Origin of the sequence: Streptomyces sp. NPDC005863 (assembly GCF_042871345.1) — a bacterium.
Lineage (GTDB): Bacteria > Actinomycetota > Actinomycetes > Streptomycetales > Streptomycetaceae > Streptomyces.
The window spans coordinates 52985-110655 of the sequence record NZ_JBIAII010000014.1; the positions used below are offsets into that span (position 1 = coordinate 52985).

Here is a 57671-nt window from a genome sequence, read left to right on the forward strand (position 1 = left end):
GTCGGTCGGATCCCGGGGTCCCCGTCCCGGCCGCGCGCGAAGCGCGGACCCGTGGCCACAGCTTCGAGTTCCGGAGAAGGAACCACCATGTCCAAGACGGCTTACGTCCGCACGAAACCGCACCTGAACATCGGCACCATGGGCCACGTCGACCACGGCAAGACCACCCTGACCGCCGCCATCACCAAGGTCCTCAGCGAGCGCGGCACCGGCGGTGCCACCCAGTACGTGTCCTTCGACCGCATCGACCGCGCCCCCGAGGAGGCGCAGCGCGGCATCACCATCAACATCGCGCACGTCGAGTACGAGACGGACACCCGGCACTACGCGCACGTGGACATGCCGGGCCACGCCGACTACGTCAAGAACATGGTCACCGGCGCGGCGCAGCTGGACGGCGCGATCCTCGTCGTGTCGGCGCTCGACGGGATCATGCCGCAGACCGCCGAGCACGTGCTGCTCGCCCGCCAGGTCGGCGTCGACCACATCGTCGTCGCCCTCAACAAGGCCGACGGCGGCGACGAGGAGCTCATGGACCTCGTCGAGCTCGAGGTCCGCGACCTGCTCTCCGCGCACGGGTACGGGGGCGACTCGGTGCCCGTCGTACGGGTCTCGGGGCTGAGGGCGCTGCAGGGCGACCCTCGGTGGGCGGCGGCGATCGAGGCGCTGCTCGACGCGGTGGACACGTATGTGCCGATGCCCGAGCGCTATCTCGACGCGCCGTTCCTGCTGCCCGTGGAGAACGTGCTCACCATCACCGGGCGCGGCACCGTCGTGACCGGCGCCGTCGAGCGCGGCACCGTCCGCCTCGGGGACCGCGTGGAGGTCCTCGGCGCGGAGACGGAGACGGTGGTCACCGGCCTGGAGACGTTCGGCAAGCCGATGGAGGAGGCGCAGGCGGGGGACAACGTCGCGTTGCTGCTGCGCGGGCTGCCACGCGACGCCGTACGCCGCGGGCATGTCGTCGCGGCGCCCGGCAGCGTCGCCCCGCGGCGGCGGTTCACCGCGCAGGTGTACGTCCTCGCGACGCGCGAGGGCGGGCGCAGGACGCCGATCGCCACGGGGTACCGGCCGCAGTTCTACATCCGCACCGCGGACGTGGTCGGCGACGTCGACCTCGGCGAGGCGGCCGTGGCCCGCCCCGGCGACACGGTCACCATGACGGTCGAACTCGGCCGTGACGTACCGCTGGAGACGGGGCTCGGCTTCGCGATCCGCGAGGGCGGCCGCACCGTCGGCGCGGGCACGGTGACCGGGGTCGCCTGACGGGGCGCGTCCGGTCCCACCCGCCCGCTGGGGAAGTCGCCTTCGGGGGAGTCGCCTCCGGGGGCGGCCGGGGAGTGCGCCGGTCGGCATGATCGCCGGCCGGCGCACTCGTGGGGCACGCACGTGCGTCCACCGGCGTGGCGCCGCCGCACACCGAAGCCGGCTGCCCGGCTGCCGCCGCCGACCGGCCACGGGCAGCGCTCACGGGCAGCGCCCACGGGCGGGCACAATGGACGACGTGGACGAGCAGGAGTTCGAGGAGATGCCGGAGCCGGTCGCGGTGATCAGGGAGGTCGATCACGGCACCGCCAAGCTCATGCCCGACGTCGACCGGCCGCGCGCCTGGCTGCTCACGGTCGACGGGGCGCCCCAGTCCTACGTGGACCTGGACGAGCCCACCCACCTGGAGTTCGAGTACGCGCGCAGGCTCGCGCACGTCCTCGACATCGCGGCCGACCCCGAGGCGCCGCTCGACGTCGTCCACCTCGGCGGGGGAGCCCTCACCCTGCCCCGCTACCTCACCGCCACCCGTCCCGGCTCCCGGCAGCACGTGGTCGACGCGGACCGGGGGCTGCTCCAACTGGTCGCCGAATGCCTGCCGTTGACCGAACCGAGCGGGGTCACCGTGCACGGCGCGGACGCCAGGCAGTGGCTCGACGCGGCGCCGGGGAACAGCGCCGACCTCCTGGTCGCCGACGTCTTCGGCGGCTCACGCGTCCCCGCACACCTCACCACCGTCGCCTACGCGCGCGCCGCCGACCGGGTGCTGCGCCCGGGCGGGCAGTACGCCGCGAACCTCGCCGACGGCGCGCCCTTCACCTTCCTCCGCTCCCAACTGGCCACCTTCGCCGAGGTGTTCGAGGAGGTCGCGCTGATCGCCGAGCCGTCCGTGCTGCGCGGCAGGCGCTTCGGGAACGCGGTGCTCATCGCCGGGCACGTCCCGATCGACGTGGCCGCGCTGGCCCGCCGTACGGCCTCCGACGTCTTTCCCGCCCGGGTCGAGCACGGCGACGCGCTGCGCCGGCTCATCGGGGACGCGCGTCCGGTGCACGACGGGGACGCGGTGGCCTCACCCGAGCCGCCCGACGGCGCCTTCTCCATCGGGTGAGGGCCGCCCGCGACGGCAGCGTCCGCGCGGTGGCTCAGTCCTCCGAGGCCGCCTCGGTCCAGCGGACCGTGCCGAGGATCTTCTTCACCGTGGCGTCGGGCACCTCTTCCTTGACGCCCTTGGCGCCGTAGAGGGTCCACGCCACGTACTCGCCGGACTCGTTCTTGAAGCCGAACGTGGTGGCCTTGCCCTCGGAGTCGCACTTGGCCGAGGTGGCGGCGCCGGACGTCGTCGACGTCACGAGACTGCCCTTGACGCCGGACTTGGTGGTGTAGTCCTCGATCTTGCCGATCTTGATCTTCTTCTTGTCGGCCTTGGTCTGCTCGGTGTAGCCGCCGTAGACCCACCAGGCCGAGTCGTTGCGCGCGACGTCCTCGGTGTTCTTCGCGCCGTTCTGGCCCTTGGTGCCGACCGCGGCGAGCGAGGTGTCGTCGGGCTCGCCGTCCTTGTCGTCGTCGGACGTGCACCACTTCTCTTTGAGCACCGCGGGCGCGGACATGATGATGATCGACTTCGCGCCCTCGTCCTTGCGGTCGTCGAAGCCGATGAGGGTGTCGGGCGTCTTGACCTCCCAGTCCGGCGGTACGTCGAAGGCGGTGCCCCACTTGGGGTTCACCACGACCTGCCAGCCGGGGATGGTCGGCTTGTCCTCGCCGCCCTCACCGCGCGCGTTGCCGTCGTCGCTGGGCTTCGGGCTGGGCTTTTTGGACTTCGACTTCGACGCGGACGGCTTCGCAGGGCCCGCCTCGTCGTCCTTGTCGCCGCCGAAGACCAGGAAGCCGGTGACGCCGGCGGCCGCCACGACCGCGAGCGCGGCCACGATGGCGGTGATCTTCGTCTTGTTGCCGTTGCCGTTGCCGTTGCCGCCACCCGGACCCGGGCCGCCCGTCTGCTGCGGCGGCATGGGCGGCGGCGTCGGGGTCGACCACTGCGACGACTCGGGCTGCGAGAAGGCGCCCGAGTGCGGCTGCTGGTAGCCCCCTGGCGGCGGCGTCTGCTGGTAGCCCCCCGCAGGCGGTGTCTGCTGGTATCCCGGCTGCTGATACGGGTTCGGCTGCTGGTACCCCGGCTGCTGGTACGGGTTCTGATTCTGGTCCTGCGGGTTCTGCTCGCCCCCGGGCGGCTGATTTTCTGGCCACATGGCCAGTAACCATAGAGGTGCCGGGGGCCCGGTGCCATGCGCGCCCCCTGTGGCGCGGACACCGGGCCCCCGGCGGTGTGGAGATCGTGCGGAGAAAGCGGCGGTACGGGTCAGGACTCCGTCGGGTCTTCGTGCGTGCGGACCGTGCTGAGGATCTTCATCACGGTCTTCTCGGGGATCTCGTCCGGTACGCCCTTGGCGCCGTAGAGGCTCCAGGAGACGTACTCGCCTTCCGCGTTCTTGAAGCCGAACGTGATCGCCTTGCCGTCCGTGGCGCACTCGCCCTGCTGCGGCGTGTTCGTGGACCGTGCCCGGGCGATGCTGCCCTTGATGCCGGACGCGGTGGTGTAGGGCTCGGCCTTGTCGTCGTTGGTGAAGCTCTTCTTGTCCGGCTGGGTGTAGACGCCGTAGACCCACCAGCCGACCTGGTTGACCGCGACCTCGGCGGTGTTCCGCGCGCCCTTGGCGCCCTTGGTCCCCACGGCGGCGAGCTCGTGGTCCTCGCTCCTGCCGTCCTTGTTGTCGTCGGCGACGCACCAGGCGGGCTCCAGGTACGCGGGCGCCGACATCGTCATCATCGGCTTGCCGGTCTTGATGTCCTCAAGCGCGATCCCCGAGCCCGGGTTCTGCACCTCCCACTCCGGCGGTACGTCGAAGGCGGTGCCCCACTTCGGGTTCACCACGACGCGCCAGCCCTTGATGGTCGGCTTCAGATCGTTGTCCGCGTCGCGTCCGCCGTTGCTGTCAGCGGCGTCGGAACCATCGGAACTGTCGGAATCGTCGTCCGCCGTCGCACTCGGCTCGTGGCGCGCGGGGCGCTCCGGGGGACCCGCCGCCGTGTCCTTGTCGCCCCGGCCGCCCTCGTCGTCCTCGCCGCCCAGCACCATGAAGCCGGTCACTCCCGCGGCCACGACGACGGCGGCCGCCATCACCAGCGAGACGGCCTTCGTTCTGCCGCCGCTTCCAGCGTCACCGCCGGGCGCCGGCTGCTGGTACGGGTTGGGTGCCTGGTATCCCGGCTGCTGGTATCCCGGCTGCTGGTACGGGTTCGGCTGCTGGTACCCCGGCTGCTGGTACGGGTTCTGACTCTGGTCCTGCGGGTTCTGCTCGCCCCCGGGCGGCTGCGTTCCTGGCCACATGGCGGGAAACGATACGGGGACCGGTCATACAAGATCACAGCCGCCCCGAGCGGCCGCTCAGTTCTTGTCGGCGTCGTACTCGCGCACGGTGCCGGCCATCTTCTGGACGGTGGCGTCCGTGAGTTCGTCCTTGACGCCCTTGGCGCCGTGGAACGACCAGGAGACGAACCGCCCTTCGGAGTTCTTGAAGGCGAAAACCGTCGCCTTGCCGTCCGAAGCGCACTTGTCCGTCGTGTCGGCGCCGGACGAACTCGCGCTCACCAGGCTGCCCTTGAGGCCGGACTTCGCGGTGAACGACTTGGTCGGCCCGGTGGCGACCCGCTTCCGGTCCGGCTGCGTGTACACGCCGTAGACCCAGTTGGTCGCGTCGTGCCGCGCGGCCTCCTCGGTGCTCTTGGCGCCGCGGTTGCCGCGCGTGCCCGCGACCGCCAACGGCGTGTAGTCCTTGATGCCGTCCTTGTCGTCGTCGCTCGCGCACCACTTCTCCTTGAAGTAGGCGGGGGCGGCGACCGCGGCGAGGAACTCCGCGTTCTCGTCGTCGGCGTCCTTTTTGTCCACCACGCCGCCCGCCCAGTCCCGCGACTCCAGGGACCAGTTGGCGGGTGCGTCGAAGGCGAGGCCCAGCTTGGGGTTCACGACCACCTTCCAGCCGGGCACGGTCGGCTCGGGCATGCCGTCGCCGGTACGGGCATGGGCGTCGTCGTCCGCGGGGTCCGCCGAGGCGGAGGCGGACGTCGTCGGGTCGGGTGCGGCGCCGTCGTCCTTGTCGCCGCCGAGGAGTACGACGCCGGTGACGCCCGCGGCGAGAACGACGGCGCCCGCGGCGGCCATGGCGATCAGCTTGGTGCGGTTCCCGCCGCCGCGCGGCGGCTCGGGCGGCGGCGGCGTACCCCCGGCCCCGCCGGGCATGGTCGGCGCGTTCCAGGGGGCCTGCTGCCCGTAGGGGTTGGGCTGTTGGTACCCGGGCTGCTGGTACGGGTTCTGGCCCAGCTGGTTCTGGCCCTGTTGATCCTGACCCGACTGGTTCTGGCCCTGCTGGTTCTGCTCGCCCCCGGGCGGCTGCTGTCCTTGCCACATGGGCGTCAACCCTAGGTGACGGTGATCCGCGTGGAGACAAGTCCTGGCCAAGGAACGCTACCCGTGGGTAACATCGCGGGCATGAGCGCAGACCAGATGTCGATCGGCGAGATGCTCGCCGCCACGGTTCCGATGGCCAGGACCCTGAACCTCGAGTTCCGGGAGACCGCGCCGGACAAGGCCGTGGTCGCCCTGCCCGACCAGAGCGAGTACCACAACCACGTCGGCGGCCCGCACGCCGGCGCCATGTTCACGCTGGGCGAGTCCGCGAGCGGCGCCATCGTCCTCGCCGCGTTCGGCGCGGAGCTGTCGCGTGCCGTGCCGCTCGCCGTCAGCGCCGAGATCGCGTACAAGAAGCTGGCGATGGGCCCGGTGACCGCCACGGCGACGCTCGGCCGCCCGGCCGCCGACGTGATCGCCGAGCTCGACGCGGGCGAGCGCCCCGAGTTCCCGGTCGCCATCGAGATCCGGCGCGAGGACGGCGCGGTGACCGGCGAGATGACCGTCGTATGGACGCTGCGGCCCAACAACCCCAGCTGAACAGGCCCGGCGGGGCCGGGAGCGCGAACGGAGCGGGAGAGGCCCGCGGTTGTGTCCTGAGGACACCGCCGCGGGCCTCTGTCGTGCGCTGCCGTTACCCCCGTCGCGCGCCGCGCTTCCCCCGCGTGGCGTGCTGCCGATTTCCGCTTCTTGTTCAACTCATTGACACGAGTCATCCCCGGCCATAGTTTTCCCGCCGCCACACGTGGTGTCTCACGGGGTGTCAAGTCCGTCTGGCGCATAGTGCGTTCAAAGGCCGAACGACGAGCCACCAGTGGCACGTGTACACGCTTCACTTTGCACAGTCGTGTTCGCGCATCAGGCACAGAAGGAAGTGACGGCTCATGTCCGACTCCGTGTCCCGGCGGTCAGCCCTCAGGCTGGTCGGCGGTGCGATCACCGTGGCCGCCGCGGCCACCGCCGGCGTGGCGGTGCCCACCTACGCGGCCGGCCGCGCCAGACAGGGGTCCGGCGCGGGCCCCCGCGTCGAATCGCTCATCGGGAAACTCACCCTCGACGAGAAGATCACCCTGCTGCACGGCGCCACCGACCCCAAGAGCCTCGGCCAGGCGGGATACGTCCCCGGCGTGCCCCGCCTGCGCATCCCGCCGCTGCGGCTCGCCGACGGCCCCGCGGGCGTCCGCGTCACGGCCCGCGCCACCGCCCTGCCCGCCCCCGTCCTGCTGGCCTCCGCCTTCGACCCGGCGCTCGCCCGCCGCTACGGCCAGGTCATCGGCCGCGAGGGACGCGCCCTCAAGCAGGACGTGCTGCTCTCGCCCATGGTCAACCTCATCCGCACCCCGTACGCGGGCCGCAACTTCGAGACCTTCGCCGAGGACCCGCTGCTCGCCGCCGACCTGGTCGCCGCGGAGATCGAGGGCATCCAGGGCGAGGGCCTCATCGCCACCGTCAAGCACTTCGCCCTGAACAACCAGGAGAAGGACCGCATGTCGGTGGACGTGCGGGCCGACGAGCGGACCATGCACGAGACGGAGCTGCGTGGCTTCGAGGCCGCCGTCGGCGCCGGGACCGGCGCCGTCATGGGCGCGTACAACAAGGTCAACGGCACCTTCGCCTGCGAGAACAAGACGCTGCTGAACGACATCCTGCGCGAGCGCTGGGGCTTCGACGGATGGGTGATGACCGACTGGTTCGCCCAGCACAGCACCGCCGCCTCGCTCGCCGCCGGGCTCGACATGGAGATGCCCGACGACGCCTACTACGGGGCCGCGCTGAAGAAGGCCGTCAAGAACGGCAGCGTCCCCGAGGCACACGTCGACCGCTCGGTGCGCCGGATCCTGCGCGTCATGGACCGCTTCGGACTCCTCGACGGGAGCGCGCCGCCGCGTCCCCGGCGCGACCCCGAGGCCGGCGCGGCCGTCGCACGGGAGGTCGCCGAGGCGGGCGCGACCCTGCTGCGCAACGCGCACGGAACCCTGCCGCTGACCGGCCGCGCCGCCCGCGACATCGCCGTCATCGGCCCCACCGGCCGCTACCCGTTCGTCAGCGGCGGCGGCAGCGCCCACGTCGTCCCCGACCACGCCGACAGCCCGCTGCACGCCATCACCGCACGCGCGGGCCGGCACGCCGACGTCCGTTACGCGCTCGGCGAGGACCTCTACGGCAAGGCCATCCCCAAGCACGCCCTCACCCCGGGCCTCGACGCGGAGGGCCAGCGCGTCGGCGCGGGGAAGACCTGGACGTACGAGGGGACGCTGACGCCCGGGGAGCCGGACGAGTGGACGCTCGTCATCCACTACTCCGGCGAGCGGCCCACGGTGGAGCTGGACGGCACCGAGCTCTACCCGAAGCTGCCCGGCGTGGGCGAGTTCTTCTCCGGCGGGCTCGTCTCCACCGCCCCCGACGGGTTGAACGTGCGCCGCGCCACGCTGCAGCTCGGCCCCGCGGGACACCGCCTGCGGATCACCGCCAAGGGCGGGGACACGGGCCAGACGTTCCGGCTCCGCCGCGTCACCGGGGCCACCCGCGCCGCCGACGTGGCCAAGGCGGTGCGCACGGCCCGCGGCGCGCACAGCGTGGTGCTCTTCGCGTACGAGGACGCGACCGAGGGCCAGGACCGCACGACCGTCGCGCTCCCCGGCCATCAGGAGGCGCTGATCCGCGCGGTGACCGCGGCCAACCCCCGTACGACCGTGGTCCTCAACACCTCGTCCGCCACCTCCATGCCGTGGCTGGAGCGGACCGCCGCCGTGCTGCAGATGTACTACCCCGGCCAGGAGGGCGCGGCCGCCACCGCCGCCGTCCTGTTCGGCGACCGCGACCCCGGCGGCCGGCTCACCCAGTCCTTCCCGGTCGACGACGACCGCCACCCGATGGCGGGGGACCCGCGCCGCTACCCCGGTCTCGACGGCGTCGAGGAGTACTCGGAGGGCATCCACGTCGGCTACCGCTGGTACGACGCCGAGGACGTGCGGCCGCTCTTCCCGTTCGGACACGGCCTCTCGTACACCACGTTCTCCTACCGGGACCTGACCGTCCGCAGGTCGGGCCGGGGCGTGGACGTCGGCTTCACCGTGCGCAACACCGGCAGGCGGGACGGCGTCACCGTCGCCCAGGTGTACGTCGGCCCCTCGCCGGACCTGGAGCTGTCGCAGGCCGAACGGGCGCTCGGCGGCTACCGGCGGCTCGCGCTGCGTGCGGGGGAGCGGCGCCGGGTCACCGTCCACGTCGAGGGCCGGGCCCTGTCGGCGTGGGGCGTCGAGCGGCACGGCTGGGTGCGCGGCACCGGGCGGCGCGCCGTGCACGTGGGCACCTCGGCACGTGACGTGGTCCTCTCCACGACCACCGTCGTCAAGGGGGCCGGCTCATGAGCGCGCGCGGCGGGAGCCGCCGCGGGCGGGAGAGCGGCAAGAGCGTCGGCGGTCCGATACGGCGTGCCGCATCGGTCGCCGCCGCCCTCGCGGCGGCCCTCGCGGCAGCCCTCGTTCCGCTGCCGGCCCAGGCCGCGGGCGCGCCGGGCGGTGCGGGCGGCACGCTCGTACGCATCGACGCCGGCTGGATCCGTGGCCAGGCCACCGCCGAGGGGCGGCAGTTCCTCGGTGTGCCCTACGCGGAGCAGCCCGTGGGTCGCCTCCGCTGGAAGGAGCCACGGCCCGCGAAGGCCTGGCACGGGGTGCGCCGGGCGACGGAGTTCGGCAACCGCTGCGTACAGACGTCGAGTTGGGACCCCGGCTACGAGAACCCCAGCCACACCGAGGACTGTCTGGACCTCAACGTCTATACGCCTGGAGGTCGTTCCGCGCAGCGCCCCGTGATGGTGTGGCTGCACGGCGGCGGGCTCACCGCGGGCGCGGGCGCGGACATCGTGCCGGACACCTTCGCGCGCCGCACCGGCACCGTCGTCGTGACCGTCAACTACCGCCTGGGAGCCATGGGGTTCCTCGCCACCGGCGGGCTCGACGGCGAGGCGTCCGACGGGGTCTCGGGCAACTACGGGCTGCTCGACCAGCAGGCCGCGCTGCGCTGGGTGGGGGCCAACATCGCCCGGTTCGGCGGCGACGCGCGCCGGGTCACCGTCGCGGGCGAGTCCGCCGGTGGCCGCTCCGTGTGCACCCAGCTCGCCTCGCCGACCGCCCGCGGCCTGTACCGCGCGGGCATCGTGGAGAGCGGGGCGTACGGCGACTGCGCGGCCCGCGAGCGGCGGCAGGCGGTCACGGACGGCGCGGCCTTCGCCAAGAAGGCGGGTTGCCCCGACCCGAAGACGGCCCTCGTATGTCTCCGGGCCAGGCCGGCCAAGGAGATCCTCGCGGCGCAGGCCGGCTTCGACTGGGCCCCGGTCGTCGGCGGCGCGTTCCTGCCGGTCCAGCCCGAGGAGGCGTACGAGAACGGGAGCGCGGCCCGCGTGCCCGTGCTGAACGGCGCGAACAGCGACGAGGGGCGCCTCTTCGCCTTCGGCCAGTTCGACGGGCAGGGCGAGCCGCTCACCGCCGAACGGTATCCGGCCGTGCTCACCGAGGCGTACGGGGCCGAGCTCGGCCGCCGGGTGCTCCGGCGCTATCCGCTCGCGGCGTACTCCTCGCCCACGCACGCCCACGCGGCCGCGCTCGGGGACCGCATGTTCGCCTGCTCGGCCCTGCGCATGAACACGGCACTGGCAGGGCGCGGCCCCGTCTACGCCTACGAGTTCGCGGACCGCACCGCACCGCCGTTCGCGTCGCTGCGTGCTCTCGACACCGACTTCGACTTCGGCGCGACCCACGTCAACGAGGTCCAGTACCTCTTCAAGCACTTCGGCCTGATCACCCCGCTCGACGCCGAACAGCGGGCGCTGGCACGGCAGATGGTCCAGTACTGGGGCTCCTTCGTCCACGGCGGGGCGCCGCGCGCCGACGGCGCACCCACCGCTCCCGACCAGCGCGCCCGGCCGGGGCGTGTGCTGTCCCTGCGCACCGCGTCGGCGGGCGGCACCGCGATCAGCGCGACGGTGCACACCGAGCACCGGTGCGGGCTCTGGGACGCCGTTCCGGCCGGGTGAGCCCGTCCGGGTAGGCTGCCCGGCGTGCGCGTCCGTGGGGGGAGCGCGCGCCGGGCACACACACTTGGACCACGGGAGGAACCGGCGTTGCACGTTCAGGAGTGGCTGGAGCAGGTACCAGCCGTCAGCATCTACGCGCTGGTGGGCCTCGTCATCGGACTGGAGAGCCTGGGCATTCCGCTGCCCGGTGAGATCGTCCTGGTCTCGGCGGCGCTGCTGTCCTCCCAGCACGGCGACCTCAACCCGGTGATCCTCGGGGCGTGCGCCACCGTCGGCGCCATCATCGGCGACTCCATCGGTTACGCGATCGGGCGCAAGGGCGGCAGACCGCTGCTGGCCTGGCTGGAACGGAAGTTCCCCAAGCACTTCAGTGCCGCCCACGTGGCGAGCGCCGAGCGGTCCTTCCAGAAGTGGGGCATGTGGGCGGTCTTCTTCGGCCGCTTCGTCGCCCTGCTCCGCATCTTCGCCGGGCCGCTCGCGGGCGTCCTGCGCATGCCGTACTGGAAGTTCCTGATCGCCAACGTGCTCGGCGGCGTCATCTGGGCGGGCGGCACCACCGCCGTCATCTACTACATCGGCGTGGTCGCCGAGGACTGGCTCAAGCGGTTCTCGTACGTGGGGCTCGGCATCGCCGTCCTGATCGGCGTCGGCTCGATGCTGCTCGTCAAGCGCCGGGCGAAGAAGGCCGCGGCACAGGCCGAGGCGGCCGACGCCGCGGGAACCGAGCCGCGGGCCGTACCCGCCGCCGACTGACCGGGGCGGGCTCAGCCCGCCGCGTGCGCGTCGCGGTGGGCCTTGGCCAGTTCCACGTACATCGTGCCGTTCAGGGAGATGCCCGCGCGCTCCTCCTCGGTGAGCGGCCTGCGGACCTTGGCGGGCACCCCCGCCACCAGCGACCCCGGCGGCACCTGCATCCCCTGCGGCACCAGGGCCTGCGCGGCCACCAGGGACCCGGCGCCGATCACCGCGCCGTTGAGGACGGTCGCGCCCATGCCGACCAGGCAGTCGTCCTCGACGGTGCAGCCGTGCAGGACGGCGTTGTGGCCGACCGAGACGCGCTCGCCGACCGTGATCGGGAACCCGGGGTCGACGTGCAGGCTGCAGTTGTCCTGGATGTTGCTGTCGGCGCCCACCACGATGGGCCCGCAGTCGGCGCGCAGCACCGCTCCGTACCAGGCGCTCGCCCCGGCGTGCAGCGTCACCTCGCCGAGCACCACGGACGTCGGCGCGGTGAAGGCGTCCTGATCGATCTTCGGGTCCTTGCCGCCGATGCCGGTGATGAGTGCCTCGTGGCCCATCGACTCGCTCCCTCTTCGTCACATCCGTGTGGTGTCGCGCCTGACGGCACGGTACGGGACGCGGGCGCGGGAGCCGCCGCGTGGGGTGAAGATCACAGGCCGGGGACGCCCGGGGCCCGGTGCCACTGAGTAACGTGAGCCCGTGCCGAAGAACAGGAACACGTTCTCATCCCTCGCCGCCGCGCCGCGCCGGCTGGCGCAGCGCGCCGTCCACGCGGGCTGGGAGTGGGCGCAGCGCACCGGCGCGGTGACCGCCGCGCACCCCGGACGGCTGCGGTTCGGCGCGATCGGCGAGGGCACCCGGCTCGCCTTCCCGCAGGGCACCGTCTTCGGCGAGCCGTGGATCAGGCTCGGCGACCACTGCATCGTCGGCCAGCACGTCACGCTCACCGCCGGCATGATGCCGGACCTCGACCTCGGCCCCGACCCGATCCTGCGCATCGGCAACGGCGTGGTGCTCGGCCGCGGCAGCCACGTCATCGCGGACACCACGGTCTCGATCGGCGACGACTGCTACTTCGGGCCTTACGTGTACGTGACGTCCACCAACCACTCCTACGACGACCCGCACACGCCCATCGGCAAGCAGTGGCCCCGCATGGACCCGGTGGAGATCGGCCCCGGCTGCTGGATCGGGACCGGCGCGGTGATCCTGCCGGGCGCCCGGATCGGCCGCAACGTGGTGGTCGCCGCGGGCGCGGTCGTCCGGGGCGAGGTCCCCGACCACGCCGTGGTCGCGGGCGCGCCCGCCCGGGTGGTCCGCACCTGGGACACCGACCTGGGGTGGCAGCCCCCGCTGCGCACCCCCGCGCCGGTGCCGATACCCGACGGCGTCACGCCGGAACAGCTCATCGCCCTGGGCGAGTTGGGCGAGGTCTGACGGACGGGGCCCAGGGCCTCGCGGGAGGCCGCGCCGACCGCACCCCGCGCAGTACAGTGTGGTGGACCGTCTGGGATGATCGGGTGCACCTCACCCCAGTTCAGTGCCGTGAACCATGTCATCCGGAATAGTGGACGGAACGTGTCGGACCTCGACCAGCTGACCCAGTCGCTCGCGCGCAACCTCAAGCGGTACCGCACCGAGCGGGGCTTCACCCTCGACGCCCTGGCGGCCCGCGCGGGCGTGAGCCGAGGCATGATCATCCAGATCGAGCAGGCCAGGACCAACCCGAGCGTGGGCATCACGGTGAAGCTCGCGGACGCGCTGGGCGTCAGCATCACCACCCTCCTCGACCACGAGCAGGGACCGCACGTCCGGCTGGTGCCGCCGGAGCAGGCGGTACGGATGTGGTCCACCGAGGCCGGCAGCAGCACCACGCTGCTCGTCGGCGCCGAGGCCCGGGGACCCTTCGAGCTGTGGTCCTGGCGCCTGGAGCCCGGTGAGGGCACCGACTCCGACGCGCACCCGGCGGGCACCGTCGAGCTGCTGCACGTCTCGCGCGGCGCGCTGACGCTCGTCGTGGACGGCGTCGAGCATGTGGTGCCGGCCGGATCGGCCGCGTCCTTCGAGGCCAATGCGGCGCACGGCTACCACAACAGGGGCGACGAACCCATGGAGATGACGATGTCGGTGTCGGTGCCGCCGGCCCACGCGGCGTCCCACTGACGGCAGTCGGCGAGCCACTGACGGCGGCTGCTAGCGTGCCGCCATGCGCGCTCCTCTCGGTGATTTCGACGTCGTCAGCCCCGCCCCAGAAGCCCTCGACCTGTTGGTGCCCGCCGTCGCGGACGCCGTACGCGGCTGGAGCGGCCCCGTGCCGGCCGACGAGCTCGTCCACGTCGACACCGAGCCCGAATGGGCCGACACCGCGAGCTTCTTGGAGCACTACGGACCCGAGCTCCTGGGGCAGTCCGCCAACTGTGTCGTCGTGGCGGGCAAGCGCGGCGGCGAGACCACACTCGCCGCCTGCCTCGTCCTGTCCGGCACGCGCGTCGACGTCAACGGCGTCGTCCGCCGCCAACTGGGCGCACGCAAGGCCTCGTTCGCGCCGATGGACACGGCCACCGGTGAGACCGGCATGGAGTACGGCGGCATCACGCCGATCGGGCTGCCCACCGCGTGGCCGCTCCTCGTCGACGCCGCCGTGGCCGACCTGCCGTACGTCCTGGTGGGCAGCGGCAGCCGGCGCGGCAAGCTCATCGTGCCGGGCAAGGCGTTCCCGGGGCTGCCGAACGCGGTCGTCGTCGAGGGGCTCGGCGTCGCCGTCGACGGCTGACGGATCCCGACGGCGCCGAGGCTTCCCGAACCTTTCTCCAGAGCGCCCCTTTCACTCCTCCAGGCCTCCCCGCGCGATGAGTTGACGCACGATCACATTGCGCTGGATCTCGTTGGTGCCCTCCCCGACGATCATCAGCGGGGCGTCGCGGAAGTAGCGTTCGACGTCGAACTCCGTCGAGTAACCCTGGCCGCCGTGCACGCGCACCGCGTCCAGGGTGATCCGCATGGCGGTCTCCGACGCGAACAGCTTGGCCATCCCCGCCTCCATGTCCACCCGCCGCCCCGCGTCCGCCTCGCGGGCGGCGTGCAGGGTGAGCTGACGCGCGGCGGAGAGCGAAGTGGCCATGTCGGCGAGGTAGTTGCCGATGGACTGGTGCCGCCAGATCGGCACGCCGAACGACTCACGCTCCCGGGCGTAGCGCAGCGCGTCCTCGAACGCGGCGCGCCCCACGCCGAGCGCACGGGCCGCGACCTGCAGCCGGCCCGTCTCCAGGCCCTTCATCATCTGTCCGAACCCGCGGCCCTCGACGCCCCCGAGCAGCGCGTCGGCCGGGGCGCGGTAGCCGTCGAAGGAGAGCTCGCAGCTCTCCACGCCCTTGTAGCCGAGCTTCGGCAGATCGCGCGAGACGGTCAGGCCGGGGCCGTGCTCGACGAGCAGCACCGAGATCCCGCGGTGCCGCGGCTCGGCGTCGGGGTCCGTCTTGCAGAGCAGCGCGATCAGCCCGGAGCGACGGGAGTTGGTGATCCACGTCTTCGCGCCGTCCACGACGTACCCGTCGCCGTCCTCGGCCCGCCGCGCGACCGTGCGCAGCGCCTGCAGGTCCGAGCCGCCCTCCGGCTCGGTCAGCGCCATCGTGGCGCGCACCTCGCCGGTGGCCATCCGGGGCAGCCAGCGGCGCCGCTGCCGCGCGGTGCCGAAGTGCACGAGCAGCTTGGCGACGACCGTGTGCCCGCCCATCGCGCCCGCCAGACTCATCCAGCCGCGCGCCAGTTCCTCGGTGACCAGGACGTAGCAGGGTGTGGAGACGGGCGTCCCGCCGAACTCCTCGGGCACGGCGAGACCGAAGACGCCGAGCTCCTTCATCCGCGCGATGAGGGCCTCGGGGTAGGTGTCCGCGTGCTCCAACGCCCGTACGACTGGCCGTACTTGACGGTCTACGAAGTCCCGTACCGTCGTGACTATCTGCCGCTCCTCGGCGGAGAGATCGTCGAGGGCGCTCACCGGCAGACCCCGTCCGCGCAGAGCCGGGCGATGGCCTCCGGGCCGTGCCCCAGCTCGGCGAGGATCGACGCCGTGTGCTCACCCGCCTCCGGTACCGGTCCCATGTGCGGGGTGACACCGGAGAGCACGGCGGGCGGCAGCAGCGCCTGTACGGGCTCGGCCGTACCGGGCACCCCGATCTCCCGCCAGCGCCCGCGCTCGGTGAGCACCGGGTGGTCCAGGAACTCCTGGACCGAGTTGACGCCGGCGTTGGCGATGCCGGTGCGGTCGAGCAGCTCCATGGCCGCGGCGCCGCCGAGCTCGGTGAAGCGTACGGAGATGATCGCGTCGAGCGCGTCGCGGTTCACCACCCGGTCGGACCCGGTGGCGAACCGCGGATCGTCGATCAGCTCGGGCCGGCCGATGAACTCGCGGCACAGCGCCGCCCATTCCCGCTCGTTCTGCACCGAGAGCAGCACGTCCTTGCCGTCGGACGCGGTGAACGTGCCGTAGGGCGCGATCGTCGCGTGGCGGGCGCCGACGCGCGGCGGCTGACTGCCGCCGTAGCGGGTGTAGTAGGCGGGCTGGCCCATCCACTCGGCCAGCGCGTCGAAGAGGGACACCTCGACGGTGGGCGCGCGCCCCGTCGTCGCGCGCGTGAACAGCGCCGACAGGATGCCGCTGTACGCGTACATCCCGCCCGCGATGTCGGCCACCGAGATGCCGGCGCGCGCGACCTCGTCCGGTGTCCCGGTGAGCTGGAGGAGCCCGGTCTGGCACTGCACCAGCAGGTCGTACGCCTTGCGGTCGGCCCAGGGCCCGTCCGTGCCGTACCCCGTGACGGTGCAGGGGATCAGCGACGGGTGGCGCTTCTGCAGCTCATCGGCGCCGAGGTCCAGGCGGGCGGCGGCGCCCGGGGCGAGGTTCTGCACGAACACGTCGGCGTCCGCCAGGAGTTCCTCCAGGATCGCCCTGCCCTCGGGCGACTTGAGGTCGAGGGTGAGCGACTCCTTGGACCGGTTCAGCCAGACGAAGTAGCTGGCCTGTCCGTGCACGGTGGTGTCGTAGCGGCGGGCGAAGTCACCGCCGCCGGGACGCTCGACCTTGATGACGCGGGCGCCGAGATCGGCGAGTTGGCGGGTGGCGAAGGGCGCGGCGACGGCCTGCTCCAGGCTGACGACGGTGATGCCTGCGAGGGGGAGGGGCGAGGGTGAGGGCATGCCGCGTTTCTACGGTCCGTGGCCGGGGGCGTCAATGAAGCCCCCGGACGCCGCGCGGACGCGGACCGATCCGAGCGGACCGGAACGGCTTGCTGAGAAGCGGACCGGAACGGCTTGCCGAGAAGCGGACCGGAACGGCCAGCTAAGAAGCCGCCCGCCGCTCCGCCCGCCCGGACCCCGTGGAGCCCCGCACCACCAGCTCCGGCATGAAGACGAACTCGCCGTGCGGGGCCGGGGTGCCGCCGATCTCCTCGAGCAGCGCCCGCACCGCCGCCTGGCCCATCGCCTGCACCGGCTGGCGGATCGTGGTCAGCGGCGGGTCGGTGAACGCGATGAGCGGCGAGTCGTCGAAACCGACCACCGAGATGTCCCGGGGGACGGCGAGCCCCAGGTCGCGGGCGGCCCGGACGGCGCCGAGCGCCATCATGTCGCTGGCGCAGACGACCGCCGTGCAGCCGCGGTTGATGAGGGTGGCTGCCGCCGCCTGCCCGCCCTCCAGGGTGTAGAGGGAGTGCTGGATCAGCTCCGCCGACTCCTCGTCCGTCAGGCCGAGCCGCTCGCGCACCCCCAGCCGGAAGCCCTCGATCTTGCGGACGACCGGGACGAACCGCTTGGGCCCGACCGCGAGCCCGACCCGGGTGTGGCCGAGCGACGCCAGGTGTGTGACCGCCAGGCGCACCGCGGCGCGGTCGTCGGTGGAGACGAAGGGGGCCGCCACGTCCGGCGAGAAGCCGTTGACCAGGACGTACGGGACGCCCTGGCCGCGCAGCGCCTCGTAACGCGACATGTCGGCGGTGGTGTCGGCGTGCAGCCCGGAGACGAAGATGATCCCGCTGACCCCGCGGTCCACCAGCATCTCGGTGAGCTCGTCCTCGGTGGAGCCGCCCGGCGTCTGGGTCGCAAGCACCGGCGTGTAGCCCTGGCGGGTCAGCGCCTGGGCGATCACCTGGGCGAAGGCCGGGAAGATCGGGTTGTCCAGCTCGGGTGTGATCAGCCCGACGAGTCCCGCGCTGCGCCGGCGCAGCCGCACCGGGCGTTCGTACCCGAGGACGTCGAGGGCGGCGAGCACCGCCTCGCGGGTGGCCGAGGCCACCCCGGGCTTGCCGTTGAGGACGCGGCTCACGGTCGCTTCGCTGACCCCCGCGTGAGCTGCTATGTCGACAAGCCGTGCGGTCATGGCACTGGACTGTACCTGTCGGCACGGGGATTGCACACCGCCGTGACAGCTTGCGGAAAGTGCTGTCTTGCAAGAGTCTTGCGGCCGGATTCCAGGCCGACCGCGATTCCGCCGTCGCAGACCCGTGCTGGTCCGAGCGGTGCGGGGCGTCGCCGAAGGTGGTGTCAAGCGCGGTGGCGGCAACGGTCCGGACACGCAGATGTAACGATCACCAGGACTTGCAGAAATTTACCGCAAGCTCTTTCGGCGGCATTCCAACGCTGTTACGTTCCTGGCAACCCGGCGCCGCGTCCAGTGCGGCCAGCAGGAGGCACCTCTGCGTCTCCCCGTGATTCCGGGATCAGTTGAAGGAGTTCACATGCGGCGTGGCATAGCGGCCACCGGGCTGATCGCGGCCCTGGCCATGACAGCGGCAGCGTGCGGGGGCGACGACGGGGGCAGCGGTGGCAAGAAGGGCTCCGGGGAGCTCTCCGGCACCGTCACCTTCTGGGACACCTCGAACGACGCCGAGAAGGGCGCGTACGAGAAGATCGCCAAGGGGTTCGAGAAGCTCCACCCGGACGTCGAGGTCAACTATGTGAACGTCCCGTTCGGCGAGGCCAACGCCAAGTTCAAGAACGCCGCCGGCGGCAACTCCGGTGCCCCGGACGTGATGCGCACCGAGGTCGCCTGGACCCAGGACTTCGCCTCGCTCGGCTACCTCGCCGCGCTCGACGGCACCGCCGCGCTCGACAAGCCGGACGACTACCTGCCGCAGGCCGCGGCCAGCACCAAGTTCAAGGGCAAGACCTACGCCGCGCCGCAGACCATCGACACCCTCGCCCTCTTCTACAACAAGAAGATGCTGAAGGACGCCGGTGTTGGTGTCCCGAAATCCTTCGACGAGGTGAAGTCGGCCGCGAAGAAGATCAGTTCGAAGTCCGGCAAGACCGGCCTCTACCTGCGCGGCGACGACCCGTACTACTACCTCCCGTACCTCTACGGCGAGGGCGGCGACCTCCTGGACACCAAGAACAAGAAGGTCACCGTCGACGACCCCGAGGGCGCCAAGGCCTTCTCGGTGATGAAGGACCTCGTCGACTCCAAGGCGGCGGTCACCGACGCGAGCGACGGCTACAACAACCAGCTCAACGCCTTCAAGGACGGCGACGTCGCGATGGCGCTCGACGGCCCCTGGTCCATCGAAGGCGTCCTGAAGGGCAAGGAGTTCAAGGCCGACAAGGGCAACCTCGGCGTCGCCCCGGCCCCGGCGGGCAGCGCGCGCCAGGGCGCACCGCAGGGCGGCTGGAACCTCGCCGCGTACGCCGGGTCCGGCAACCTCGACGCCTCGTACGAGTTCATCAAGTACATGAGCTCCGCCAAGGTGCAGCAGCAGACCACCGAGCAGCTCAGCCTGCTGCCCACCCGCACCTCCGTGTACGACGTGAAGTCCGTCAAGGACAACCGGATGGTGCAGTTCTTCAAGCCCGCCGTCGCCAAGTCCGTGCAGCGCCCGTGGATCCCGGAGGCCAACGCCCTCTTCGAGCCGATCCGGCTGCAGTTGGAGAAGGTGCTCAGCGGCAAGTCCTCGCCCGACGAGGGCGCCAAGGGCATCGGTGACGCCTACCGCAAGCTCCTCAAGGGCTACAAGTAAGAGGGAGGGCCGACCGACCCATGGCTGTCGAGACCGGCCGGGCGGTGGCGAAGGCCGCGGACGCGAGGAGCGTCCGCGGCCGGGGCCGCCGGCCCGCCAAGAACCCGGGCAGGCTGCGCAGGGCGCTGGCCACCCACTGGTACGCGTGGGCCATGGTCGCCCCCGTGGTGATCGTGATCGGCGTGATCGTCGGATACCCGCTGGTGCGCGGCATGTATCTGTCGACGACGGACGCCGACGAGGCCAACGTCGAACGGCACATCGGCGTCAACGACATCCCGGCGACGTACAAGTCCGTCGGCCTCGACAACTACACGTCGATCCTCTCCGACGGCGTCTTCTGGGACCGGCTCACCTGGACCGTGGTGTGGACCGTCTCCTGCGTCGCGCTCTCCTTCGCGCTCGGCCTCGCCCTCGCCACCATGCTCAACCGCAGGATGGCGGGCCGCTCCCTCTACCGGACGGCGCTCATCCTGCCGTGGGCCGTGCCGGCCTTCGTCTCCGTCTTCACCTGGCGGCTGCTCTTCAACGAGAAGAAGGGCCTCCTCAACAAGATCCTCGAAGGCGGCGGCATCGACGCGGTCCCGTGGCTGAACGACCCCACCTGGGCCAAGATCTCGGTGATCACCGTCAACGTCTGGCTCGGCGTGCCCTTCATGCTGGTGGCCATGCTCGGCGGCCTGCAGTCCATCCCCGGTGAGCTGTACGAGGCCGCCGAGATGGACGGCGCGAACGCCTGGCAGCGCTTCCGCCACATCACGCTGCCGGGACTGCGCACCGTCGCCGGCACGGTGATCCTGATCAGCGGCATCTGGACCTTCAACATGTTCCCGGTGATCTTCCTGCTGACCAGGGGCGGCCCGGGAGACGCCACCGAGATCCTGGTGACGTACGCCTATCGCCTCTCGTTCGTCGTCAGCCCCCGCGACTTCGCGGGCTCCGCCGCCTGGGGCGTGCTCATCCTCGCCCTCCTGTCGATCATCGCGGTGGCCTACCGCCGCGCGCTCCGCAAGCAGGGAGAGGTGTGGTGACCACCGTGCCGAACGAACGCAAGGACGGGAAGCGGAGGACCAGGGGGCGCGACGAGCGCGGACCGCTCGCCTCCGTCGCCCTGCACCTGACGCTGCTGCTCGCCAGCGCCGTAGCGGTGCTGCCCCCGCTGTGGCTCCTGGTCACCTCGTTCAAGCCGGAGAGCGAGGCCTTCTCCACCGACCTGGTGAAGGACTTCACCCTCGGCAACTACGACCACGTCCTCAACGACACCGAGTTCCCGAACTGGCTCCTCAACTCCCTTGTCGTGGTGGGCCTGACCACGGTGATCGGCGTCTTCATCGCGGCGACGACCGGCTACGCGGTGAGCCGCTTCAAGTTCCCCGGCATGCGGCCGCTGATGTGGCTGCTCCTGATCACCCAGATGTTCCCGGTCGCGGTGCTGATCGTGCCGCTCTACAACCTGCTCGCCAACCTCGGCCTGCTCAACCAGCCCATCGGCCTCGTCGTCACCTATCTGACGATCGCCGTGCCGTTCTGCGCCTGGATGATGAAGGGGTACTTCGACACCATCCCGGTCGAGATCGACGAGGCGGGACGGGTCGACGGACTCAACCCGTTCGGCACCTTCTGGCGGCTCATCGTGCCGCTCGCCAAGCCGGGCCTGGCCGTCACCGGGTTCTACAGCTTCATCACGGGCTGGGCCGAGGTCGCCTACGCCTCGGCGTTCATGACCGGCGAGGAGAACCTCACGCTCGCCGGCGGCCTGCAGACCTTCGTCAACCAGTACACCAGCGACTGGGGTTCGCTGACCGCGTCCGCGGTGATCGTCGCGGTGCCCGCCGCGATCATCTTCGGCTTCGCCCAGCGCCATCTGGTCTCCGGCCTGACGGCGGGCGCGACGAAGTCCTGAGGCGTCCCGCCGCCACCCCGCACGATCCCCAGCACCACACACGATCTCCAGGGAAGACATGACCCAGCATCTCGCTGCCCCTGCCGCCCCCACCACCGAGACACAGCCGGACTGGTGGCGCGGCGCGGTGATCTACCAGGTGTATCCGCGCAGCTTCGCCGACTCCAACGGCGACGGCATGGGCGACCTGGCGGGCATCCGCAGCCGGCTGCCGTACCTCAGGGACCTCGGCGTCGACGCCGTCTGGCTCAGCCCCTTCTACGCGTCCCCGCAGGCCGACGCCGGGTACGACGTCGCCGACTACCGGGCCATCGACCCCATGTTCGGCAGCCTCCTGGACGCCGACGCCGTCATCCGCGACGCCCACGCCCTCGGCCTGCGCATCATCGTGGACCTGGTGCCCAACCACTCCTCCGACCGCCACGACTGGTTCCGGCGCGCCCTCGCCGAGGGGCCGGGATCCCCGCTGCGGGAGCGCTACCACTTCCGCCCCGGCAAGGGCGCCGACGGCGAACTCCCGCCCAACGACTGGGAGTCCATCTTCGGCGGCCCCGCCTGGACCCGGGTGCCCGACGGCGACTGGTACCTGCACCTCTTCGCGCCCGAGCAGCCCGACTTCAACTGGGAACACCCCGCCGTCCGGGACGAGTTCCGCTCCATCCTGCGGTTCTGGCTCGACATGGGGGTGGACGGCTTCCGCGTCGACGTGGCGCACGGCCTGGTCAAGGCGGCCGGGCTGCCCGACATCGGAAGCGGCGACCAGCTCAAGCTGCTCGGCAACGACGTGATGCCGTTCTTCGACCAGGACGGCGTGCACGAGATCTACCGCAGCTGGCGGCAGGTCCTCGAGGAGTACGAGGGCGCCCGCGTCCTCGTCGCCGAGGCGTGGACCCCGACCGTCGAGCGCTCCGCCCACTATGTGCGCCCCGACGAGATGCACCAGGCCTTCAACTTCCAGTACCTGGGCACCTCGTGGGACGCAGAGGAGCTGCGCGCGGTCATCGACGTGTCGCTGGCCGCGATGCGTCCGGTGGGGGCGCCCGCCACCTGGGTGCTCTCCAACCACGACGTCACCCGGCACACCACGCGGTTCGCCAACCCGCCCGGCATGGGAACCCAGTTGCGGACCGCCGGCGACCGCGAACTCGGCCTGCGCCGTGCCCGCGCCGCGACCCTGCTGATGCTGGCGCTGCCCGGCTCCGCCTATCTGTACCAGGGCGAGGAGCTCGGCCTGCCCGACGTCACCGACCTGCCCGACGAGGTGCGCCAGGACCCCTCGTTCCTCCGGGCCGCGGGCCAGGACGGCTTCCGGGACGGCTGCCGGGTGCCCATCCCGTGGACCACCGACGGGTCGTCGTACGGCTTCGGCGCGGGCGGCAGCTGGCTCCCGCAGCCGGCCGGCTGGGGCGAGCTGAGCGTGCAGGCGCAGACCGGCGACCCGGGCTCGACCCTGGAGCTGTACCGCAGCGCGCTCGCCGTGCGCCGCACGGAGCCGGGGCTCGGCGCGGGCACCGCCGTCGAATGGCTCGACGCCCCCGAAGGGGTGCTCGCCTTCGCTCGCGAGGGCTTCGTCTGCACGGTGAACACCACCGGCGAACCCGTACGGATCCCGGCCCCCGGCAAGGTCCTGCTCGCCGTCGAGGAGGCGGAGGTCGTGGACGGGACGGTGGTCCTGCCCGCCGACTCCACCCTCTGGTGGACGGTGTGACGCTGCCCGCCACGCCGCGGGACGCCCGTCGGGGCGCCCCGCGGCTCCGGGACATCGCCGCCCAGGCCCAGGTCAGCGAGGCCACCGCGAGCCGGGTGCTCAACGGCAAGGCGGGGGTGGCGGCGGGCACCAGGCGCCGCGTCCTCGCCGCCCTCGACGTCCTCGGCTACGAGCGCCCCACCCGGCTGAAGCGGCGCAGCGCAGGCCTGGTCGGCCTGGTCATCCCCGAGCTGACCAACCCGATCTTCCCCGCCTTCGCGCAGGTCATCGAGCAGGTCCTGGCCGGCCACGGCTACACCCCGATGCTCTGTACGCAGATGCCGGGCGGCGCCACCGAGGACGAGCTGGTCGAGCAGCTGGAGGACCGCGGGGTCAGCGGCATCATCTTCCTGTCGGGCCTGCACGCCGACCTGACGGCCGACCCCACGCGCTACCGGGAACTGGCCCACCGCAAGGTGCCGTTCGTCCTCGTCAACGGCTACAACGAGGACATCCCGGTCTCCTTCGTCTCGCCCGACGACTGCTCGGCGGTGCGGATGGCGGTGCGCCACCTCGTCGACCTGGGGCACGAGCGGATCGGCCTGGCCATCGGACCGACCCGGTACGTCCCCTCCCTGCGCAAGGCGGAAGGGTTCACGGCGGCGCTGCACAGCATGCTCGGGGTGGCGCCTGCGGGGGCCGAACAACTCGTGCAGCGCACGCTGTTCACCGTCGAGGGCGGCCAGGCCGCGGCCGGCGCGCTGCTCGACCTGGGCTGCACGGCGATGGTCTGCGGCAGCGACCTGATGGCGCTGGGTGCCGTCAGGGCGGTGCGCGCACGCGGCCTGACCGTGCCCGGTGACGTCTCCGTGGTCGGCTTCGACGACTCCCAACTCATCGCCTTCACCGATCCGCCGCTGACCACCGTGCGCCAGCCGGTGCAGGCGATGGCGACCGCAGCGGTGGGTGCGCTCCTGGAAGAGATCGACGGAAACCCGGTGCAGCGCACGGAGTTCGTCTTCCAGCCGGAGCTGGTGGTGCGCGGTTCCACCGGGGTGTGTCCAGAGGGTTGACCCCGCCCTCGGGGAGCCATACGGTCCAACCCGCAACAACTTGTGGCGACTTGCTGCAAGAAATTGCCGAAGGTTCCCCCGACGCGCAGGAGGTCCCCATGACCGGCCGGATATTCAAGCGCCGCAAGCCCGTCGCCGCCGCGGTCGCCCTGGTGGCGGGGGTGGCGGGCGGCCTCGTCGCCGGGGCCCCCACCGCCCAGGCCGCCCCGCCCGGCACCAAGGACGTCACCGCCGTCCTCTTCGAGTGGAAGTACGCGTCGGTCGCCAAGGCCTGCACGACCCAACTCGGCCCGTCCGGCTACGGATACGTGCAGGTGTCGCCGCCGCAGGAGCGCATCCAGGAGGCCGCCTGGTGGGCCGCCTACCAGCCGGTCAGCTACAAGATCGGCACCAGGCTCGGCAACCGCGCCGACTTCGCCCGGATGGTCGACACCTGCCACTCCGCCGGGGTGAAGGTCCTCGCCGACGCGGTCATCAACCACATGACCAACGCCTCGGGCACCGGCTCGGCGGGCTCCCGCTTCACCAAGTACGACTATCCCGGCACCTACTCCGCCGCCGACATGGACGACTGCAAGGCCCCCATCGGCGACTACCAGGACCGGTGGAACGTCCAGCACTGCGAACTGGGGGGCCTGGCCGACCTGGACACCGGTGAGGAGTACGTGCGCGGCCGCATCGCCGGCTACCTGAACGACCTCCTCTCCCTCGGCGTGGACGGTTTCCGTATCGACGCGGCCAAGCACATGCCCGTCGAGGACCTGAAGAACATCAAGGCGCGGCTGAGCGACCCGGGCGTCTACTGGAAGCAGGAGACCCTGTACGGGGCGGGCGAGCCGATCTCGCCGAGCGAGTACACCGCCACCGGCGACCCCCAGGAGTTCCGCTACGGCTGGGACCTGAAGCGGGTCTTCAAGGACGAGAAGCTCGCCTACCTCAAGAACTTCGGGGAGGGCTGGGGGTACCTGCCGAGCGGCTCGGCCTCGGTGTTCGTCACCAACCACGACACCGAGCGGCACGGCCAGACCCTCTCCTACAAGGACGGCGCCGACTACACCCTCGCGCACGTCTTCATGCTGGCCTGGCCCTACGGCTCGCCCGACGTCCACTCCGGCTACGAGTTCAGCGACATCGACGCCGGGTCGCCCGACGGCGGTCTGGTGAAGGCGTGTTACAGCGACGGCTGGAAGTGCCAGCACGCGTGGCCGGAGATCCGTTCCATGGTCGGGCTCCGCAACACCGCGCGCGGCGCCGCCGTCACCGACTGGTGGGACGACGGGAACGACGCGATCGCCTTCGGCCGGGGCAACAAGGCGTACGTGGTCATCAACCACGAGGGCTCCATGATCGAGCGCACCTTCCAGACGTCGCTGGCGGCGGGCACGTACTGCGACGTGCAGAGCGGCAGGAAGGTCGGCGTGGACGGCTCGGGCCGGTTCACCGCCTCGCTCGCGCCGAACACGGCGCTCGCGCTGCACACCGGCGCCAAGAGCTGCTGACCCCGCCCCCTCCCCGTGTGCCCCGACCCCCTCAAGCCCCTCAAGGAGAAGCTGACGTGACCGGCTCCCCGCGCCGCACCGCCGTGACCGTGGCCGTCGCCCTGCTCGCCGCCTGTGTGCCCCTGAGCGCGTCGGCGGCGGCCCTGCCGCCCGCGCCCGCCGCACCGAACGCGGCCGCCGAGCCCGCCGACGGCCTCGACCTGTCGAAGTCCAGGGCCCAGTGGATCGACCGGTCGACGCTGGTCTGGGACGGCGACACCGGCACCGAGCACGAGCTGTGGTACGCGCGGCACGGGGGCCTCACCGTCAAGGACGGCGAACTGAGCGGCGCGGCCCAGCGGCTGCGCCTCACCCCGGTCGAGGGGGGCCTCACCGACGCCCAGAAGGCGAGGTTCCCGCACCTCAAGGGGTACGCCGCCTTCACCGTCGATCGCCGGGACCGCGACCGGGTCCGCGCCGCCCTCACCGGCCAGCTCGTCGCCGCCGGACGCGCCGCCGACGGCACCCTGCGCGCCGCCACCGGCGTCCAGACCCAGGGTGTCCTCGACGACCTGCACGCCACCTCCGCGGGCACGGCGCGGCTCGGACCGCGCTTCGCTCACGGCCGGGTCACCCTCGCCGTCTGGGCGCCCACCGCGCAGCACGTCGCGCTGGACATCGGCGGCCGCACCGTCCCGATGCACCGGGACCGCGCGTCCGGGGTGTGGTCGGTGACCGGCCCCGGCAGCTGGCGGGGCAAGGCCTACCGGTACGTCGTGCGGGTGTGGGCGCCGAGCGTACGGAAGATCGTCACGAACAAGGTCACCGACCCGTACTCGACGGCCGTGACCAGCGACTCCCGACGGAGCCTCGCCGTCGACCTCGGCGACCCGCGGCTCGCCCCCAAGGGCTGGTCGGCGCTGCGCAAGCCGAAGGCGACCCCGCTGCGCGACGCGCAGATCCAGGAGCTGCACATCCGCGACTTCTCCGTCGAGGACCGCACGTCGGACCACCCCGGCCGGTACCTGGCGTTCACCGACGAGAACTCCGACGGCATGCGGCACCTGCGCGGCCTCGCCCGCGCCGGCACCTCGTACGTGCATCTGCTGCCGGCCTTCGACGTCGGGACCATCCCCGAACGCGCGGCGGACCAGGTGACCCCCGACTGCGACCTGCCGTCGTACGCCCCCGACTCCGACGCACAACAGGCCTGCGTGTCCAAGAGCGCGGCCGAGGACGCGTACAACTGGGGCTACGACCCGCTGCACTACACCGTCCCGGAGGGCTCGTACGCGAGCGACCCCGAAGGGACCCGGCGCACCGTCGAGTTCCGCAGGATGGTGCAGGGGCTGGGCGGCGCGGGACTGCGCACGGTCATGGACGTCGTCTACAACCACACCGTCGCGAGCGGTCAGGCCGAGAAGTCCGTGCTCGACAAGATCGTGCCCGGCTACTACCAGCGCCTGACGGCCGACGGCACCGTCGCCACGTCCACCTGCTGCGCCAACACGGCCCCCGAGAACGCCATGATGGGCAAGCTGGTCGTCGACTCGATCGTCACCTGGGCCAGGGAGTACAAGGTCGACGGCTTCCGCTTCGACCTGATGGGGCACCACCCCAAGGCGAACATCCTCGCCGTCCGCAAGGCCCTGGACGCGCTGACCGTGGCGAAGGACGGCGTCGACGGCAAAAGCATCGTCCTGTACGGCGAGGGGTGGAACTTCGGGGAGGTCGCCGACGACGCGCGCTTCGTGCAGGCCACGCAGAAGAACATGGCGGGCACCGGCGTCGCGACCTTCTCGGACCGCTCCCGCGACGCGCTGCGCGGCGGCGGCCCCTTCGACGACGACCCGCGCGTACAGGGCTTCGCCAGCGGGCTCTCCACCGACCCCAACTCCTCGAAGGCGAACGGTACTCCGGCTCAGCAGAAGGCCCGGCTCCTCCACTACCAGGACCTCATCAAGGTGGGCCTGTCCGGCAACCTCGCCGCCTTCACCTTCCGGGACTCGTCGGGAGCGACGGTCAAGGGCGCGGACGTCGACTACAACGGCGCGCCCGCCGGTTACGCGGCGGCCCCCGGCGACGCCCTCTCCTACGCCGACGCGCACGACAACGAATCCCTCTACGACGCGCTCGCCTTCAAGCTGCCCGAGGGCACGTCGGCGGCCGACCGCGCCAGGATGCAGGTCCTCGCGATGGCCACGGCCACCCTGTCGCAGGGCCCTGCGCTCTCCCAGGCCGGCACGGACCTGTTGCGCTCGAAGTCCCTGGACCGCAACTCCTTCGACAGCGGCGACTGGTTCAACGCCATCCACTGGAACTGCCGGGCCGGCAACGGCTTCGGCCGCGGGCTGCCACCGGCCGCCGACAACCAGGCCAAGTGGCCCTACGCGAAGCCCCTGTTGGCGTCGTCACCGTCGCTGACCCCCGGCTGCGCGCAGATCAACGGCGCGTCGGCCGCGTACCGGGACCTGCTCAAGATCCGCGCCACCGAGCCCGCCTTCTCCCTGGCTACGGCAGGACAGGTCCAGTCGGCGCTGTCCTTCCCGCTCTCCGGTACCGAGGCCGAGACGCCGGGCGTCATCACCATGCAGCTGGACGACCTGGTCGTCGTCCTCAACGCGAGCCCGCGGACGCAGCGGCAGCGCGTCGCAGCCGTGCGCGGCGCCCGGTACGCCCTGCATCCGGTGCAGGCGTCCGGGTCCGACGCGAAGGTCAAGTCGGCCTCGTACGACCGAGGTTCGGGCGACTTCACGGTCCCCGCACGGACGGTGGCCGTCTTCAAGCGCCGCTGAGGGGGCGCTGAGTGGGGGAGGGCTTTCGACGCCGCTCAGCACAGCAAAAGCGCTGCCTGCCACGCCAGTTCGCCGCGCGGCGCGTCCGGGTCCTGCGCACTGCGCAGAGCGAGCGCGGCGCCCGCCGCCCCGTCGAGGAAGCCGGGACGGTGCACGAGGGCGGGCCCCTCGGGTGCGGCGGCGGGCCAGAGGAAGGGGTGGTCCGGATCGGCCGCGCGCGCCAGGGTGTCGGCCAGCGCCGGTACCCTCGACGCCAGTTCGCCCCCGCCGGGCTCGCGCGCCATCAGGGACACGATCGTGGTGAGCCCCGCCAGCCCGTGGCAGAGCGTGGGGTCACCCGAGGCGCGGTCCTGGTCCGGGCGGTCGCACACCGCGGCGACCGCGGAGATCGCCTGACGGTTCCACTCCGGCTCCTTGAGGGCCAGCGCGGCGAGTTGGAGGGCGCGGGCGACACCGGGCGTGCCGTAGCACCAGCCGGTACGGGCCTCCGCCAACTCGGGGCGGGCTCCGGCGGCCGCCGCCAACTCCGCGTCGAGCGGGACGATGTTGGGCCAGCCGGTGCCGTCCGGGTCGCGCCGGTCGAGGAGCCACTCGGCGATGGTGCGGATGGCCCGCTCCTGGCCCGGCACCCGTACGCCCGCGCGGTGGGCGAGTGACAGCAGGGCGAGCGGTCCGGGGATGCCGTGCGCGAGACCGGCGTTGAAGTGGCCGCCGGGAATCCCGTCCGGCTCGCTGAGCAGGATCGGGTCGCCGGTCCACCAGCCGGGCACGGTGCGGCCGCCCGGCTCGGTGACGGGGCGGGTGAGGGCGACGAGGTGGGAGAGGACCAGCTCGGTGGTCGCGCGGTGCTCGGGCCCGGCGGCCAGGAGCAGCCGCCCGATGCCGGAGAGCCCGGCGATCACGTCGTAGCCGGCCATCCTGGCCCCGCCCGTCCCCGCCGCCACCCGCGCGGAGTCGTCCGCCACCAGCCGCCGGGCCAGCAGGGAGACTTGGTCGTCGAGACGGGCCAGGAGAGCGGCGTACTCGCCGGGCCGGGTGACCGCGGTCCGCGCGGCGAAGGCGACCGCGGGCAGCCCCGCGTACAGCCCCTCCCGCGCGGGCCTGCGCACCCCGGTGACGGCCGCAGACAGATGGGCGTGCGCGGCGGCGGCGTACCCGCGCTCGCCGTGGGCCAGCGCCGCGAAGAGGAGCCCCACCCCGGCGTGGCCGTCCGCGAGGGACTGGGGGTGCCACAGGGAGCGGGTGGTGGCAGGACCGGGCGGCTCGGCGTCGGTCACCCGCGCGGCCAGCGCCACCGGGTCGGCCATGCGCGCGGCGAGTTGTGCGACGGCGTCCTCGGTCATGCGCGTGCCCTTTCCCGGTCGAGGTGTGCCTGGACCGCGCCGCGGGCGACGGCGAGGGTTTGTGCTTCGGCCGTACGGTCTGTGCCGAGGCGTCGGTTGGTGTGCATGTGGACGAGGGAGGCGAGTACGGCGTCGGGGGAGACGCTCAGCGTGCCCCGTTCCTCCTGGGCGCGCACGAGCCGCCCGAAGCGTTCCGGAGCCGAGAGCAGCGGCAGCGTCGTTGGGTCCGGCCGCCCCTCGGTGGTGATCGTGGCTAGCGCCGCCCTTCTGCGGGCCGCGAACGCCTTGTGGTGCAGCTCCCGCTTGGGGTACGTGACGGTGAGCCACTGCCGCCAGTCGCCGCCGTAACCCCGGTGGAAGGCCCGTACCAGCTCCGTCACGTCGTACGCGGTGGACAGGATGCGGTCGTCCGTGGGCGCCGCGAGCCGGTCGACGATCAGCCGGCTGTCGGCGTGGAACACCTCCTCGGCCGCGCCGAGCAGCGCGGGGCCGCCGTAACGCTCGGTCTCGGGGGAGTAGCTGTCCAGGCGCAGCCCCCGGGCGAGCCCGTCGGCCGCGAGCCGCCCGGCCAGCTCGTGCAGACGGGGCAGGAGCACGCCGTTGAGCAGCGCGGGGTCGCCGTGCAACCGCAGCCGCACGTGCGGGTCCGGATCGGCGTACCGGATGAAGAACCACCGGTCGACACCTTCCGGCCCGCCCTCGGGGCCGCCCTCCGGCCCGCCGCCGGGGCCGGTGAGGAAGTCGCGCAGCGGACCGGTCAGGAGCTCGTCCTGACGCTCGGCGGAGGCGTAGAGCGTCGCGTACAGCCAGGGGCCGCCGGGGGCGATCTCGCCGGTGCCGCGCCGCGCCGTGGGGCGCGTGACGCGTGGGGAGGGGGTGGGCTCTGCCGCCCGGGCCTCGGGCGCGCGGGGCGTCAGTGTCACCACGGCCTCCGCCTCGTGGGCGCCGCCGGGCCCGTGCAGCCAGCCGCCGTCGGTGTCCTGGCCGAGGGGCGGCTCGTGGACGACGGCCACGCCCTGGCGCGCGCACTCGCGGCGCAGGATCTCCCGGTGGGCCGGGACGGCGAGGTTGAGGGGGATGCGGTGGTCGCCGAGGGTGAGCAGGACGTGGTCGGGCACGCGCCACAGGGCACGCCACTCGTCCAGAGGCGGACCGGCCGCGTCGAGGCGCCAGCGGGCCGGAGTGAGGACGGTGCGCCCTGCGCGTACGGCGGGCAGGAACGGCAGGTCCTCCGCGGCGCCCCACTCCCACAGCCGCCACTGCCTGCGCGCGAACGCGGCGGCCTCGACGAGGAAGCGCACCACGTTGGGCGCGGCCAGTTCGCGGTTGAGGACGTGCAGCGCCGACGGGGTCAGCTCGCGGCCGAGTTCCGTGGACACGATCCGGAACCCCTCCGAGTCGGCGCTCACGGCGATCGAGTCGAGCGTGAGGTCGGTGACACCGGGTGCGGCGGGCCCGGGGTGGGCGCCGACGACCAACCGCCCGTCCAGCCAGGTCGGCACCTGGGCGACGTTGGCGTGCCGGTGCCGCGACGCCTGGTGGTGGACCTGCACGGGCAGCCGTCCGGGAGTCTCGCGCGCGGAGCGCACGATGTCCCGCATCGCCTCGCGCCGGCCGGCCGGGAAGAGGTGTGCGAAGCGGCCCATCAGCCCCCCGGAGGCGCTGGCCGCGCCGCCCAGGACCAGGGTGAAGTCGCCCCGGTCCACGGCGGCGGCCGACTCCGCCGCGATCTGCACGACGAGTTCGAGTGCGGGCGGCCGAACGGTGGCGCCGGCGGCCTCGTCCCGGTCGGCCCCCTCGAACCTGCGCAACAGCTCCTCGTCGAGGACGACCTCGTGCGCCCCGCGCGCCTGCGCCTCGGCGGCAAGCCCCAGCAGCAGGCGCCGGCGCTCGGGCCCGGGAGGTACGGGGCCCGGTTCGGGGCGGTGGCTCGGAGGCAGCCGGTACCCGGCCGGGGCGCCGAGACCGATGTCTGGGTCGAGGACCTCCTTGACGGGGACGTGGCGTCCGAGACCGTAGCGCTCCACGAAGTCCTGGTGATACGCGGTGAGTCGGCCGGGGCCGGGTGGCGACAGGCGCCACAGGGCGGTGGCGGCGCGCTCCAACTCCCTGGCCACGGCGTGCGAGAGGACGGCGGTGCCGTCGAGGCGGAGGTCCACCTGGACGGTGTGGGACGGGGCGGCCGGGGAGTGGGCCGGGGAGGCGGTCGCGGCACCGGTCGCCGTCACGGCACCGGTCGCGGCATCGGTCACCGCACCGGTTCCGGGGCCCTCGGCGGCGCGTTCGCGTGCCGCGCGCCAGGCGTTCCTGCCCTCCCCGAGCGGCGTACGGCGGTAGGCGTCCAGCGACGCGCGCAGCTCACCGATCCACCGGGCGGCGGGTGTGGCCGCCGGGAGCAGCGCCTCGACGTGGGCGAGCGGGTCGGGCGCGTCCAGCGGCGGGCGCAGTTCGGTCAGGAGCACCTCCGCGCCGATCAACCGGGCGACGAGGTGCGCCACGGCGCCCTCGGGTGCCCCGGGGAAGCGTGACTCGACCTCCCGCACCAGGTCGTCGCAGCGGACGGGGCGGGCGGCGGCCTCGACGACGGCACGGACGACCGGGGTGTGGCGCAGGGTCCGGGACGTGGGGCGGTTTCCCGCCGAACCCGCCGAACCCGCCGAACCCGCCGAACCCGCTGCATCTGCCGTGCCCGTCCCGCCCGCGGCCCCCACGGTCCCGGCCGCCGGCGCGAACGGCAGGACCAGGCGCCCGCCCCGCACGAAGCACAGCCCGTTCACCACCACGCTGAGCCCCGCGTGCACGGCCGGGTCGCGTTCCCAACCGGCGACGAGGCCCGCGAGCCACCCGGCGTCGGGACGCGCCGCCCGGTGCCCCGCGCCGGTCAGCTCCCCCTTGGTGGCCTCGCCGAAGGTGCCCCACAGGACGCCGGCGAGCAGGCCGAAGGGGGTGGGGCGGGAGGCGGCCCTGAGCAGGTAGCGGGTCACGGCCCGGTGCGCCTTGCGCAGCTCGGCGGGGGCCACGGGGGCGTCGGCACGGACGGCGTCGAGGGTGCGGGCGAGCGAGGGGCTGGAGACGTCGAGGGCCTCCCGGAGCCGGGGGTCCTCCAGCAACTCCAGGAGCTGGCGGCGGACTTCACCGGGCTCGGCGGGGGCGGCGTCCGGCCCGGCCGGCTCCGCACCCGGTTCCTCGGCGTCCCGCCACGTCGCCCGGACTCTCGACCGGGCAAGCAGCGGTGCCCGCAGCAGCACCCCCTCCGCACAGCGAAACATCGGTTCTGTGCTCTGCTCAGGCCGCATTCGCGCCGCGTCCCCCTCCTCCGTACACCAAGAACTCGGCCTCCGTGCACCATGAAACTGGCCGAGAAATACCCGATTCCTCCCGCCACGGGAATGTCGCCACAGTAACTCCGGTACGCCCTTACCGGTACCCCTTGACTCCGTCCGCTATCCGTACCTACATTCCGATTCTGCCGCCACAGTGCGGTGATTGGGCAGGTTCCACTGGTTCCACAGGGTTTCCAGGTTCGACTGGATTCCGAGGAAGGAATTCCCATGTCCGACAACACGTCGCAGGACCTCTTCGACATCGACCTCACCGAGACGGCCATCCAGGACGTCGACGCCGACAGCGCCGCGGGCGGCTTCTCCGACGACTCCTGCTTCCGTACGTGTACGACCTGCGCCGTCTGCTGACGGAGGCCGGGTGAGGACCGGGCCCGGCGGTGTCCCGTACCGCCGGGCCCGGCAGGCGCCGTGTCACGGGTGCCCCCGCCGACGGCGCGCACTGCCCTTTCGGGCAACGCCGTTTGTGCGGTCGGGCAGGATTGCGGCGATAGGTGGCGACACCATTGACGCGGCGCGCGTTTGCGGGTCAGGCTTTCCTGAGGGGTTCTGTCGAGTCGAATTCATGCAGGCTTCATGCGAGCCTGAAAAGCGAAAAACCGACGCCCGTGGAAGAGGATTCCGGGCGTCGGTTTTCAGGGGACCGGCTGACCGGCTATGTGAGCCGGCCGAAGTTGTCCCCGAAGGTCCACCCCTTTGCACCGTCCCAGTTGATGGACCAGGTCATCAGGCCCTTGAGGGCGCCGCCGTAGTGGTTCCAGGCCTGGGCCACCAGGCTCGGGGACATGTAGCCGCCGCCGGCGCCCGGCTGGGCTGGGAGGCCCGGGACCTGCTTGTCGTAGGGGACCTTGATCGTGGTGCCCTGGATGACCAGGCCCTTGTTGAGGCAGTCGGTCTGCGCGGTGAAGCCCTGGACGGTGCCGGCCGAGTAGGAGTCGCCGGAGCAGCCGTACATGCTGCCGTTGTAGTACTGCATATTGAGCCACCACAGGCGGCCGTTGTCCGCGTACTTCTTGATGATGGGGAGGTACGCGCCCCAGATCGATCCGTAGACCACGCTGCCGCCGGTCACGTACGCCGTCTCGGGCGCCATCGTGAGGCCGAAGCCCGCGGGCATCTTCGCGAGCACGCCGTCGATGATGCGGATCAAGTTGGTCTGCGATGGGGAGAGTTGGCTGATGTTGCCGCTGCCCACCAGGCCGGTCTCGATGTCGATGTCGATGCCGTCGAAGTTGTACTTCTTCAGGATCGGCACGATCGTCTCGACGAAGCGGTCGGCGACCTTGCTGGAGCTCAGGTCGATCCCGGCCGCCGCGCCGCCGATGGACATGAGGATGGTCGCGCCGTCCGCCTTGGCCTGGCACATCTCGGCCGGGGTCGCGACCTTCACGGTGGCGTCCATGCCGTCCTCCCACAGGACGGTGCCGTCGGAGCGGATGACGGGGAACGCCGCGTTGATCACGTTGTAGCCGTGCTGGCGCATCCGTGGATCGGTGATCGGGGTCCAGCCGAACGGCGGGTGCACGCCGTTGGACGCGCCGTCCCAGTTCTCCCAGTACCCCTGGAGCACCTTGCCTGCCGGTCTCGGCTTCAGCGCGCAGGTGTCCGCCTGGGGCGCGGCGCCCCGGGATTCCACGGACGGGGCGGAGGCGGGAGCCGCCGAGGCGACGGCCGGCAGCTGTGCGACACAGGCCAGTGCCAGGGCGGACCCCAGCAGGCGTAACGTCCGACCGATCACGCTGTGCTCCCTGGGTGCGGAGGGGACCTGGAGACGTGCCTGGTGCGGTGCGTCAACTTAGGCTGGACCAGACCAGCCGTCAATAGGTCTGTACCAAAGGGGAGTTGGCCGGACGGCGAGCGGGAACGGTCGCCGTCAGCCGTCAGCCGTCAGCCGTCAGCCGTCAGCCCCGCGCCGTCAGCCCTCGCCCTCAGCCGTCCACCGGCAGACCCTGCGGCTCCTTGATCCGCTTCATGATGATCTGCGAGTTGACCTCCGTGACCCCCGCGAGCGCCGTGAGCCGCTCGATCCAGAGACGCTCGTACGCGGCGAGGTCCGCGACCGCGATGCGCAGCAGGCAGCCGGGGCTCCCGAACAGGCGGTGCGCCTCGATGACGTCCGGGATCTCCTGGAGCGCCGCCTCGAACGCCTCGACCGTCTCGCGGTCGCGCCGCACCTCGATGGAGACGAGCACCTCGAAGCCGCGGCCGACCGCCTCCGGGGCGACGACCGCGCGATATCCCTGGATCACGCCGTCCAGCTCCAGCTGCCGCACCCGCCGCATGCACGGCGACGGGCTCAGGCCCACCCGCGCGGCGAGCTCCTGGTTGGTCAGCCGCCCGTCGTTCTGCAGCTCGCGCAAGATATTGCGGTCGATGTCATCCATGACGCAATTATCCACCACGTATATTGCGGCAGCGCCTGAATTTGGCAAACACATTGCGCTCTGTTCGACCTATCCTTGCGCCGAGGCTGCCCCACCACTCGGGGGCTGATGGTCCTCAGGATCCCCGGGAGGTACGCAGACGTGGAAGCACAGGCGCGACGGATCGTCGTCATCAGCACCGGCGGAACGATCGCCAGCCGCTGGCAGGGGGCCGGCTTCGCCGCCGACGCCCCCGGCCGCGAGGTGCTCGCCACCGCATCGATACCGCACGGCATAGCCTCCGAGGTCATCGACCTGTTCAACGTGAACAGCCCCCGGCTGACCTCCGCCCAGCAGCTCACCCTGCTGCGCACCGTGCGCGAGGTCTTCGCCGACCCCGCCGTCGACGGCATCGTCGTCACCCACGGCACGGACACCCTCGAGGAGTCCGCGTACCTGCTCGACCTGCACCACGACGACCCCCGCCCGGTCGTCTTCACCGGCGCCCAGAAGCCGCTCGGCGCCGAGGGCGGCGACGGCCCCGGCAACCTCTACGACGCGCTGCTCACCGCCGCCACCGTGCGCGACCTCGGCGTCCTGATCGTCTTCGACGGCAAGGTGCACGCCGCGCGCGGCACCGTGAAGACCCAGACCCTCGCCGCCGACGCGTTCGCCGACCCGTCCCGGCCGCCCGTCGGCAAGGTGGGCTTCGGCAAGGTGTCGGTCCTGAACCGCCCGGTGCGCCCCGAGGCGTTGCCGGTGCCCCCGGCCGTGCCCACCGGATCGCTGCCGCGCATCGACATGGTCATGCACCACGTCGACGCCGACCCGCTCTTCCTGGAGACCGCGGTCGAGGCCGGGGCCGAGGGCATCGTGCTGGTCGCCACCGGCGCGGGCAACGCGACGCCCGAGTTCGTCGGCGCCGTCACCGCCGCCATCGAGCGCGGCGTGGTCATCGCCCTCACCACCCGCGTCCAGGCCGGCCCCGTCACCGAGATCTACACGCACGGCGGCGCCGTCGACCTCTCGGCCGCCGGAGCGGTCCTCACCGGCACGCTGCGTGCCGGGCAGGCGCGGAGCGCGGTGCTCGCCGCCCTGCTCTCCGCCACCGGACCGGCCGAGCGCACGGCTCAGCTGCGTCGCATCGTCGGTGAGTCGACACCCGCGGTCACGGGCGACGCCTCCGGCCGGGCCGCCTGAGGCTGCCCCCGAGCCTTCCGCCTCGAAGGACCGATGAAGATGCTGCGGGCCGGTTGCGGCTGGTCGCGCAGTTCCCCGCGCCCCTGACGGGGTGCCCCGCCGGAAGAGAACAGCACCATGAGCCCCACCCCCACCCCCACCCCTACGCCTGCCCCCGCCTCCACCGCTGCCGTCCGTCGCGAACACGACCTGCTCGGCGACCGGGACGTCCCCGCCGACGCCTACTGGGGCATCCACTCCCTGCGCGCCACGGAGAACTTCCCCATCACGGGCATCCCCATCTCCGTGTACCCGCAGCTGATCGACGCGCTCGCCGCCGTCAAGGAGGCCGCCGCCCGCGCCAACGAGGAGCTGGGGCTCCTGCCGAAGGCCAAGGCCGACGCGATCGCCGCCGCCTGCCGGGAGATCCGCGCCGGACAGCTGCACGACCAGTTCGTCGTCGACGTCATCCAGGGCGGCGCGGGCACCTCCACCAACATGAACGCCAACGAGGTCATCGCCAACCGGGCGCTGGAACTCCTCGGGCACCCCAAGGGCGCGTACGAACACCTGCACCCCAACGAGGACGTCAACCTCAGCCAGTCCACCAACGACGTCTACCCGACGGCCGTGAAGATCGCGACGGTCAGCGCGGTGCACGGGCTGCTGCGCGCGATGTCGGTGGTGCAGGACGCGTTCGCGGCGAAGGCGCTGGAGTTCCGCGACGTCCTGAAGATGGGGCGCACCCAGCTCCAGGACGCGGTGCCGATGACGCTGGGGCAGGAGTTCTCCGCGTACGCCGTGATGCTCGACGAGGACCGGATGCGGCTCGCCGAGGCGGTCGAGCTGGTCCACGAGATCAACCTCGGCGCCACCGCCATCGGCACCGGCCTCAACGCCCCCGCCGGGTACGCCGAGACGGCCCGCCGGCACCTCGCCGAGATCACCGGGATGCCGTTGGTGACCGCCGCGAACCTGGTCGAGGCGACGCAGGACTGCGGGGCGTTCGTGCATCTGTCCGGCGTCCTGAAGCGGATCGCGGTCAAGCTCTCCAAGAGCTGCAACGACCTGCGGCTGCTGTCGTCCGGGCCCCGCGCGGGGCTGAACGAGATCAACCTGCCGCCGGTGCAGGCCGGTTCGAGCATCATGCCGGGCAAGGTCAACCCGGTCATCCCCGAGGTGGTCAACCAGGTCGCCTTCGAGGTGATCGGCAACGACGTCACCATCACCATGGCCGCGGAGGCGGGCCAGCTGCAGCTCAACGCCTTCGAGCCGATCATCCTGCACTCGCTCGCGAAGAGCATCACCTCGCTGCGCGCGGCCTGTCTGACGCTCGCCGAGCGGTGCGTGGCGGGCATCACCGCCAACACGGAGGTGCTGCGCGCCTCGGTGGAGACGTCCATCGGCCTGGTCACCGCGCTCAACCCGTACATCGGCTACACCGCCGCCACGGAGATCGCACGGGAGGCGCTGGCCACCGGGCGCGGCGTCGCCGAACTCGTCCTGGAGAAGGGCCTGTTGCCGCCCGAGCGACTGGCGGAACTGCTCACCCCGGAGCGGGTGGCGGGCGCGGCCTGAGCGGACCGGGGGGCCCTCTACTCGGGCGCCAGCACGTCCAGCGCCGCCCGGGCGGTGAACTCGGCGTGGCCGCCGGGGAACAGGAGGTCGGCGTCCGCGAACGCGGGGTCGTCGGCGTGGGCGGTCACGTACGGGATGGCCACGCACCGCATCCCCGCCGCCCGCGCCGCCGTCGCGCCCGGCGCCGCGTCCTCGAAGACCACGCAGTCCGCGGGCTCCGCGCCGAGCAGCGCGGCCGCGGCGAGGAAGACGTCGGGGGCGGGCTTGCCGCGCGGGACCTCCTCGGCGGAGACGAACGTGGTCAGCCGGGCGTCCAGGCCCGTGCCGGCCAGGATCGCCTCGATGGCCGGACGGGACGACCCGGACGCCACGGCCATCGGCACCCCCGCCTCGTACAGCCGCTCGACGAGCTCGCGCATCTCCGGGTAGACGTGGGTGCCGGCGCGGGCGAGCGCCAGATAGCGGCGGTCGAGGTCGGCGAGGAGCTCGGTGACCGGGGCCTCGATCCCGTACTCCGTCTTCCACAGCGCGAGCGTCTCGTGGGAGCTGATGCCGACGAAGCGTTCGTTGTCGGCCCAGGTGTACTCCCGGCCGGTGCGGTCCGCGAGCAGCGCCCGCGAGGCCTCGAAGTAGTGGGGCTCGCTGTCCACGAGGGTGCCGTCGAGGTCGAAGACGACCGCGGTGCTGCCGAAGGTGCTCATGACCTCCAGCATGCCAAACCGCCAGGTCACCCCGGTCCGGCGGCCGACCTGCCCACCGACTCGACCAGCGGGAGCAGCCGGTGCGGCACCCGCTCGCGCAACGCCATCTCGGTACGGGTGCGGACCACGCCCGGCAGGTTGATGAGCTGCTGGATGACGTCCTCCAGATGACCGTTGTCCCGGGCCGCGACCCGGGTCAGCAGATCCCCGCCCCCCGTGATCGAGTGCGCCTCGATGATCTCCGGCACGGCGGCGAGCGCGTCCCCCACCTCGTCCAGATGCCCCTGGGTGACCTCGATGTGCACGAAGGCGAGCACGGGGTGCCCGAGCGCGGCGGGCGAGAGGAACGGCCCCGTACCGGTGATCACCCCGTCCCGCTCCATCCGGTCGAGCCGGGCCTGCAACGTCCCGCGGGCGATCCCGAGGATGCGCGCGTACTCACGCAGGCTGGTACGCGGCTGCTCCAGGAGCAGCCGGAGAATACGGGTGTCGAGTTCGTCGACGGCCATGGTCCGAGGTTCTCCCAGATGAGCGGGGGTGATCGCAGGCGACTGTAGCCGTTGGACCGCGCCCACCGCCTTGGGACGCGGGCCCCGGCCTCCGGTCGACCGGGCCCGGCTCCGGGCGGATCCTGGAACCATGAACGGCACACGCACGTCCGTGACGGCCCGTCTCGCGGCCGCCACGATGACCGCCTGCCTCCTGGGCACGGGCACCACCCTGGTGACGGCCGCCGCACCGGCGACGGCGGCCGTCACCAGGGCCGAGACCTGGGGAGACACCAAGAAGTGGGGAGACGGGCTGACCGTCACCGTCTCGAAACCACAGCAGTTCACGCCCTCGTCGTACTCCATCGGGCACGAGACGAAGAACCAGGCCGTGAAGTGGCACATCAAGGTGCACAACGGCACCAAGGAGCCCTTCCAGGGCGTGCTGATGACCGTGAACGTGAAGTCCGGCGCCGACGGCGAGAAATGCACCCAGATCTTCGACGGCGACAAGATCGGCGGCGGCATCGAGGGCACCGTGTCGCCGGGTGCCACCGGCACGGCCGACTTCGGGTTCGACGTGCCGCGTGATCAGCTCAAGAAGGTCGATCTGGAGGTGCGGCCGGGGTTCGACCTGGACGGGAAGCACTGGGTCGGAGAGGTGAAGTAGAGGCCGGGCGGGGCGGCCCCGGAAGGCACGTCGCCCCGCCCGGCACTCCGCCGCTACTTCGGCGTCACCCACACCTGGCGCTTGTACGTGTTCGCCGCGTGCAGTTGGACCTTCGTGCCGTTGGCCGTCGAGCCGCCCGTCACGTCGAGGACCTTGCCGGTCGCCACATTCACGATCTGGCCCTTCGCGTTCACCGACCAGCGCTGCGACGCCCCGCCGTTGCAGTCGTAGAGGCTGATCTTGTTGCCGTCGGTGTTCGCGTTGCGGTAGTTGTCCAGGCACTTGCCGAACGCCCGGAACTGGCCGTCCTTCTGCAGGATCCAGGACTGCGCCACGCTGCCGTTGCAGGTGTACAGCTGGATCTGCGTGCCGTTGGCCGCCTTGCCGCCCTTGACGTCCAGGCACTTGCCGCCGAGGCCGGTGACCTTGCCCTGCGGAGCGAGCTTCGCGCCGGCGCCGCGCGCGAAGTAGCGCAGCCCCTGCATGTCGAACTGCTGGACGTAGTTGCCCGCCCGCTTGTCCTGGTAGGCGCTGATGGGCGTGCACATCACCGGCGTCTCGCCGGAGTCCGTGCCCTTGACGCAGTCGCCGCGGGTCGCGCTGCGGTTGGCGTGCGTGAGGCCCATCGTGTGGCCGAGCTCATGGCTGATGTGGCTGCGCATGTACGTCTCGCCCATGGACTCCACCGGCTTGCCGGCCGCGGTGAAGAACTCGTCGTCGATGTACGCGTGCCCGCTGGTCACCGTGTCCGGGACGGACGCGGAGAAGAAGCCGCAGCTGAGGTTCTTGCTGCCCGAGCCGTCCCGGACGACCTTCCAGCCGTGGCTGCCGCCGTCCGCGGGCGGGATGCACGGGCGCTTCAGCAGGCCGACGACGATCACACCCTTGGGCCGCACGTAGTCCCAGCCGACCGGGTTCGTGTCGACGGAGATCGGCAGGTTCGTCACACGGTGCAGGTCCGCGGCCGACCGCTTGACGTACGCGCCCAGCCAGTCCGCCGCCTTCTTGTCGTAGAACTTGATCGTGTAGCCGGTGGCGAGGGACTTCGACATCCCGCCCGACTTCCACCCCTCACCGTGCGGCGCCTCGGCCGCGGCACTCCTCGACGACGCCGCGGAGGGTGCCGACGGAGCCGGCTTCAGCGTCATCACCCCGTTCTCGAACGTCGTGCCGTCCACGCGGGAGGAGCCGTTGTCCTCCGAGTCGGCGTGCCGCGCCGCCACTGGCACCGCAAACCCCGCCGCCGCGCGCGCGGCGGTCCGTGGCTCGGTGTCGTCGGTGCCGAACGCTGCGGGCGACAGCTGTACCCCCGCCACGACGGCCGCGGCGGCACCCACCGCTGCCATCGTGATGCGGCGCTTGCGCGCGCCGCGCTTCCGTATGGAACTCAAGTCCCCGTTGTCCTCTCACTGAACAGCATGTGTCGGCCCCGGGCAGCGCGACGGCGTGCCGGGGCCGAACAGATGATAGGCGTGAAGTGACGTGACCGCAGCGCCAGTTGGTGCGGGAGGGGTCAGCCGCTCGCCCGCTGCGCCGTCGAACCCCGCACCACCAGTTCGGGCTCGAAGAGCAGCTCCCCGGGGTGGTTCTGGTTGCCCTGGATCTGGGCGCACAGCAGGTCGACCGCCGCGCGCCCCATCGCCTCGATGGGCTGGCGCACCGTCGACAACGGCGGCTCCGTGCAGGTCATGAAGGCCGAGTCGTCGTACCCGACGACCGACACGTCCGAGGGGACGGAGAGCCCGCGGCGGCGCGCCGCCCTGATGGCGCCCAGCGCGAGCGGGTCGCTGGCGCACACGATGCCGGTGACGCCGCGTCCCAACAGCCGGGTGGCGGCGGCCTGACCGCCCTCCAGGGAGAAGATCGACCGCTCGACGAACTCGTCGGCGAGACGCATGCCCGCCGCCTCGGCGACCTCCCGCGCGGCCGCCAGCTTGCGCAGCGACGGCACATGGTCGGCGGGGCCGAGGAGCAGGCCGATGTTCTCGTGCCCGAGCGAGGCGAGGTGACGCCAGGCCTGCTCGACGGCGACGGCGTCGTCGCACGCGACGCAGGGGAAGTCCAGGCCCTCGATCGACGCGTTGATGAGGACGACGGGGATGTTGCGCTCGGCGAGCTGGTGGTAGTGCTCGTGCGGGGCGTCGGTCTCCGCGAAGAAGCCGCCCGCGAACACCACGCCGGAGACCTGCTGTTGCAGCAGGAGGTCCACGTAGTCCGCCTCCGAGACACCGCCCCGCGTCTGCGTGCACAGCACGGGGGTGAGTCCTTGCTGGGCGAGGGCGCCGCCGATGACCTCGGCGAACGCCGGGAAGATGGGGTTCTGCAGCTCGGGGAGGACGAGTCCGACGAGCCGGGCCCGCTCACCGCGCAGCTGGGTGGGCCGCTCGTACCCGAGCACGTCGAGCGCCGTCAGCACGGACTGGCGAGTGGCCGCGGAGACACCGGGCTTGCCGTTGAGGACACGGCTCACCGTCGCCTCGCTCACCCCCACCTTCTTCGCAACTTGAGCAAGTCGTCGCGTCATATGCGCAAGAGTATCGCAAGCAGCGCAAGCCAGTTACGGTCCTGTGCGGCCTTCCTGCCGTGGGACGACAGGAAGGCCGCACCGGGGTCGGTCAGGGTTCGATGTTCAGCTTGAAGGTGGACGTGGTGTTCTTGATGTCCTGGGCGTTGTCGCTCAACTTCAGGTTGTGGAAGGTGGCTTCACCCACCGCGGGCCCCTGTCCGGGCTCGGGCATCTCGTTGGCCCACACGCCGAAGCCCGACTTGTGGTCGTAGGCGTCGCCGCTCTTGTGGGCGCCGGTGATGGTGATGTCCCGCAGCACGGTGTCCTTGACGGGGAACTGCGGCTGCCCGCCCACGTAGTTCGTCTGGAACATGATCCCGTGGTACGTCGGGTCCGTGATGTCCACGTCGTTGATCCGGATCCCCTGGAAGACCTTCGACGCGGAGAACAGCCAGATGCCGGGGAAGGTCTGGCCGTTCCAGAAGTGGCCGCCCGCCCGCTCGATCGAGATGTTCTCGAAGGTCGTGGGGTCGGTGCCGAAGCCGTTCATCGGATAGCCGAAGTCCAGCGAGCTGACGGTGATCCCGGAGTAGACCAGGGTGTCGGCGATGCGGATGTTGCGGAAGGTGTTGTTGTAGCCGCCGTAGACGGCGACTCCCGCGGCCCGCCAGGTGAGCAGCGAGGTGAGGTTCTCGTAGACGTTGTTCTTCATGTCCGCGCCGCCCGCGTCGATGGCGGAGAACAGGGCGAAGCTGTCGTCGCCCGTGGCCCGGGCCTCGTTGTTCGCGACGAGGTTGTCCGTGCTGCCGTTGGTCATGTTGACACCGTCGGCGAACAGGTTGCGGATCCGTGAGTTCTTGATGGTCATGCGGTCGGTGTTGGCGCCCCAGTACAGGCACACCATGTGCTCGTTCCACACGTCGTCGATGGTGATGTCGGAGACGTTCTGGAAGTCGAACACCTTGCCGGGACCGTCGATCCGCGACGTGTAGTTGCCGAAGTAGGCGAAGCCCGAGAAGGACGAGCCCTTCGCACCGGCGTCGGCCCTGAAGCCCACGTCGGTGTTGGCCTGCGAGCGGGGGGCGTGGAAGCGGGTGTACCAGGGCCCGGCGCCCGTGACCTGCACGGACTTTCCGTAGACCTGGAACTTGCTGCTCGTCTCGTAGTCACCCGGCGGCAGATAGACGCCGATGAGCTTGCCGGTGGTGTCCATGCGGACCTTGTCCAGGGCGTTCTGCACGTCCTGGTGGGCGAATCCGGCGGGGACGGTGTACGCGCCCGGGTCCGGGTTCGCCTTGGGCGCGGCCTTCTCCAGGTCCACGAAGTCGATCGCGTACTTGGAGGTGTTGGCGGCGTCCTTCTGGAGCTTGATCCTGCTGCCGGCCGGGACCGTCTCGCCGAGCAGGACGTTGGCCTCGTCGTAGATGTGCCGGGCGGGTCCGTCGCCCGGCGAGTTGCCGGGGGAGGCCTCCGCGCCGTACAGCCAGGCGTACTTGGAGGTGAGGTCGATCGCCTTGCGGAAGACCCCGTCGACGTACACGTTCAGCGTCGCGTCGGTGCCGCCGCCGCCCGGGGCGTCCGGGATGGAGAAGCGGGTGACGAGGGTGTTGGTGGGCTGCTGCGCGGTGAACTCCACCGAGGCGCCGGTGGTGTCGAGCGTGACCGCCTTGCGCCCCGAGGCCTCGCCCGCCGGGTCACCGATGGTGCGGTTGGGCCCGACGGTCTTCGCGCCGCCCGCGAGCATGCCGTCCTCCGCCTCCAGGGTGTCGTACGGCATGGCGGCGCCGCGGCCCACGAACAGCGGCCGGGTGCTCGTGTTGTTGGCGCGCTTGGCCGGGATCTCGTTGGCGTCGTCGGCGAGGACGACCTTGACCGTGTACCGGCCGTTGGCCGCGGTCCACGGGCCGAGCTTGACCGGTGCGGTGGTGTCACCCGCGCCGATGGCCCCGTCGGCGGCGCCGGTCAGGGTCTTCACCGTGTCGCCCTTGGCGTTCTGCACGGTGAGCGTGACGCCGTGGCCGCCGGACGCGGCGGCCTGGATGCCCTGGTTCTTGATCGCGACGCCGAAGGTGACCTCCTTGCCGGCCGTGGGCGCGCTCGGTGTCCAGCTCACCGCCGACGCGACGAGGTCGGAGCTCTGCACGGCCTTGACGGTCAGCGGCTCCGGACTGGCGTAGGTGTTGTTGCCCTCGTCCTGCTCGATGACCTTGTCCGCCTCGTCCACGGTCGCGGCGAACGGGTACGAACCCGCCCCGCGCGCCGGGGCCTTGACGTCCACGGTCGCCGATTCACCCGCTGCGAGGGCGCCCACCTGCGCGGTGCCGGCCTTCTCGCCGCCGAGCCGGAACGTGACGTCGGACGCGGCGGCCGCCTCCTTGCCGGCGTTGTGCACGGTCGCGCCGAGGGTCAACTCGTCGCTCTCGTCCGGCGCGTCGGGGGAGTGGGTGAGCTTCGTGACCTCCAGGTCGGGGTTGGGGGCGGGCGTGCCGATGACCTGGAACTCGGCGACCTGCCCGGCCGTCGCCCCGCTGTTCGCCGTGAACTTCAGGCGGACGTCGGCCACGCGGGCCGAGACCGGGACGGTGACCGTGTTCTGGTTGCCCGAGGGGCTGAAGGAGTAGCTGTCGGCCGCCTTGAGCGTGGTGAAGTCCGCGGCCTTCTGTTCGCGGCCGAGGACCTCCACGGTCTGGGTGCGGGCGCCCCAGGAGGGGTCCGGGTTCAGCTTGATTACGACCGCTCGTACATCGGCGTTGGCCCGCAGCCGCACGGTCAGGGAGTTGGGGTAGCTGCCCGCCGCACCCTCCCAATAGGTGGACGTCTGCCCGTCGTTGGCGTTCTCGGCGACGTAGGTGTGGATCACCGAGGAGGCCGTGATGGGCTTGCCCTCGGCCAGGTTCTTCCCGTCGCCGGCGCCCGGCCGGGTCGCGGTGGCGCTGAAGGCGGAGACGTTGCCCGCGGCGTCGCGGGCGCGCACCGCGTAGGCGACCGTGTCACCGGCGGCGCGCCGGTCGGTGTACGTCGTCTCGTCCCCGCCGACGGTCTTCAGGAGCTTGCCGTCGGCGTACACGTCGTACGCGGTGACCTTCACGTTGTCCGTGGAGGCGCCCCAGGCCAGCTTGATCTCGCCGGGTGAGGGCTGGGTGTACGCGAGGTTCGCGGGCGCCGTCGGGGCCTGTGTGTCACCCGAATCGCCCTTGCGCGTCACGGAGTTGCTGTTCGGCGAGGCGTTGCCCGCCGCGTCGCGCGCCCGGACGTGGTAGGTGACGGTGGCGTCGGTCGGCTGGGTGTCGGTGTAGGTGCGCACGTCGCCGTCGACGCTGGTGCGCAGCTCCCCGTCGGCGTACACGTCGTAGGCCGTCACACCCTTGTCGTCGGTGGCCGCGTCCCAGGTCAGCTTGGGCCGGCCGGGTTCGGACTCGGTGTAGGCGAGGTTCTTCGGCGCGGTGGGGGCCTGGGTGTCTCCGCCCGTCGGACCGTAGATCTCCAGCTCGGACAACTGCCCTGCCGGGCGACCGGTGTTGGCGCTGATGAGCACCCGTACGTAGCGCGTGGTGGCGGTGTCGAAGGAGAGTGTGGCGGCGTGGTCCGTCGCGTCGCCGAAGGCGTGGTCCTCGGCGGCCGTCAGATCGGTGAAGTCGCTGCCGTTCGTGCTCCCTTGGAGCTTCAGGTGCTGGCTGCGGTCCTCCCAGCCGTCGGGTACGCGCAGGACCACCTTGTCGACGCGTACCGAGGCGCCGAGGTCGGCCTGGATCCACTGCGGCAGCTTGCCGTTCTCGCTCTCCCAGTAGCTGGCACGGTTGCCGTCGCCCGCGTGCTCGGCGACATAACTTTCGGTGTGGCTGGAGGCCTTGAGGGTCTTGCCGAGGGCCAGGTTCGCCGAGGTGTCGTCGGCGGCGTGCACCTGTAGCTCGGCCAACTGGGCGGCAGGCCAGCCGGAGTTGGCCGTGATGTGCAGCCGGACGAAGCGGGTCTGCGCGGCGGGGAACCGGACCGTCACCGTGTTGGCGTCGCCGGGCTCGAAGGAGTGCGCGGCCGGGGCGGCGAGCGTGCTGAAGCCGGTGCCGTCCGGGCTGCCCTGGACCGTGAGGGTCTGCTTGCGGGCCTGCCAGGAAGGCGGCAGCGCGAGGACCACCTCGTCGACGCGCGCGGTGCGGCCGAGGTCGACCTGCACCCACTGGGGCAGGTCGCTCCCCGAACTCTCCCAATACGTGGACGAGTTGCCGTCGGTGATGCTCTTGGCGGCGTACTCGCCCTTGGTGCTGCTCGCCTTGGCGGGCCTGCCCGCCGCCAGGTCGGGGCCGCCGGCCGCGTTGGCGCTGGTGGCGGACAGAGCAGGTAGGCCCAGCAGGAGCAGGGTGGCGGCGACGGCGGCGGCGAGGGCCCGCCACCTCCGGCCGATCGGGCTTCCCCGGCGGTGTCTTCGCGTCGTCGTCACGGCCTGAGCGGCCCTGATGCGGTTCATGACTCTCGCAGCTCCCTCATGGGCTCGGTGCGCTCCGTGCGCTGGGGGCACTCGGTGCGCAGAATTTGGCGCGGAGAAGTTGGAGAGTTGCAGAGAACTGTCGATCTGACCACAGCCACGACGGAAGTTGTGACGGCCTGTCACGGCTCCGAGGGGACGGTACGGGGGCGAGGGTGACCGCCCCTTGAGGGGTCAAGTCGCCGCCCCAGCAAGGGAAATCAGTTTTTTGCAATGTATGCGCGAGATATTGTGCCGTGCTGTCGCCGGTGGTTGAGTGTGCGCCGCACCCGACAGCCACAGCACCGCGGCGGACCGGCCGGGCCCGGAACAGGGCCTGCCGTGCGCCGCCGACGCGGCGCGCCTTCGCGCCGTGCAGCACGACCCGGAGGGGGTCTCCCGATGTCATCGACGAGCAGCCGCACGCTCGCGCTAGCCACCGTCACCGCTCTCGCACTGGTCTCCGCGTCCGCCTGCGGCACCAGCAGCGACGCGTCCGACCAGGACTCGGGCGGCACGGTGAAACTCGACGTCAACGGGCAGCCGCCCAAGACCCAGGCCTTCGAACGCGAACTCTTCGACCGGCACGTCGCGCAGTTCGAGAAGGCCAACCCGGACATCGACATCGTGCCGCACGAGGGCTTCATGGACCCGAAGACCTTCAACGCCAAGCTGGCCGGCGGCAAGCTGGAGGACGTCTTCTACGTCTACTTCACCGACACCCGCTCCCTGATCGAGAAGAAGCAGGCCGCGGACATCACCGAGGCGGTCAAGGACATGCCGCGCCGCGGCGACATCCAGGACCCGCTGATGAAGATCTTCCAGGACGACCAGGGCCGCCAGTACGGCCTGCCGACGTCGAACTACTCGATGGGCCTCGTCTACAACCGCGCCCTGTTCGAGAAGGCCGGACTCGACCCCGACAAGGCGCCGAAGACGTGGGCGGACGTCCGCAGCGCGGCCAAGAAGATCGCCGGACTCGGCGACAACAACGTCGGTTACGCCGACTTCTCCAAGAACAACCAGGGAGGCTGGCACTTCACCGCGGAGCTGTACTCCCGCGGCGGCCGCATCGCAGAGGAGAGCGGCGGAAAGTGGAAGGCGGCGTTCAACACCGCCGAGGGCAAGGCCACCGTCCAGGACCTGCACGACATGCGCTGGAAGGACGACTCGATGGGCAGCAAGCAGCTGCTCCAGGTCGAGGACGTCCAGCGGATGATGGGCTCGGGCAAGCTCGGCATGTACATCGCCGCCGCGGACAACATCACCGTCATCGCGAAGCAGTTCGGCGGCAAGTACGCGGACTACGCCCTCGCCCCGGTGCCCGACGCCAAGGCCACGCTCCTGGGCGGCGAGGGCTACATGTTCAACCCCAAGGCGTCCCCCGCGACGATCAAGGCGGGCGTCAAGTGGGTGCAGTGGCGCTACCTCAACCCCGACCTCATCGAGAAGAACGTCGCGGACTACGCGAAGGCCAAGCTGCCCGTCGGCATCCCGATGCCCACCGTCCCCGACGTCTTCGAGGGCTCCGTGCGTGACCGCGTGGAGAAGGCCAAGCGGGACAAGGCCAACATGCCCACCAGTAACTACCAGGCCTTCATGGACTCCGCGCCGCACGTGCCCGGCGTGATCGAACCGCCCAGGGCCCAGGAGGTCTACGCGGTGCTCGACAACGTCATGCAGGCCGTCCTCACCAAGAAGGACGCCGACATCGACGCCCTGCTCGACAGCGCCGAGGACAAGGTCGACTCGCTCTACGACGCCTCCTGATGAGCATGTCGCTGAAGGTCCCCGCCCGGCCGGCGGCCCCGCTCCCGCCGCCGCCCGCACCCGGCGGACGGCGGGCCGCCCGGCGCCGCGCCCTGCGGGAGCACCTCACCGCGTACGGGTTCCTCTGCGCCGCCGTGGTGATCTTCGCCCTGTTCTCGTGGTGGCCGATCGTCCGCAACGTCGTCCTCGGCTTCCAGCACGTCAACTTCGCCACCGGCAACACCTGGGCCGGCCTGGCCAACTTCGAGAAGCTCTTCGACGACCCGCTGTTCCTCACCGCCTGGAAGAACACCGGCCTGTTCACCCTGTACGCGCTGGCGCTCGGCTTCGCCGTGCCGTTCCTGACGGCGGTGCTCCTGAACGAGTTCCGGCACGCGCGGGCGTACTTCCGGATCCTCGTCTACCTGCCGGTGATGCTGCCGCCCGTGGTGGTGGCGCTGATGTGGAAGTGGTTCTACGACCCCGGCCCCGGCCTGTTCAACGAGATCCTGCGCACCCTGCACCTGCCCACCTCGGCCTGGCTGGACTCGTCGTCCACCTCACTGGTCTCCCTGGTGATCGTCTCCACCTGGGCGAACATGGGCACCACCACCCTGATCTACCTGGCCGCCCTGCAGGCCATCCCCGGCGAGCTGTACGAGGCGGCGGAGCTGGACGGCGCGGGCCTCTGGCAGCGGCTGCGGCACGTCACGGTCCCGCAGACCCGCTTCGTCCTGCTCGTCCTCCTGCTGCTGCAGATCGTCGCGACGATGCAGGTCTTCACCGAGCCCTACGTGATGACCGGCGGCGGCCCCGAGGATTCCACGGTGACCGTGATGTTCCTGGTCTACCGGTACGCCTTCGTCTACAACGACTTCGGCACGGCCAGCGCGCTCAGCCTGCTGCTCCTGCTCGTCCTGGGCGCCTTCTCCGCCCTCTACCTGCGGGTCACCCGCGCCGCGAAGGAGTGAGGGGATGTCCGCGTCGACGCGCACGCTCGTACGCCCCGCCGTCCTGAAGACACGTAAGGGCCGGCTGATCTACTGGTCGGCGCTGGCCGTCGCGCTGCTGCTCTTCACGGTCGCCTTCGTCGTGCCGCTGTACTGGGCGGCGACCGGCGCCATGAAGTCCTCGACGGAACTCGCGCAGTCCCCGCCCACGTACGTCCCGGAGTCCTGGCACCCGGAGAACTACGCCAAGGCGTGGCGCGAGATGGATCTGACCGGCTACTTCCTGAACACCGTCGTCCTGGCCGGCGGGGCCTGGCTGGTGCAGCTCGCCGTGCAGGTGCCCGCCGCGTACGCGCTGTCGAAGCTGCGCCCGCGGTTCGGGAACCTGGTGCTCGGGCTGATGCTGCTGACCCTGATGATGCCCGCCACCGCGCTGCTCGTGCCGGTCTACCTCACCGTCGTCGACGTGCCGCTGTTCCACCGCAACCTGATCAACAGCCCCGGCGCGGTGTGGCTGCCGGCCGCCGCCAACGCCTTCAACATCTACATCCTGAAGAACTTCTTCGACCGGATCCCCGACGAACTCCTCGACGCGGCGAAGATCGACGGCGCCGGAACGCCGACGACCCTGTGGCGCGTCGTGCTGCCGCTCTCCCGGCCGATCCTCGCCGTGGTCTCCATCCTCTCCATCGTCACGGCCTGGAAGGACTTCCTCTGGCCGCTGCTCGTCCTGCCGGATCCGGCCCGGCAGCCGCTGAGCGTCTTCCTCCAACGGGTGGCACCGGACACCCCGCTCAACTCCCTGGTCGCGGGGCTCGTGATGGCCTCCCTGCCGCTGATCGCGCTCTTCCTCGTCTTCCAGCGCCACATCGTCGCCGGGCTGAGCGCCGGGAGCCTCAAGGGCTGAGTGGCGCCCCGCGCGTCCCGTACGAAAGGACTCCCTCTTGTCCAGCACGGAGTGGTGGCGCAGCGCTGCCATCTATCAGGTGTACGTCCGCTCCTTCGCCGACGGGAACGGCGACGGCACCGGCGATCTGGCCGGCGTCCGGGCCCGCCTCCCCTATCTGGCCGAACTGGGCGTGGACGCGCTGTGGTTCACCCCGTGGTACCGGTCGCCCCTCGCGGACGGCGGCTACGACGTGGCCGACTACCGCGCCATCGACCCGGCCTTCGGCACCCTCGGCGAGGCCGAGAAACTGATGACCGAGGCACAGGAACTGGGCCTGCGCTGCATCGTCGACGTCGTCCCGAACCACGTCTCCGACCAGCACGAATGGTTCCGGGCAGCCCTCGCGGCGGGCCCCGGCTCCCCGGAGCGGGACCTGTTCCACTTCCGGCCGTACTCCGAGGAGCCGCCCAACGACTGGGTCGGCGAGTTCGGCGGCGTGCCGTGGTCCCGTACGCCGGACGGCGAGTGGTACCTCCACCTCTTCGCCCCCGAACAGCCGGACCTGAACTGGAACCACCCCGCGGTCCGCAAGGAGCACGAGGACGTGCTGCGGTTCTGGTTCGAGCGCGGCGCGGCCGGCGTGCGGATCGATTCCGCGGCGCTGCTCGCCAAGGCCGACGGGCTGCCCCCGATGGACCCCGCGGGCCCGCACCCCTTCCACGACCGGCCCGAACTGCACGACATCTACCGCTCCTGGCGGCGGATCGCCGACGCGTACGGTGCCGCCCTCATCGGCGAGATCTGGCTGCCGGACGCCGAACGGTTCGCCCGCTACCTGCGCCCCGACGAGCTGCACACCGCATTCAACTTCGACTTCCTCTCCCGGCCCTGGGACCCGGCGGAGCTCTGGCGCTCCATCGACCTCACCCTGTCCACCCACGCCCCGGTCGGCGCGCCCGCCACCTGGGTCCTCGCCAACCACGACGTGACCCGCACGGTCACCCGCTACGGCCGGAGCGAGGACACCGGCTTCGCCTTCGAGCGCAAGCGCTTCGGCGTCCCCACCGACCTCACGCTCGGCACCCGCAGGGCCCGGGCCGCCGCCCTGCTCACCCTGGCGCTGCCCGGCTCCGTCTACCTCTACCAGGGGGAGGAGCTGGGGCTTCCGGAGGCGGAGATCCCCCCGGAGCGCATCCAGGACCCGATGCACGCCCGCTCCGGCGGCGTCGACCCGGGCAGGGACGGCTGCCGGGTGCCGCTGCCCTGGGACGGCGCACCCGAACCGAGCTGGCTGCCCGTGCCGCCCGACTGGTCCGCGTACGCCGCCGAACGGCAGACGCACGACCCGGACTCGATGCTCCGCCTCTACCGCACGGCCCTGCGCCTGCGCGGCTCCCTCGGCGACGCCGGGCCGCTGCGCAGGCTGCGCGAGGACGAGCCCCGCGTCCTTTCCTTCGCCCGCACCCGCGAACGGGACGGGACCACCTGGATCACGCTCGTCAACTTCGGCCCCGAGGACGTGGCGCTCCCGTCCGACTCCGAACTCCTGCTGGCCAGCGGCCCTTTGTCCCCGCTGGGGCTGCTCCCGCAGGACACGGCGGTCTGGCTGCGGGCCTGCTAGCAGAGCCCGCGGCCGGACCGCCTCCCGCTCCACGGATACAGAGGATCCGCCATGAGACATCGACCAGGAAGCCGCCGCCTGCTCGCGGTGGCGCTCGGGGCCGCCCTCACCGCCTCCGTGCTCGCACGACGGTACGACGGCACGGCGGTCCGGCGGCGGAACTAGTGCGCGTCCTCCGTCGGACGGAGCCCCTTGGGGATCTTCGTCCAGGTGAGCGCCGCGGCGGCCAGCGGCAACGCCGCCGCCATCAGGAACGTCGGCGTCATCCCGGCCGTGAACGCGTCGGACGCCCGGGCCAGCAGCGCGGCGCCGGCCGGGCCGGTGAGGTCGGAGGCGATCCGCGCCGCCTCGCCGATCGAGTCGCCCGCGGCCGCCGTCGCGTCCGCCGGGAGGCCGAGGTCCGGCAGGTTCACGCGGTACAGCGCGGTGGCGACGCTGCCGAGGATCGCGACGCCCATCGCGGCGCCGAGCTCGTAACAGGTCTCCTCGACCGCCGCGGCGCCGCTCACGTCCCGCGCCGGGGTGGCCGCCATCAGGGTCACGGACGCCGCGGTCGTCGCGACACCGACCCCGCAGCCGAGCACCCCGAGCGAGACGGCGATCTCGCCGTAACCCAGCGGCCCCGACCGTTGCAGCAGCCACGGCAGGGCGAGCCCCACGGTCATCAGCAGCAGACCGCCGCCCATCACGTGCCGGATCGGCAGCCGGTGCATCAGCACCGGTGTGACCAGCGACGTGACGACGAGGCCCAGCGGCGCGGGCAGCAGCCGGACGCCCGCCTCCAGCGGGGTGTAGCCCTGGCCGTACTGGAACCACTGGGTGATCAGGAACAACGCCGAGCCCAGCGCGATCATGCCGAGGAAGATCGAGGCCGCGGCGATGGCGAACGGACGGGACGCGAAGAGGCGCACCCGCAGCAGCGGGTGTTCCAGGCGCAGCTGGCGCCGGACGAAGACGGTGAGCGTCACCGCGGCGACGACGAGGAGCGCCCAGGCCACCGGGTCGGCGGGGCCGCCCTTGCCGAGCTCCTTGATGCCGCCCGCGAGGGCGAGCATGCCGACGACGGACTGGCCGACGCCCCACCAGTCCCAGCGGCCCTCGCGGGGCTGGTGGGACTCGGGCAGCAGCCAGAGGCCGAGCGCGATGACGACCAGCGCGATCGGGATGTTGATCAGGAACGCGGAGTGCCAGCCGTCGTGCTGGACCAGCAGCCCGCCGACGACAGGACCGAGGGCCATGCCGCCGCCGAAGACGGCCGACCAGACGGCGTAGGCGAGGGCGCGCTCGCGGGCGTCGGTGAAGACGTGCCGCAGGATCGACAGGGTGGCGGGCATGATCGCGGCGCCGCCCGCGCCGAGCAGCGCGCGGGCGGCGATGACCTGCCAGGCGGCGGTCGCGAAGACGGCGAGCAGCGAGGCGAGGGCGAAGACGGCGAAGCCGATCAGGAGCAGCCGCTTGCGGCCCCACCGGTCGCCGAGCGCGCCGGCGGTCACGAGGAGTCCGGAGAGCACCAGCGCGTAGACATCGATGATCCACAGCTGCTGCACGGAGCTGGGCCGCAGATCGGCGACCAGGGACGGGAAGGCGACGTTCAGGATCGTGGTGTCCATGGCGATCAGCAGCAGGCTGCCGGACAGGATCGCGAGGACGGCCCAGCGCCGTGGATCACGTGGCGGGGTCATGGGTGTAACACCTCAATTTCGAATGAGACAACAATGTCTCACACGAAACGTGGAGGTGTCTATCGGGAGCCGTGGGCCGGGCTCATCCCACGCGCCGCAACGCCTCCGGGGTGAGGTCCGCGAGGGTCGGGTAGCCGTCGACGGCCATCAGCAGATCGGCCTCGGCGAGGAGCGAGCGCAGCACGTGCGTGACGCCGTCGGCCCCGCCGATGCCGAGGCCGTACGCGTACGGACGGCCGACCCCGACCGCGGTGGCGCCGAGGGCGACCGCCTTGACCACGTCCGCGCCGCTGCGCACCCCCGAGTCGAAGAGGACCGGCAGCCCGTCGGCGGCCTCGACGACCGAGGGGAGTACGTCGAGCGCGGGGAGTCCGCCGTTGGCCTGGCGGCCGCCGTGGTTGGAGCAGTAGACGCCGTCCACGCCGCCGTCCCTGGCCCGGCGGACGTCCTCGGGGTGGCACAGGCCCTTCACGATCAGCGGCAGGGTGGTGAGCGACCGCAGCCACGGCAGGTCGTCCCAGGTGAGGGGGTTGCCGAAGACCTGGACCCACTTGAGTACGGCGGACTGCGGGTCCTGCGCCGGGTCCGCGGCGAGCTGGGCGCGGAAGACCGGGTCGCTGGTGTAGTTGGCCAGGCAATGGCCGCGCAGCTGGGGGAAGTTCGACGTGCTCAGGTCGCGCGGGCGCCACCCGGTGATCCAGGTGTCCAGAGTGACGACGATCGCCTTGAAACCGGACTTCTCCGCCCGGTGCACCAGGCTCTCGGCGAGCTCGCGGTCGGTCGGCGTGTACAGCTGGAAGAAGCCGGGTGTCCCGCCGAGCTCGGCGGCGACGTCCTCCATCGGGTCGGCGGAGAGGGTGGAGGCGATCATCGGGACGCCGGTCCGCGCGGCCGCCCGCGCGGTCGCGAGGTCACCGTGCCCGTCCTGCGCGCAGATGCCGAGGACGCCTATCGGCGCCATGAACAGCGGCGAGGGCAGCGTCATGCCGAACAGATCGACGGACAGGTCGCGCCGCGCGGCGCCGACGAACATGCGCGGGACGAGCCCCCAGCGCTCGAACGCGGCGACGTTGGCGCGCTGCGTGTGCTCGTCACCCGCTCCGCCTGCGACGTACGAGACCACGGAGGGCGGCATCGCGGCCTCGGCACGGGCCGCCAACTCCTCGTACACCATGGGGTATTGGGGGACGACGCCACGCAGCCCGTCGAGGTAGACCTCATCCTGGTAGTCCTTGAAGGGGCGGGGCGTCGCATTCATGCGCAGTGGCCTTCCGGCGTGGAGGTGGCGGGCCCGGCGCCTTCGACGCCGGTGCCGACGGATGACCGCTCAGTCTCGTTCGACGCCGACGTCAGGGTCAATGCGCGGCAAGGGAAGCCAGGGTGAACGGGATTGCCGATCAGCCTGCGGGGGCATCACCGTGGGGCAGGACCGGTCGCGCACCACATGCGGCGGCCCCGGTGGCGACATGGATCGCGGGTGGACGCCGGTCTGTCTCAGGGAGGGGAGTGAGCCATGCGTGCGCACCAGCGCGCCCATCGGCCGACGGAACGGGTGGAGTACGCGCTGCCGCAGGAGCTCGCGTCGGCGAGCCGGGCCCGGAGGCTGGCCTCAGGGTTCCTCGTCGGATCCAGGCGCCGCAAGACCGAGGTGGACGCCGACCGCGTGGACGACGCCACGCTCGTCGTCTCCGAGCTCGTGTCCAACGCCGTGCGGCACGCCGACGGCGGCTGCCGGCTGAGCGTCGAGGTCTCGGGGGCCCGGGTGACCGTCGCGGTCACCGACACCAGCCCCGAGCGCCCCCGCTTCCAGAAACCGAGCGTGGACAGGGAGGGCGGACGCGGCCTGACGATGGTGCGGGAACTCGCCCACCGACTGGAGGTCGTGGGAGCGCACCGGGGCGGCAAGACGGTGCGGGTGGTACTGGCCTGACCGCCGCGGCGGGCACGGGCGGGCCCCGGGACCCGCAGGCTCACGGGCCCGCAGGTCCGGGGATCAACCGGACCCCTCGCGCCCGCCCGGCTCGTCGCGCCGATTCCTGTGGTTGGCCACCAGCAGGACGATCGCCGCGAGGACGAGCACGGCGGACACCGCGATGCGGGCGACGCTGTCACCGTCGACGATCCGCCACACGAGCAGGCCGACACTCACGCAGAGCAGGGGCCAGTACACCCGTGGCCCCCAGCGGCTGCCGGGCTGTGCCCATGCGGGCGGTCGGCGGGTTCCGGCACGTTCTCGCATGAGCAGCCTCCCGTCAGATCTGCCGCACCAGCATCCAGGCGGCGAACGCCAGGACGAGCACGCCCGACACCCGCTGCACGGCGTAGCCCTTGCCGGTGGGCTCGGTGGCGTCCGGATCCTTCACCCAGCCCCGCTGGAGGTTCCTGTTCATCCTCCAGAGCAACTGCGGGCGTACGACCTGGACCAGCCCCATGGCGAGCACGAAGACCAGGATCGGGATGAGAACCGCGCTGTTGCCGCCCGAGGCGGCCAGTGGTGCCCCGTCTTGATTCATGTGTCCCCGATTGCCCTGACGCGGGCTCAGGAAACGGCTCGGGGCGCGGACCGCGTCGACTACGCGCGGATCGCGTCGACTACTGCGGCACGTTCAGGACGAAGTCGAAGTCCGCCTCCTTCGCGTTGCCGACGCTCCGTACGTTCATGAGCAGGCGGGCGTCGAAGATCGGGTCCGTGTTGTTGCGCGGTTCGCCAGGGAAGTACAGCTGCGTGGTGAGGATCGGGCGGCCCGGCGCCTGCACCTTGACGTGCAGGTGGCGGGTGCGGCCCGGGTAGAGGCCGGGCACGATCGTGGTGAGCTTGAACGCGCCGTTGGCTTCGGTGAATTGGTGCCCGCGGAAACGGAAGCCCGTGTTGTCGTACGTTCCGTAGGTGTCCGCCTGCCAGAAGTCCAGCAGCACCCGGGATATCGGCTTGCAGGCGAGCCCGAAGACGTACCCCGTGACCGTGAGCCGCACGCCCGGTGTGCCGGGCTGGACGAGCGAGGTGCGCTGCGGGGAGTTGGGCTTGAAGTAGGGGCCTTCCATCTGCGGGATCGTCGGGTCGTCCCCGTCGTCGCAGGTCGGGGTGGTCTCCGGCGCCTCGCCGCGCTCACCGGCGGTGCGGGCGAGCGCGGGCACGCCCATGAGGGACACGGGCACGGCGATGCCCATCGCCGCGGCGGCCCGCAGGACGGTCTTGCGGCTCGGGCCCCTGTCGCCGTTGACGGTCGGGCCGGGGGTGGTGTTCCCGGTGGGGGTGGGGTCGTCTCCCGCGGGGGTGCCGTTCTTGGGGGTGCCGGTCTCGTGGTCCATCGCTCCTCCTGGAGTCCAAGGGGTGGGGTGGGTTCCGGATCGGCTATGAAGCTATGCGGGGGAGTCGGGACCGGCGATGGACTCAAGCCGGTGGTCGTGGTGAATATCGCCGACGCCCCGACGGAAGTCCCCGGGGCTCGCGCCGGTCTCACGGCGGAAGAAGCGGCAGAAGTACGCGGGGTCGTCGAACCCGACCCGCTGCGCCACCTGACGCACCGACAACTCCGTGCGCAGCAGCAGCCGTTTGGCCTCGTGCACGCGTGCCTGCCGGATGAGCTCACCGGGCGTACGACCGGTCGCGGCCTTCACCGCCTCGCTGAGGTAGCTCACCGAGACGCCCAGCCGTTCCGCGCACGCCCGCACCGACCGCACGACGCCCGCAGGAGCGCCCAGC

At 71.7% G+C, this 57671-nt stretch carries 45 protein-coding genes and 2 pseudogenes (1 of these 47 cut by a window edge); 25 read left to right on the plus strand and 22 right to left on the minus strand.

Annotation, left to right across the window (positions count from 1 at the left end):
- Positions 1-87: 87 nt before the first annotated feature.
- Positions 88-1266, plus strand: a complete 1179-nt coding sequence (gene tuf, locus ACFYO9_RS34245; protein WP_355815004.1) for an elongation factor Tu — start codon at positions 88-90, stop codon at positions 1264-1266.
- A gap of 262 nt (positions 1267-1528) precedes the next feature.
- Entirely contained in the window at positions 1529-2374 is an 846-nt protein-coding gene (locus tag ACFYO9_RS34250; protein ID WP_355815292.1) for a fused MFS/spermidine synthase, read from the plus strand.
- 34 nt (positions 2375-2408) lie between these two features.
- Here ACFYO9_RS34250 and ACFYO9_RS34255 read toward each other — a convergent pair whose 3' ends face one another.
- The 3 genes from ACFYO9_RS34255 to ACFYO9_RS34265 form a co-directional block, all read right to left on the minus strand.
- Positions 2409-3515, minus strand: coding sequence for a hypothetical protein (locus ACFYO9_RS34255; protein WP_358707966.1), 1107 nt, complete (start codon positions 3513-3515; stop codon positions 2409-2411).
- A gap of 110 nt (positions 3516-3625) precedes the next feature.
- Complete coding sequence (locus ACFYO9_RS34260) at positions 3626-4654, minus strand: hypothetical protein (protein ID WP_358777174.1); 1029 nt, start codon at positions 4652-4654, stop codon at positions 3626-3628.
- 57 nt (positions 4655-4711) lie between these two features.
- On the minus strand, positions 4712-5731 hold the full coding sequence (locus tag ACFYO9_RS34265; RefSeq protein ID WP_358777173.1) for a hypothetical protein: 1020 nt from the start codon (positions 5729-5731) through the stop codon (positions 4712-4714).
- A gap of 96 nt (positions 5732-5827) precedes the next feature.
- Between ACFYO9_RS34265 and ACFYO9_RS34270 the strand changes: the two genes are divergently transcribed.
- The 4 genes from ACFYO9_RS34270 to ACFYO9_RS34285 all read left to right on the plus strand — a co-directional run bounded on the left by ACFYO9_RS34270 (position 5828) and on the right by ACFYO9_RS34285 (position 11519).
- A complete protein-coding gene (locus ACFYO9_RS34270) occupies positions 5828-6271 on the plus strand; it encodes a DUF4442 domain-containing protein (protein ID WP_358708112.1) in 444 nt (147 codons plus the stop codon).
- Between the two features lie 344 nt (positions 6272-6615).
- Positions 6616-9102, plus strand: coding sequence for a glycoside hydrolase family 3 C-terminal domain-containing protein (locus tag ACFYO9_RS34275; RefSeq protein ID WP_358707960.1), 2487 nt, complete (start codon positions 6616-6618; stop codon positions 9100-9102).
- Positions 9099-10766, plus strand: coding sequence for a carboxylesterase family protein (locus ACFYO9_RS34280; protein ID WP_358777172.1), 1668 nt, complete (start codon positions 9099-9101; stop codon positions 10764-10766). Before ACFYO9_RS34275 ends, ACFYO9_RS34280 begins: the two co-directional genes overlap by 4 nt.
- A gap of 87 nt (positions 10767-10853) precedes the next feature.
- Entirely contained in the window at positions 10854-11519 is a 666-nt protein-coding gene (locus ACFYO9_RS34285) for a DedA family protein (RefSeq protein ID WP_358777171.1), read from the plus strand.
- Between the two features lie 11 nt (positions 11520-11530).
- Here ACFYO9_RS34285 and ACFYO9_RS34290 read toward each other — a convergent pair whose 3' ends face one another.
- Positions 11531-12064 (minus strand): gamma carbonic anhydrase family protein, encoded by a 534-nt coding sequence (locus tag ACFYO9_RS34290; protein WP_355815023.1) that lies wholly within the window; start codon positions 12062-12064, stop codon positions 11531-11533.
- Positions 12065-12206: 142 nt separating this feature from the next.
- Here ACFYO9_RS34290 and ACFYO9_RS34295 point away from each other — a divergent pair, with 142 nt between their 5' ends.
- From ACFYO9_RS34295 to ACFYO9_RS34305, 3 genes are all read left to right on the plus strand, one after another.
- Positions 12207-12944 (plus strand): acyltransferase, encoded by a 738-nt coding sequence (locus ACFYO9_RS34295; RefSeq protein WP_358777170.1) that lies wholly within the window; start codon positions 12207-12209, stop codon positions 12942-12944.
- A 141-nt stretch (positions 12945-13085) separates the two neighbouring features.
- On the plus strand, positions 13086-13670 hold the full coding sequence (locus ACFYO9_RS34300) for an XRE family transcriptional regulator (RefSeq protein WP_358777169.1): 585 nt from the start codon (positions 13086-13088) through the stop codon (positions 13668-13670).
- A gap of 43 nt (positions 13671-13713) precedes the next feature.
- The gene (locus ACFYO9_RS34305; RefSeq protein WP_358777168.1) at positions 13714-14280 is read left to right on the plus strand and encodes a YbaK/EbsC family protein; all 567 of its coding nucleotides are present in this window, start codon (positions 13714-13716) and stop codon (positions 14278-14280) included.
- 51 nt (positions 14281-14331) lie between these two features.
- On the opposite strand, the gene ACFYO9_RS34310 is transcribed toward ACFYO9_RS34305, so the two are convergent.
- From ACFYO9_RS34310 to ACFYO9_RS34320, 3 genes are all read right to left on the minus strand, one after another.
- Positions 14332-15504: an acyl-CoA dehydrogenase family protein gene (locus ACFYO9_RS34310; protein WP_358777167.1), complete on the minus strand. Its 1173-nt coding sequence runs from the start codon at positions 15502-15504 to the stop codon at positions 14332-14334.
- The gene (locus ACFYO9_RS34315; RefSeq protein WP_358777166.1) at positions 15501-16703 is read right to left on the minus strand and encodes a CaiB/BaiF CoA-transferase family protein; all 1203 of its coding nucleotides are present in this window, start codon (positions 16701-16703) and stop codon (positions 15501-15503) included. The genes ACFYO9_RS34310 and ACFYO9_RS34315 overlap by 4 nt, the downstream gene beginning before the upstream one ends.
- A 142-nt stretch (positions 16704-16845) precedes the next feature.
- A complete protein-coding gene (locus ACFYO9_RS34320) occupies positions 16846-17880 on the minus strand; it encodes a LacI family DNA-binding transcriptional regulator (RefSeq protein ID WP_358777165.1) in 1035 nt (344 codons plus the stop codon).
- A 358-nt stretch (positions 17881-18238) separates the two neighbouring features.
- On the opposite strand from ACFYO9_RS34320, the gene ACFYO9_RS34325 reads away from it, so the two are divergent.
- The 7 genes and pseudogenes from ACFYO9_RS34325 (at position 18239) to pulA (ending at position 28449) form a co-directional block, all read left to right on the plus strand.
- Entirely contained in the window at positions 18239-19513 is a 1275-nt protein-coding gene (locus ACFYO9_RS34325; RefSeq protein ID WP_358777164.1) for an extracellular solute-binding protein, read from the plus strand.
- A 20-nt stretch (positions 19514-19533) separates the two neighbouring features.
- On the plus strand, positions 19534-20544 hold the full coding sequence (locus ACFYO9_RS34330) for a sugar ABC transporter permease (protein ID WP_358777163.1): 1011 nt from the start codon (positions 19534-19536) through the stop codon (positions 20542-20544).
- The gene (locus ACFYO9_RS34335; protein ID WP_358777162.1) at positions 20541-21416 is read left to right on the plus strand and encodes a carbohydrate ABC transporter permease; all 876 of its coding nucleotides are present in this window, start codon (positions 20541-20543) and stop codon (positions 21414-21416) included. The genes ACFYO9_RS34330 and ACFYO9_RS34335 overlap by 4 nt, the downstream gene beginning before the upstream one ends.
- Before the next feature lie 58 nt (positions 21417-21474).
- Positions 21475-23124 carry a glycoside hydrolase family 13 protein gene (locus ACFYO9_RS34340; RefSeq protein ID WP_358777161.1) on the plus strand — a complete coding sequence of 550 codons (1650 nt, stop codon included), beginning with the start codon at positions 21475-21477 and terminating at the stop codon, positions 23122-23124.
- Positions 23121-24176 carry a LacI family DNA-binding transcriptional regulator gene (locus ACFYO9_RS34345; protein ID WP_358777160.1) on the plus strand — a complete coding sequence of 352 codons (1056 nt, stop codon included), beginning with the start codon at positions 23121-23123 and terminating at the stop codon, positions 24174-24176. The genes ACFYO9_RS34340 and ACFYO9_RS34345 overlap by 4 nt, the downstream gene beginning before the upstream one ends.
- A 98-nt stretch (positions 24177-24274) precedes the next feature.
- Positions 24275-25672 (plus strand): annotated as a pseudogene (locus tag ACFYO9_RS34350) (alpha-amylase family protein); the annotation flags it as partial.
- A gap of 59 nt (positions 25673-25731) precedes the next feature.
- A complete protein-coding gene (gene pulA / locus ACFYO9_RS34355) occupies positions 25732-28449 on the plus strand; it encodes a pullulanase-type alpha-1,6-glucosidase (protein WP_358777159.1) in 2718 nt (905 codons plus the stop codon).
- Between the two features lie 35 nt (positions 28450-28484).
- Here the strand turns inward: pulA and ACFYO9_RS34360 are convergent, their stop codons facing one another.
- Both ACFYO9_RS34360 and ACFYO9_RS34365 read right to left on the minus strand, forming a co-directional pair.
- A complete protein-coding gene (locus ACFYO9_RS34360) occupies positions 28485-29792 on the minus strand; it encodes a lanthionine synthetase C family protein (RefSeq protein WP_358777158.1) in 1308 nt (435 codons plus the stop codon).
- Positions 29789-33061, minus strand: coding sequence for a lantibiotic dehydratase (locus ACFYO9_RS34365; protein ID WP_358777157.1), 3273 nt, complete (start codon positions 33059-33061; stop codon positions 29789-29791). Before ACFYO9_RS34365 ends, ACFYO9_RS34360 begins: the two co-directional genes overlap by 4 nt.
- Positions 33062-33343: 282 nt before the next feature.
- On the opposite strand from ACFYO9_RS34365, the gene ACFYO9_RS34370 reads away from it, so the two are divergent.
- Positions 33344-33484: a hypothetical protein gene (locus ACFYO9_RS34370; RefSeq protein WP_355815067.1), complete on the plus strand. Its 141-nt coding sequence runs from the start codon at positions 33344-33346 to the stop codon at positions 33482-33484.
- 304 nt (positions 33485-33788) lie between these two features.
- On the opposite strand, the gene ACFYO9_RS34375 is transcribed toward ACFYO9_RS34370, so the two are convergent.
- Together ACFYO9_RS34375 and ACFYO9_RS34380 are read right to left on the minus strand one after the other, a co-directional pair.
- The gene (locus tag ACFYO9_RS34375; RefSeq protein ID WP_358777156.1) at positions 33789-34871 is read right to left on the minus strand and encodes a chitinase; all 1083 of its coding nucleotides are present in this window, start codon (positions 34869-34871) and stop codon (positions 33789-33791) included.
- Between the two features lie 190 nt (positions 34872-35061).
- Entirely contained in the window at positions 35062-35517 is a 456-nt protein-coding gene (locus tag ACFYO9_RS34380) for an Lrp/AsnC family transcriptional regulator (protein ID WP_355815073.1), read from the minus strand.
- Between the two features lie 141 nt (positions 35518-35658).
- Here ACFYO9_RS34380 and ACFYO9_RS34385 point away from each other — a divergent pair, with 141 nt between their 5' ends.
- The gene (locus ACFYO9_RS34385; RefSeq protein ID WP_358777155.1) at positions 35659-36696 is read left to right on the plus strand and encodes an asparaginase; all 1038 of its coding nucleotides are present in this window, start codon (positions 35659-35661) and stop codon (positions 36694-36696) included.
- A 117-nt stretch (positions 36697-36813) separates the two neighbouring features.
- Positions 36814-38253 carry an aspartate ammonia-lyase gene (gene aspA, locus ACFYO9_RS34390; RefSeq protein WP_358777154.1) on the plus strand — a complete coding sequence of 480 codons (1440 nt, stop codon included), beginning with the start codon at positions 36814-36816 and terminating at the stop codon, positions 38251-38253.
- Between the two features lie 17 nt (positions 38254-38270).
- On the opposite strand, the gene ACFYO9_RS34395 is transcribed toward aspA, so the two are convergent.
- Together ACFYO9_RS34395 and ACFYO9_RS34400 are read right to left on the minus strand one after the other, a co-directional pair.
- Positions 38271-38954: an HAD family phosphatase gene (locus ACFYO9_RS34395; protein WP_355815082.1), complete on the minus strand. Its 684-nt coding sequence runs from the start codon at positions 38952-38954 to the stop codon at positions 38271-38273.
- Positions 38955-38980: 26 nt separating this feature from the next.
- A complete protein-coding gene (locus ACFYO9_RS34400; protein ID WP_355815085.1) occupies positions 38981-39463 on the minus strand; it encodes an Lrp/AsnC family transcriptional regulator in 483 nt (160 codons plus the stop codon).
- Positions 39464-39593: 130 nt separating this feature from the next.
- Here ACFYO9_RS34400 and ACFYO9_RS34405 point away from each other — a divergent pair, with 130 nt between their 5' ends.
- Entirely contained in the window at positions 39594-40112 is a 519-nt protein-coding gene (locus tag ACFYO9_RS34405) for a DUF4352 domain-containing protein (protein WP_358707929.1), read from the plus strand.
- 53 nt (positions 40113-40165) lie between these two features.
- Here ACFYO9_RS34405 and ACFYO9_RS34410 read toward each other — a convergent pair whose 3' ends face one another.
- The 3 genes from ACFYO9_RS34410 to ACFYO9_RS34420 form a co-directional block, all read right to left on the minus strand.
- Entirely contained in the window at positions 40166-41503 is a 1338-nt protein-coding gene (locus tag ACFYO9_RS34410) for a ricin-type beta-trefoil lectin domain protein (RefSeq protein WP_358777153.1), read from the minus strand.
- Positions 41504-41625: 122 nt separating this feature from the next.
- Positions 41626-42636, minus strand: coding sequence for a LacI family DNA-binding transcriptional regulator (locus ACFYO9_RS34415; RefSeq protein WP_355815091.1), 1011 nt, complete (start codon positions 42634-42636; stop codon positions 41626-41628).
- Between the two features lie 91 nt (positions 42637-42727).
- The gene (locus tag ACFYO9_RS34420) at positions 42728-47080 is read right to left on the minus strand and encodes a discoidin domain-containing protein (RefSeq protein WP_358777152.1); all 4353 of its coding nucleotides are present in this window, start codon (positions 47078-47080) and stop codon (positions 42728-42730) included.
- Between the two features lie 399 nt (positions 47081-47479).
- On the opposite strand from ACFYO9_RS34420, the gene ACFYO9_RS34425 reads away from it, so the two are divergent.
- The 4 genes from ACFYO9_RS34425 to ACFYO9_RS34440 are packed head-to-tail and all read left to right on the plus strand — an operon-like array spanning position 47480 to position 52286.
- Entirely contained in the window at positions 47480-48847 is a 1368-nt protein-coding gene (locus ACFYO9_RS34425) for an extracellular solute-binding protein (RefSeq protein WP_358777151.1), read from the plus strand.
- Positions 48848-48852: 5 nt separating this feature from the next.
- Positions 48853-49797, plus strand: coding sequence for a carbohydrate ABC transporter permease (locus tag ACFYO9_RS34430; RefSeq protein ID WP_388667031.1), 945 nt, complete (start codon positions 48853-48855; stop codon positions 49795-49797).
- A 4-nt stretch (positions 49798-49801) separates the two neighbouring features.
- Positions 49802-50683: a carbohydrate ABC transporter permease gene (locus tag ACFYO9_RS34435; RefSeq protein WP_355815102.1), complete on the plus strand. Its 882-nt coding sequence runs from the start codon at positions 49802-49804 to the stop codon at positions 50681-50683.
- A 37-nt stretch (positions 50684-50720) separates the two neighbouring features.
- The gene (locus ACFYO9_RS34440) at positions 50721-52286 is read left to right on the plus strand and encodes an alpha-amylase family glycosyl hydrolase (protein WP_355815104.1); all 1566 of its coding nucleotides are present in this window, start codon (positions 50721-50723) and stop codon (positions 52284-52286) included.
- A gap of 161 nt (positions 52287-52447) precedes the next feature.
- Here the strand turns inward: ACFYO9_RS34440 and ACFYO9_RS34445 are convergent, their stop codons facing one another.
- Together ACFYO9_RS34445 and ACFYO9_RS34450 are read right to left on the minus strand one after the other, a co-directional pair.
- Positions 52448-53968, minus strand: a complete 1521-nt coding sequence (locus tag ACFYO9_RS34445; RefSeq protein WP_358777150.1) for an MFS transporter — start codon at positions 53966-53968, stop codon at positions 52448-52450.
- A gap of 82 nt (positions 53969-54050) precedes the next feature.
- A complete protein-coding gene (locus ACFYO9_RS34450) occupies positions 54051-55226 on the minus strand; it encodes an alpha-hydroxy-acid oxidizing protein (protein ID WP_358777149.1) in 1176 nt (391 codons plus the stop codon).
- Positions 55227-55481: 255 nt separating this feature from the next.
- On the opposite strand from ACFYO9_RS34450, the gene ACFYO9_RS34455 reads away from it, so the two are divergent.
- The gene (locus ACFYO9_RS34455; RefSeq protein ID WP_355815113.1) at positions 55482-55898 is read left to right on the plus strand and encodes an ATP-binding protein; all 417 of its coding nucleotides are present in this window, start codon (positions 55482-55484) and stop codon (positions 55896-55898) included.
- Between the two features lie 63 nt (positions 55899-55961).
- On the opposite strand, the gene ACFYO9_RS34460 is transcribed toward ACFYO9_RS34455, so the two are convergent.
- The 4 genes and pseudogenes from ACFYO9_RS34460 to ACFYO9_RS34475 form a co-directional block, all read right to left on the minus strand.
- On the minus strand, positions 55962-56117 hold the full coding sequence (locus tag ACFYO9_RS34460) for a hypothetical protein (protein WP_355815116.1): 156 nt from the start codon (positions 56115-56117) through the stop codon (positions 55962-55964).
- Positions 56118-56220: 103 nt separating this feature from the next.
- A complete protein-coding gene (locus ACFYO9_RS34465) occupies positions 56221-56481 on the minus strand; it encodes a DUF6199 family natural product biosynthesis protein (RefSeq protein ID WP_355815119.1) in 261 nt (86 codons plus the stop codon).
- A gap of 82 nt (positions 56482-56563) precedes the next feature.
- Positions 56564-57277 (minus strand): annotated as a pseudogene (locus tag ACFYO9_RS34470) (dioxygenase); the annotation flags it as partial.
- Positions 57278-57328: 51 nt separating this feature from the next.
- Positions 57329-57671: the final stretch of an AraC family transcriptional regulator gene (locus ACFYO9_RS34475; protein ID WP_355815121.1), read on the minus strand. The gene runs 641 nt beyond the window's last position; the window shows 343 of its 984 coding nt (coding positions 642-984); its start codon lies beyond the right edge, outside the window; the stop codon is at positions 57329-57331.

What these genes read in the sequence shown, in the direction of transcription:
- ACFYO9_RS34270 (WP_358708112.1), top strand. Translation starts at nt 5,828, where the DNA reads ATGTCGATCGGCGAGATGCTCGCCGCCACGGTTCCGATGGCCAGGACC.
- ACFYO9_RS34340 (WP_358777161.1), top strand. Translation starts at nt 21,475, where the DNA reads ATGACCCAGCATCTCGCTGCCCCTGCCGCCCCCACCACCGAGACACAG.
- ACFYO9_RS34260 (WP_358777174.1), bottom strand. Translation starts at nt 4,654, where the DNA reads ATGTGGCCAGGAACGCAGCCGCCCGGGGGCGAGCAGAACCCGCAGGAC.
- ACFYO9_RS34465 (WP_355815119.1), bottom strand. Translation starts at nt 56,481, where the DNA reads ATGAATCAAGACGGGGCACCACTGGCCGCCTCGGGCGGCAACAGCGCG.
- ACFYO9_RS34325 (WP_358777164.1), top strand. Translation starts at nt 18,239, where the DNA reads ATGCGGCGTGGCATAGCGGCCACCGGGCTGATCGCGGCCCTGGCCATG.
- ACFYO9_RS34320 (WP_358777165.1), bottom strand. Translation starts at nt 17,880, where the DNA reads ATGACCGCACGGCTTGTCGACATAGCAGCTCACGCGGGGGTCAGCGAA.
- ACFYO9_RS34430 (WP_388667031.1), top strand. Translation starts at nt 48,853, where the DNA reads ATGTCGCTGAAGGTCCCCGCCCGGCCGGCGGCCCCGCTCCCGCCGCCG.
- ACFYO9_RS34275 (WP_358707960.1), top strand. Translation starts at nt 6,616, where the DNA reads ATGTCCGACTCCGTGTCCCGGCGGTCAGCCCTCAGGCTGGTCGGCGGT.
- ACFYO9_RS34290 (WP_355815023.1), bottom strand. Translation starts at nt 12,064, where the DNA reads ATGGGCCACGAGGCACTCATCACCGGCATCGGCGGCAAGGACCCGAAG.
- ACFYO9_RS34250 (WP_355815292.1), top strand. Translation starts at nt 1,529, where the DNA reads ATGCCGGAGCCGGTCGCGGTGATCAGGGAGGTCGATCACGGCACCGCC.
- ACFYO9_RS34445 (WP_358777150.1), bottom strand. Translation starts at nt 53,968, where the DNA reads ATGACCCCGCCACGTGATCCACGGCGCTGGGCCGTCCTCGCGATCCTG.
- ACFYO9_RS34315 (WP_358777166.1), bottom strand. Translation starts at nt 16,703, where the DNA reads ATGCCCTCACCCTCGCCCCTCCCCCTCGCAGGCATCACCGTCGTCAGC.
- ACFYO9_RS34435 (WP_355815102.1), top strand. Translation starts at nt 49,802, where the DNA reads ATGTCCGCGTCGACGCGCACGCTCGTACGCCCCGCCGTCCTGAAGACA.
- aspA (WP_358777154.1), top strand. Translation starts at nt 36,814, where the DNA reads ATGAGCCCCACCCCCACCCCCACCCCTACGCCTGCCCCCGCCTCCACC.
- ACFYO9_RS34305 (WP_358777168.1), top strand. Translation starts at nt 13,714, where the DNA reads ATGCGCGCTCCTCTCGGTGATTTCGACGTCGTCAGCCCCGCCCCAGAA.
- tuf (WP_355815004.1), top strand. Translation starts at nt 88, where the DNA reads ATGTCCAAGACGGCTTACGTCCGCACGAAACCGCACCTGAACATCGGC.
- ACFYO9_RS34370 (WP_355815067.1), top strand. Translation starts at nt 33,344, where the DNA reads ATGTCCGACAACACGTCGCAGGACCTCTTCGACATCGACCTCACCGAG.
- ACFYO9_RS34365 (WP_358777157.1), bottom strand. Translation starts at nt 33,061, where the DNA reads ATGTTTCGCTGTGCGGAGGGGGTGCTGCTGCGGGCACCGCTGCTTGCC.
- ACFYO9_RS34380 (WP_355815073.1), bottom strand. Translation starts at nt 35,517, where the DNA reads ATGGATGACATCGACCGCAATATCTTGCGCGAGCTGCAGAACGACGGG.
- ACFYO9_RS34255 (WP_358707966.1), bottom strand. Translation starts at nt 3,515, where the DNA reads ATGTGGCCAGAAAATCAGCCGCCCGGGGGCGAGCAGAACCCGCAGGAC.
- ACFYO9_RS34450 (WP_358777149.1), bottom strand. Translation starts at nt 55,226, where the DNA reads ATGAATGCGACGCCCCGCCCCTTCAAGGACTACCAGGATGAGGTCTAC.
- ACFYO9_RS34420 (WP_358777152.1), bottom strand. Translation starts at nt 47,080, where the DNA reads ATGAACCGCATCAGGGCCGCTCAGGCCGTGACGACGACGCGAAGACAC.
- ACFYO9_RS34405 (WP_358707929.1), top strand. Translation starts at nt 39,594, where the DNA reads ATGAACGGCACACGCACGTCCGTGACGGCCCGTCTCGCGGCCGCCACG.
- ACFYO9_RS34455 (WP_355815113.1), top strand. Translation starts at nt 55,482, where the DNA reads ATGCGTGCGCACCAGCGCGCCCATCGGCCGACGGAACGGGTGGAGTAC.
- ACFYO9_RS34265 (WP_358777173.1), bottom strand. Translation starts at nt 5,731, where the DNA reads ATGTGGCAAGGACAGCAGCCGCCCGGGGGCGAGCAGAACCAGCAGGGC.
- ACFYO9_RS34400 (WP_355815085.1), bottom strand. Translation starts at nt 39,463, where the DNA reads ATGGCCGTCGACGAACTCGACACCCGTATTCTCCGGCTGCTCCTGGAG.
- ACFYO9_RS34330 (WP_358777163.1), top strand. Translation starts at nt 19,534, where the DNA reads ATGGCTGTCGAGACCGGCCGGGCGGTGGCGAAGGCCGCGGACGCGAGG.
- ACFYO9_RS34395 (WP_355815082.1), bottom strand. Translation starts at nt 38,954, where the DNA reads ATGAGCACCTTCGGCAGCACCGCGGTCGTCTTCGACCTCGACGGCACC.
- ACFYO9_RS34360 (WP_358777158.1), bottom strand. Translation starts at nt 29,792, where the DNA reads ATGACCGAGGACGCCGTCGCACAACTCGCCGCGCGCATGGCCGACCCG.
- ACFYO9_RS34280 (WP_358777172.1), top strand. Translation starts at nt 9,099, where the DNA reads ATGAGCGCGCGCGGCGGGAGCCGCCGCGGGCGGGAGAGCGGCAAGAGC.
- ACFYO9_RS34425 (WP_358777151.1), top strand. Translation starts at nt 47,480, where the DNA reads ATGTCATCGACGAGCAGCCGCACGCTCGCGCTAGCCACCGTCACCGCT.
- ACFYO9_RS34415 (WP_355815091.1), bottom strand. Translation starts at nt 42,636, where the DNA reads ATGACGCGACGACTTGCTCAAGTTGCGAAGAAGGTGGGGGTGAGCGAG.